At 66.6% G+C, this 55,054-nt stretch carries 58 protein-coding genes and 2 pseudogenes (2 of these 60 running past the window's edge); 38 read left to right on the forward strand and 22 right to left on the reverse strand.

What is annotated here, in order from left to right:
- Both C491_RS11325 and C491_RS11330 read right to left on the reverse strand, forming a co-directional pair.
- Positions 1-398, reverse strand: a pseudogene (locus C491_RS11325) (valine--tRNA ligase); it reaches 2,217 nt to the left of the window's first position.
- 241 nt (positions 399-639) lie between these two features.
- Positions 640-1,278 (reverse strand): hypothetical protein, encoded by a 639-nt coding sequence (locus C491_RS11330; protein WP_005556292.1) that lies wholly within the window; start codon positions 1,276-1,278, stop codon positions 640-642.
- Between the two features lie 203 nt (positions 1,279-1,481).
- Here C491_RS11330 and C491_RS11335 point away from each other — a divergent pair, with 203 nt between their 5' ends.
- The 3 genes from C491_RS11335 (at position 1,482) to C491_RS11345 (ending at position 6,441) form a co-directional block, all read left to right on the forward strand.
- Positions 1,482-4,094, forward strand: a complete 2,613-nt coding sequence (locus tag C491_RS11335) for an efflux RND transporter permease subunit (protein ID WP_005556294.1) — start codon at positions 1,482-1,484, stop codon at positions 4,092-4,094.
- A gap of 230 nt (positions 4,095-4,324) precedes the next feature.
- Positions 4,325-4,960: a vitamin K epoxide reductase family protein gene (locus C491_RS11340; RefSeq protein WP_005556296.1), complete on the forward strand. Its 636-nt coding sequence runs from the start codon at positions 4,325-4,327 to the stop codon at positions 4,958-4,960.
- 116 nt (positions 4,961-5,076) lie between these two features.
- Entirely contained in the window at positions 5,077-6,441 is a 1,365-nt protein-coding gene (locus tag C491_RS11345) for an acyl-CoA synthetase (protein ID WP_005556298.1), read from the forward strand.
- Positions 6,442-6,541: 100 nt separating this feature from the next.
- On the opposite strand, the gene C491_RS11350 is transcribed toward C491_RS11345, so the two are convergent.
- Positions 6,542-6,787 (reverse strand): acetyl-CoA carboxylase, encoded by a 246-nt coding sequence (locus tag C491_RS11350; RefSeq protein ID WP_005556300.1) that lies wholly within the window; start codon positions 6,785-6,787, stop codon positions 6,542-6,544.
- A 185-nt stretch (positions 6,788-6,972) separates the two neighbouring features.
- Here C491_RS11350 and C491_RS11355 point away from each other — a divergent pair, with 185 nt between their 5' ends.
- From C491_RS11355 to C491_RS11365, 3 genes are read left to right on the forward strand one after another with little or no spacing between them, the layout of a single operon-like run.
- On the forward strand, positions 6,973-7,875 hold the full coding sequence (locus C491_RS11355) for a 5-oxoprolinase subunit B family protein (RefSeq protein WP_005556302.1): 903 nt from the start codon (positions 6,973-6,975) through the stop codon (positions 7,873-7,875).
- Positions 7,875-8,840, forward strand: coding sequence for a 5-oxoprolinase subunit C family protein (locus C491_RS11360; protein WP_005556304.1), 966 nt, complete (start codon positions 7,875-7,877; stop codon positions 8,838-8,840). Before C491_RS11355 ends, C491_RS11360 begins: the two co-directional genes overlap by 1 nt.
- On the forward strand, positions 8,840-10,210 hold the full coding sequence (locus C491_RS11365) for an acetyl-CoA carboxylase biotin carboxylase subunit (RefSeq protein ID WP_005556306.1): 1,371 nt from the start codon (positions 8,840-8,842) through the stop codon (positions 10,208-10,210). The genes C491_RS11360 and C491_RS11365 overlap by 1 nt, the downstream gene beginning before the upstream one ends.
- 24 nt (positions 10,211-10,234) lie before the next feature.
- Here the strand turns inward: C491_RS11365 and C491_RS11370 are convergent, their stop codons facing one another.
- The 6 genes from C491_RS11370 to C491_RS11395 form a co-directional block, all read right to left on the reverse strand.
- Positions 10,235-10,996 carry a LamB/YcsF family protein gene (locus C491_RS11370; protein ID WP_005556308.1) on the reverse strand — a complete coding sequence of 254 codons (762 nt, stop codon included), beginning with the start codon at positions 10,994-10,996 and terminating at the stop codon, positions 10,235-10,237.
- 118 nt (positions 10,997-11,114) lie between these two features.
- Positions 11,115-12,017: an HFX_2341 family transcriptional regulator gene (locus tag C491_RS11375; protein WP_005556310.1), complete on the reverse strand. Its 903-nt coding sequence runs from the start codon at positions 12,015-12,017 to the stop codon at positions 11,115-11,117.
- Positions 12,018-12,070: 53 nt separating this feature from the next.
- On the reverse strand, positions 12,071-13,708 hold the full coding sequence (locus C491_RS11380; protein ID WP_005556312.1) for a bacterio-opsin activator domain-containing protein: 1,638 nt from the start codon (positions 13,706-13,708) through the stop codon (positions 12,071-12,073).
- A gap of 94 nt (positions 13,709-13,802) precedes the next feature.
- On the reverse strand, positions 13,803-14,405 hold the full coding sequence (locus tag C491_RS11385; RefSeq protein ID WP_005556314.1) for a hypothetical protein: 603 nt from the start codon (positions 14,403-14,405) through the stop codon (positions 13,803-13,805).
- 59 nt (positions 14,406-14,464) lie between these two features.
- Positions 14,465-15,934, reverse strand: coding sequence for a sodium:solute symporter family protein (locus tag C491_RS11390; protein WP_005556316.1), 1,470 nt, complete (start codon positions 15,932-15,934; stop codon positions 14,465-14,467).
- A complete protein-coding gene (locus C491_RS11395) occupies positions 15,931-16,200 on the reverse strand; it encodes a DUF3311 domain-containing protein (RefSeq protein ID WP_005556318.1) in 270 nt (89 codons plus the stop codon). The genes C491_RS11390 and C491_RS11395 overlap by 4 nt, the downstream gene beginning before the upstream one ends.
- Positions 16,201-16,372: 172 nt before the next feature.
- Here C491_RS11395 and C491_RS11400 point away from each other — a divergent pair, with 172 nt between their 5' ends.
- From C491_RS11400 to C491_RS22935, 3 genes are all read left to right on the forward strand, one after another.
- Entirely contained in the window at positions 16,373-17,161 is a 789-nt protein-coding gene (locus C491_RS11400) for an ArsR/SmtB family transcription factor (RefSeq protein WP_005556320.1), read from the forward strand.
- Between the two features lie 129 nt (positions 17,162-17,290).
- On the forward strand, positions 17,291-18,652 hold the full coding sequence (dnaG, locus tag C491_RS11405) for a DNA primase DnaG (protein ID WP_005556321.1): 1,362 nt from the start codon (positions 17,291-17,293) through the stop codon (positions 18,650-18,652).
- A gap of 88 nt (positions 18,653-18,740) precedes the next feature.
- Positions 18,741-18,899: a hypothetical protein gene (locus C491_RS22935; RefSeq protein ID WP_160167150.1), complete on the forward strand. Its 159-nt coding sequence runs from the start codon at positions 18,741-18,743 to the stop codon at positions 18,897-18,899.
- On the opposite strand, the gene C491_RS11410 is transcribed toward C491_RS22935, so the two are convergent.
- On the reverse strand, positions 18,896-20,221 hold the full coding sequence (locus C491_RS11410; protein WP_005556323.1) for a DUF92 domain-containing protein: 1,326 nt from the start codon (positions 20,219-20,221) through the stop codon (positions 18,896-18,898). The two genes, C491_RS22935 and C491_RS11410, sit on opposite strands and share 4 nt — an antisense overlap.
- A gap of 148 nt (positions 20,222-20,369) precedes the next feature.
- Here C491_RS11410 and C491_RS11415 point away from each other — a divergent pair, with 148 nt between their 5' ends.
- On the forward strand, positions 20,370-20,975 hold the full coding sequence (locus C491_RS11415) for an undecaprenyl diphosphate synthase family protein (protein ID WP_005556325.1): 606 nt from the start codon (positions 20,370-20,372) through the stop codon (positions 20,973-20,975).
- 22 nt (positions 20,976-20,997) lie between these two features.
- Here C491_RS11415 and C491_RS11420 read toward each other — a convergent pair whose 3' ends face one another.
- The 4 genes from C491_RS11420 to uppS form a co-directional block, all read right to left on the reverse strand.
- The gene (locus tag C491_RS11420; RefSeq protein WP_005556326.1) at positions 20,998-21,822 is read right to left on the reverse strand and encodes an ABC transporter permease; all 825 of its coding nucleotides are present in this window, start codon (positions 21,820-21,822) and stop codon (positions 20,998-21,000) included.
- On the reverse strand, positions 21,819-22,490 hold the full coding sequence (locus tag C491_RS11425) for an ABC transporter ATP-binding protein (protein WP_005556327.1): 672 nt from the start codon (positions 22,488-22,490) through the stop codon (positions 21,819-21,821). The genes C491_RS11420 and C491_RS11425 overlap by 4 nt, the downstream gene beginning before the upstream one ends.
- 72 nt (positions 22,491-22,562) lie before the next feature.
- A complete protein-coding gene (locus C491_RS11430) occupies positions 22,563-22,787 on the reverse strand; it encodes a hypothetical protein (RefSeq protein ID WP_005556329.1) in 225 nt (74 codons plus the stop codon).
- Positions 22,788-22,836: 49 nt separating this feature from the next.
- Positions 22,837-23,769 (reverse strand): polyprenyl diphosphate synthase, encoded by a 933-nt coding sequence (uppS, locus tag C491_RS11435; protein ID WP_005556331.1) that lies wholly within the window; start codon positions 23,767-23,769, stop codon positions 22,837-22,839.
- Positions 23,770-23,889: 120 nt separating this feature from the next.
- Here uppS and C491_RS11440 point away from each other — a divergent pair, with 120 nt between their 5' ends.
- From C491_RS11440 to C491_RS11470, 7 genes and pseudogenes are all read left to right on the forward strand, one after another.
- Positions 23,890-24,294: a DUF5778 family protein gene (locus C491_RS11440; RefSeq protein ID WP_005556333.1), complete on the forward strand. Its 405-nt coding sequence runs from the start codon at positions 23,890-23,892 to the stop codon at positions 24,292-24,294.
- Positions 24,295-24,392: 98 nt separating this feature from the next.
- Positions 24,393-24,848: pseudogene (locus tag C491_RS11445) on the forward strand (aldehyde dehydrogenase family protein); the annotation flags it as partial.
- Positions 24,849-24,977: 129 nt separating this feature from the next.
- On the forward strand, positions 24,978-25,634 hold the full coding sequence (locus C491_RS11450; RefSeq protein ID WP_049891791.1) for a precorrin-2 dehydrogenase/sirohydrochlorin ferrochelatase family protein: 657 nt from the start codon (positions 24,978-24,980) through the stop codon (positions 25,632-25,634).
- Positions 25,631-26,944, forward strand: coding sequence for a glutamyl-tRNA reductase (gene hemA, locus C491_RS11455; RefSeq protein WP_005556338.1), 1,314 nt, complete (start codon positions 25,631-25,633; stop codon positions 26,942-26,944). The genes C491_RS11450 and hemA overlap by 4 nt, the downstream gene beginning before the upstream one ends.
- Before the next feature lie 51 nt (positions 26,945-26,995).
- Positions 26,996-27,277, forward strand: coding sequence for a 4a-hydroxytetrahydrobiopterin dehydratase (locus tag C491_RS11460; RefSeq protein WP_005556340.1), 282 nt, complete (start codon positions 26,996-26,998; stop codon positions 27,275-27,277).
- On the forward strand, positions 27,277-27,669 hold the full coding sequence (gene lwrS / locus C491_RS11465) for an LWR-salt protein (protein WP_005556342.1): 393 nt from the start codon (positions 27,277-27,279) through the stop codon (positions 27,667-27,669). The genes C491_RS11460 and lwrS overlap by 1 nt, the downstream gene beginning before the upstream one ends.
- A gap of 56 nt (positions 27,670-27,725) precedes the next feature.
- A complete protein-coding gene (locus tag C491_RS11470; RefSeq protein ID WP_005556344.1) occupies positions 27,726-28,397 on the forward strand; it encodes an HAD family hydrolase in 672 nt (223 codons plus the stop codon).
- On the opposite strand, the gene C491_RS11475 is transcribed toward C491_RS11470, so the two are convergent.
- Both C491_RS11475 and C491_RS11480 read right to left on the reverse strand, forming a co-directional pair.
- Entirely contained in the window at positions 28,357-29,001 is a 645-nt protein-coding gene (locus tag C491_RS11475; protein ID WP_005556346.1) for a helix-turn-helix domain-containing protein, read from the reverse strand. The two genes, C491_RS11470 and C491_RS11475, sit on opposite strands and share 41 nt — an antisense overlap.
- A gap of 63 nt (positions 29,002-29,064) precedes the next feature.
- Positions 29,065-30,921 (reverse strand): molybdopterin biosynthesis protein, encoded by a 1,857-nt coding sequence (locus C491_RS11480; RefSeq protein ID WP_005556348.1) that lies wholly within the window; start codon positions 30,919-30,921, stop codon positions 29,065-29,067.
- An 85-nt stretch (positions 30,922-31,006) separates the two neighbouring features.
- Between C491_RS11480 and C491_RS11485 the strand changes: the two genes are divergently transcribed.
- The 5 genes from C491_RS11485 (at position 31,007) to C491_RS11505 (ending at position 33,848) form a co-directional block, all read left to right on the forward strand.
- Positions 31,007-32,143 (forward strand): EstA family serine hydrolase, encoded by a 1,137-nt coding sequence (locus C491_RS11485; RefSeq protein WP_005556349.1) that lies wholly within the window; start codon positions 31,007-31,009, stop codon positions 32,141-32,143.
- A 92-nt stretch (positions 32,144-32,235) separates the two neighbouring features.
- Positions 32,236-32,580 carry a toxin-antitoxin system TumE family protein gene (locus tag C491_RS11490; RefSeq protein ID WP_005556351.1) on the forward strand — a complete coding sequence of 115 codons (345 nt, stop codon included), beginning with the start codon at positions 32,236-32,238 and terminating at the stop codon, positions 32,578-32,580.
- Positions 32,577-32,969 (forward strand): HVO_A0114 family putative DNA-binding protein, encoded by a 393-nt coding sequence (locus tag C491_RS11495; protein ID WP_005556353.1) that lies wholly within the window; start codon positions 32,577-32,579, stop codon positions 32,967-32,969. Before C491_RS11490 ends, C491_RS11495 begins: the two co-directional genes overlap by 4 nt.
- Positions 32,970-33,157: 188 nt before the next feature.
- Positions 33,158-33,379, forward strand: coding sequence for a hypothetical protein (locus tag C491_RS11500; protein ID WP_005556356.1), 222 nt, complete (start codon positions 33,158-33,160; stop codon positions 33,377-33,379).
- A 49-nt stretch (positions 33,380-33,428) separates the two neighbouring features.
- On the forward strand, positions 33,429-33,848 hold the full coding sequence (locus C491_RS11505; RefSeq protein ID WP_005556357.1) for an SHOCT domain-containing protein: 420 nt from the start codon (positions 33,429-33,431) through the stop codon (positions 33,846-33,848).
- Positions 33,849-33,929: 81 nt separating this feature from the next.
- Here the strand turns inward: C491_RS11505 and C491_RS11510 are convergent, their stop codons facing one another.
- Positions 33,930-35,198, reverse strand: coding sequence for a molybdopterin molybdotransferase MoeA (locus C491_RS11510; protein WP_005556359.1), 1,269 nt, complete (start codon positions 35,196-35,198; stop codon positions 33,930-33,932).
- A gap of 119 nt (positions 35,199-35,317) precedes the next feature.
- On the opposite strand from C491_RS11510, the gene C491_RS11515 reads away from it, so the two are divergent.
- The 5 genes from C491_RS11515 to C491_RS11535 all read left to right on the forward strand — a co-directional run bounded on the left by C491_RS11515 (position 35,318) and on the right by C491_RS11535 (position 39,329).
- On the forward strand, positions 35,318-35,686 hold the full coding sequence (locus C491_RS11515) for an Hsp20/alpha crystallin family protein (RefSeq protein WP_005556361.1): 369 nt from the start codon (positions 35,318-35,320) through the stop codon (positions 35,684-35,686).
- A 66-nt stretch (positions 35,687-35,752) separates the two neighbouring features.
- Positions 35,753-37,360 (forward strand): ABC1 kinase family protein, encoded by a 1,608-nt coding sequence (locus tag C491_RS11520; RefSeq protein ID WP_005556363.1) that lies wholly within the window; start codon positions 35,753-35,755, stop codon positions 37,358-37,360.
- A 148-nt stretch (positions 37,361-37,508) separates the two neighbouring features.
- On the forward strand, positions 37,509-38,564 hold the full coding sequence (locus tag C491_RS11525; protein WP_005556365.1) for an enolase-like domain-containing protein: 1,056 nt from the start codon (positions 37,509-37,511) through the stop codon (positions 38,562-38,564).
- A 135-nt stretch (positions 38,565-38,699) separates the two neighbouring features.
- Positions 38,700-39,119 (forward strand): hypothetical protein, encoded by a 420-nt coding sequence (locus C491_RS11530; protein WP_005556367.1) that lies wholly within the window; start codon positions 38,700-38,702, stop codon positions 39,117-39,119.
- A gap of 6 nt (positions 39,120-39,125) precedes the next feature.
- Positions 39,126-39,329: a helix-turn-helix transcriptional regulator gene (locus C491_RS11535; protein ID WP_005556369.1), complete on the forward strand. Its 204-nt coding sequence runs from the start codon at positions 39,126-39,128 to the stop codon at positions 39,327-39,329.
- 423 nt (positions 39,330-39,752) lie between these two features.
- On the opposite strand, the gene C491_RS11540 is transcribed toward C491_RS11535, so the two are convergent.
- Positions 39,753-41,618: a multicopper oxidase family protein gene (locus C491_RS11540; protein WP_005556371.1), complete on the reverse strand. Its 1,866-nt coding sequence runs from the start codon at positions 41,616-41,618 to the stop codon at positions 39,753-39,755.
- Positions 41,619-41,999: 381 nt separating this feature from the next.
- Between C491_RS11540 and C491_RS11545 the strand changes: the two genes are divergently transcribed.
- Positions 42,000-43,103 (forward strand): aminotransferase class I/II-fold pyridoxal phosphate-dependent enzyme, encoded by a 1,104-nt coding sequence (locus tag C491_RS11545; protein ID WP_005556373.1) that lies wholly within the window; start codon positions 42,000-42,002, stop codon positions 43,101-43,103.
- Between the two features lie 30 nt (positions 43,104-43,133).
- Here C491_RS11545 and C491_RS11550 read toward each other — a convergent pair whose 3' ends face one another.
- Complete coding sequence (locus C491_RS11550) at positions 43,134-43,679, reverse strand: hypothetical protein (RefSeq protein ID WP_193787535.1); 546 nt, start codon at positions 43,677-43,679, stop codon at positions 43,134-43,136.
- A 147-nt stretch (positions 43,680-43,826) separates the two neighbouring features.
- Here C491_RS11550 and C491_RS11555 point away from each other — a divergent pair, with 147 nt between their 5' ends.
- The 3 genes from C491_RS11555 to C491_RS11565 all read left to right on the forward strand — a co-directional run bounded on the left by C491_RS11555 (position 43,827) and on the right by C491_RS11565 (position 45,500).
- Positions 43,827-44,201, forward strand: a complete 375-nt coding sequence (locus C491_RS11555) for a translation initiation factor IF-5A (protein WP_005556377.1) — start codon at positions 43,827-43,829, stop codon at positions 44,199-44,201.
- Complete coding sequence (gene speB / locus C491_RS11560; RefSeq protein ID WP_005556379.1) at positions 44,201-45,052, forward strand: agmatinase; 852 nt, start codon at positions 44,201-44,203, stop codon at positions 45,050-45,052. Before C491_RS11555 ends, speB begins: the two co-directional genes overlap by 1 nt.
- 94 nt (positions 45,053-45,146) lie before the next feature.
- Entirely contained in the window at positions 45,147-45,500 is a 354-nt protein-coding gene (locus C491_RS11565; RefSeq protein ID WP_049891795.1) for a DUF7344 domain-containing protein, read from the forward strand.
- 71 nt (positions 45,501-45,571) lie between these two features.
- On the opposite strand, the gene C491_RS11570 is transcribed toward C491_RS11565, so the two are convergent.
- The gene (locus C491_RS11570) at positions 45,572-46,489 is read right to left on the reverse strand and encodes an acetamidase/formamidase family protein (protein ID WP_005556384.1); all 918 of its coding nucleotides are present in this window, start codon (positions 46,487-46,489) and stop codon (positions 45,572-45,574) included.
- Between the two features lie 102 nt (positions 46,490-46,591).
- On the opposite strand from C491_RS11570, the gene C491_RS11575 reads away from it, so the two are divergent.
- From C491_RS11575 to C491_RS11605, 7 genes are all read left to right on the forward strand, one after another.
- Positions 46,592-46,786 carry a cold-shock protein gene (locus C491_RS11575; RefSeq protein ID WP_005556387.1) on the forward strand — a complete coding sequence of 65 codons (195 nt, stop codon included), beginning with the start codon at positions 46,592-46,594 and terminating at the stop codon, positions 46,784-46,786.
- Positions 46,787-46,880: 94 nt separating this feature from the next.
- A complete protein-coding gene (locus C491_RS11580) occupies positions 46,881-47,525 on the forward strand; it encodes a class I SAM-dependent methyltransferase (protein ID WP_005556388.1) in 645 nt (214 codons plus the stop codon).
- A 267-nt stretch (positions 47,526-47,792) separates the two neighbouring features.
- Positions 47,793-50,270, forward strand: a complete 2,478-nt coding sequence (locus C491_RS11585; protein ID WP_005556390.1) for a cbb3-type cytochrome c oxidase subunit I — start codon at positions 47,793-47,795, stop codon at positions 50,268-50,270.
- A gap of 125 nt (positions 50,271-50,395) precedes the next feature.
- Positions 50,396-50,890: a universal stress protein gene (locus tag C491_RS11590; protein ID WP_005556391.1), complete on the forward strand. Its 495-nt coding sequence runs from the start codon at positions 50,396-50,398 to the stop codon at positions 50,888-50,890.
- Positions 50,891-50,935: 45 nt separating this feature from the next.
- Complete coding sequence (locus C491_RS11595; protein WP_005556394.1) at positions 50,936-51,709, forward strand: Nif3-like dinuclear metal center hexameric protein; 774 nt, start codon at positions 50,936-50,938, stop codon at positions 51,707-51,709.
- A gap of 383 nt (positions 51,710-52,092) precedes the next feature.
- Positions 52,093-52,878, forward strand: a complete 786-nt coding sequence (locus C491_RS11600; protein ID WP_005556396.1) for a hypothetical protein — start codon at positions 52,093-52,095, stop codon at positions 52,876-52,878.
- A 133-nt stretch (positions 52,879-53,011) separates the two neighbouring features.
- Positions 53,012-54,055: a deoxyhypusine synthase gene (locus C491_RS11605; protein ID WP_005556398.1), complete on the forward strand. Its 1,044-nt coding sequence runs from the start codon at positions 53,012-53,014 to the stop codon at positions 54,053-54,055.
- A gap of 30 nt (positions 54,056-54,085) precedes the next feature.
- Here C491_RS11605 and C491_RS11610 read toward each other — a convergent pair whose 3' ends face one another.
- Together C491_RS11610 and C491_RS11615 are read right to left on the reverse strand one after the other, a co-directional pair.
- The gene (locus C491_RS11610; RefSeq protein WP_005556400.1) at positions 54,086-54,472 is read right to left on the reverse strand and encodes a pyridoxamine 5'-phosphate oxidase family protein; all 387 of its coding nucleotides are present in this window, start codon (positions 54,470-54,472) and stop codon (positions 54,086-54,088) included.
- Positions 54,473-54,525: 53 nt separating this feature from the next.
- Positions 54,526-55,054, reverse strand: the 3' portion of a protein-coding gene (locus tag C491_RS11615) for a glycosyltransferase (protein WP_005556402.1). It continues 137 nt past the right edge of the window; only the last 529 of its 666 coding nucleotides appear in the window; its start codon lies off the right edge, out of view; it ends in the stop codon at positions 54,526-54,528.

A 55,054-nucleotide genomic window follows, 5' to 3' on the forward strand; every position in this document is an offset into this window, starting at 1 on the left:
TCCTCGCAGACCTCGCGACAGAGCTTCTGGAACTCGCGGCGTTCGTAATCCTGGTGGCGGATGTCCAGTTCTTTCTCGGTCAGCCGTTCGCTGGCGATCCCGTTGTCGTCGTAGCCGAACGGGAAGAGGACGTCGCCGTCGTGCATCCGCTGGAACCGGGCCGCGAAGTCCTGGATCGTGTGGCCGTAGAGGTGGCCCATGTGGAGGCTTCCGGAGACCGTCGGCGGCGGCGTGTCGATCGCGTAAGTGGTGTTGGGATCCTGTCCAGGGTCGCCGTCGTAGGCGTAGACCTCGGCGTCGACCCAGCGATTCTGCCAGCGGTTTTCGACGGCTTCGGGGTCGTAGCCGCCTTCGAGGCTCGGCTCCTCTCGCTCGCGGGTTTCGGGGTCCGTACTCATGCTCTCACCGCCCGAGGGGGGCGTCGTCGGTGCGTCGTCGTGGGGAGGATTCGATCGTACATACCGGTCGTTGTCGGTGAATGCTGGTCGGCTACAATACATCCGTCGATACGGGGTTGGCGTGTGGGGCTACGGAGCCCCTACGAAAACGACGTCGCGGAACGCGCCGGGTCCGACAGCGCGGATCATAGCACTACTTCCGCGCGGGCGCTGTTAGGTGTTTCGCGTCGCTCGAGTGGAGTTAGCCGGAAAGCCGAATCACGGCTCGAGACGGCGTCGGTCGGTGAAGCTCGCCCTCGAGGTAGGTCGCCAGCCGCTCGAGGAACTGGTCGTCGACGTCCGCCTCGCCGCCGACGGCGAGGTCGATTCGGTCGTGCTGTCCGGGATCGTGTTCACCCTGCATCACGAGCGAGAACAGCTCCCGCGGGGTGACGGGGTCGCCGGCGTCGAGGCGTTCGGCGACGCCCTCGAGGGTCGATTCGACGCTGGTTTCGACCTCGAACGTGACGTCGACGGAGACGTTCGCGCCGCGTCTCGAGGCGGCACAGGCCTCTTCGGAGTGGCGGACGGCCGGCACCAGCACGTCCGCGAAGTCGAGTCCTTGCTCGTCAGTCCCGACGTAGGCGAACGCGAGCATGGCCTTGAGCCCGTCCAGCGCGTCCGCGTCGCTCGTCAGTTCCTCGAAGACCTGCTGGCGATCCTTCGCCGAGAGCGTGTGCAACAGCAGGTCGAAATCGAGGATCGCGTCGACGACGCGTCGGCGGACGCGCGCCTCGGCGTTTCGCCGGGACTGCTCGTGGCCCATTTCCCGTTCACCGAGCAGAAACGCCCGATCGGCCGGCGTCAACATCCCTCGGTCGCGGTCGATATCGGTGTTCATAATCGGGTTCCGATTATACGACATTGGCTTCTATGCGAACCGATATGAACGCTTGGGTTCGAGGGATGTACATGATCGCCAGCGAACGGTCGGGCGTCGACGTTTCGGACTCCTCTCTCGAGGATCGAGCGTCGCCCGGCCCCCGACGAGCCGCTCGAAAGCCGGCTTCCGACGCATCAGTACACCGCAGGGGACGATAACGAATGGGCGGGTCGATTGCCGACCGCTACGCCGACCTGATCGTCTCCCACAGCAAGCTGGTCGTCCTGCTCGTGCTCGTGCTCACCGCCGTCGTCGCCGCCGGCGCCGCGATCGGCGAGAGCGAGGACGGCGAGATCGGCCAGTTCGAGACCGACTCCGAGGAGACCGAGGCCCTCGAGGAGATCGACGAGACCTACGGAACGGATGACCGGGTCGTGGCCCAACTCGTCGTCCGGGACGAAGGCGGCGACGTGCTCACGCGCGAGTCGTTGCTCGAGGGACTGTACCTGCAACAGGAGGTCCGCGAGAACGAGTCCCTGAACGAGACGCTCGCCGACGAGGGGTTCGTCGCCCTCGAGAACGTCGTCGCGACCGGTGCCGTCTTCGAGGACCGCGCGGCCGAAGCCGAGGGCCCCCCTGACACCAGCGAGCCCACGCTCGAGGAGCAGATCGAGGTGCTCGAGGACCGCTCGGACGAAGAGGTCGAGGAGCTACTGGCCGACGTCCTCGACCCTGACGCGGACAACCAGGGTGAGGACCCATACGAGTTCCTGCCGAGCGACTACGAGCCGGGGTCGACGACGGCCGAGTCACGGATCGCCTTCCTCTTCCAGGTCGACGACAGCGGCGAGGACGACGATCCGGAGGCCGCCTACGCGGCCCAGGTCGAGATCGACGGCCTCGTCGAGGACCGCTTCGACGACGCCTTCCTCTTCGGCCAGGGCGTCACCGACGAGGCCTCGAGCAACGCCGTCGGCGACAGCTTCGCGATCATCACCCCCGTCGCGCTCGTGCTCGTGTTGTTCGCGCTCGGGGTCGCCTACCGCGACGTCGTCGACGTGATGGTCAGTCTGTTCGGAATCGGCGTCGTGATGGCCTGGCTCGCCGGCATCCTCGGCTGGCTCGAGATTCCCACGAGCCAGCTGCTGATCGCGGTTCCGTTCCTGCTGATCGGGCTCAGCATCGACTACTCGTTACACGTTATCATGCGATCACGGGAGGCGAGGGCTGGCGTTCTCGAGCGCGACACGCGCGGAGGCGCCGATCCGGAAACGGTCGAAGAACCGGCCGCTGACGGAGGAAACGACGAGCGAACAGTCCGAAACGGAATGCGCCTCGGCCTGGCCGGCGTCGTCCTCGCGCTCGCGGCCGCGACGTTCTCGACTGGGGTCGGCTTCCTCTCGAACGTCGTCAGCCCCCTGCCCGCGATCCAGGACTTCGCGATCCTCTCGGCGGGCGGGATCCTCGCGACGTTCGTCGCCTTCGCCGTCCTCGTCCCCGCGCTGAAGGTCGAGGTGGACGACCTGCTCGAGGGACGGTTCGGAATCGATCGGCAGAAGGACCCCTTCGGACGGAGCGCAGGTCCGGTTAACCGCGCGCTCTCGGGGGTCGTCTCGCTGGTCCAGCGCGCGCCGCTGGCCGTCGTCGCCGTCGCGCTGCTGCTCGCGATCGGCGGGGCCTACGGCGCCACGGGGATCGACACCGAGTTCAACGAGGCCGACTTCCTGCCCGAGGACGCCCCTGACTGGGCGAAGTCGCTCCCGGGGCCGCTGGCGCCCGACACGTACACGATCAGCGACGACGCCGCCTACCTCGGCGACAACTTCCAGGAGCAAGGGGAGGGGAGTCAGGCCCAGATACTGATACGCGGGGACGTTACCGATCCCGCGACGCTGGCCGCGATTGAGAACGGAACGGCTGGAATCGACGGCGACTCGAGCGGCACGATCGCGACCGGGCCGGGCGGCGAACCCTCTATTGAAAGTCCGGTTTCGGTGATCCAGGAGGTCGCCGACGAGAACGAGTCCGTCGCCGCGGCTCTGGAGGAGCGCGACACGGACGGCGATGGACTGCCCGACGAGGACCTCGAGGGGCTGTACGACGAACTGTACGAGGCCGACGAGGACGCGGCCGCTACCGTGTTGTACCGCACCGACGACGGCGAGTACGAGACCGCGCGGATGCTCGTCGACGTCCGCGGCGACGCCTCCGCGCAGGCCGTCGCCGACGACACGCGCGCTCTCGCGAGCGTCATCGAGGCCGACGCCCCGGTGTCGGCGATCGCCACCGGCGGCCCCGTGACGAACGCCGTCGTCCAGGACGCGCTGCTCGAGACGCTCGTCCAGGCCTTCGCGGTCACGCTCGTCGTGATTCTGGTCTTCCTGACGGTGCTGTACTGGGTGCGCCACCGCGCGCTCACACTGGGGGCGATCACGCTCGCCCCGGTGGTCGCTGCGCTGGCGTGGCTGCTCGGGACGATGGCCCTGCTCGACGTCCCTTTCAACAGCGAGACGGCCGTCATCACGAGCCTCGCGATCGGGCTCGGCGTCGACTACAGCATCCACGTCGGCGAGCGATTTCAGGACGAGTCGAACCGTCGCGACTCCCTGCAGGATGCCCTCGCCGCGACGGTCACCGGTACCGGCGGGGCGCTCTTGGGCAGCGCGCTGACCACGGCGGCCGGCTTCGGCGTGCTCGCGCTCGCGCTGGCGCCGCCGCTCCAGCGGTTCGGGCTCGTGACGGGGCTGAGCATCATCTTCGCCTTTATCGCCTGCCTCACCGTGTTGCCGTGTCTGCTCGTGGTTCGGGAACGCGTCCTCGAGCGAGTCGCCTGAGACACGGCCGCGGACACCGCTTTCGATAGCTGCTCTCGGTCATCGTCGGCTGCGCCAGCAGTTCGAATGGTCTTGTTTGTAGAGCACAAATAACACCACTGACTGAAGTAGGTACAGGACGCACTGGTACGGTAAATGGTACTGTAGTCCAGAATCCGTCCAGGTTCAGATTCGTAGAATTGGGAAATTTGAGCAATACTTATTACACTGGACGACAGAGGTAGTATTGTATGTCAATCGAAAACCCCCGGCGGCTGTCGTTCGACTACGAGTGGGAGTACTCCCCGCAGGTGACGTCTTTATTTAGTGTCTTCACGCTCGTTGCCGTACTCGGATGGCTGGTGACGGTCATGCTGACGGCGATCCACCTGTTCGCACTTCCAGCAATACCTCCTGACGCACCGGTCCAGGGAAGCATCGAAGTGATCACGAGTCCGTGGGCGTACGTCTTCGGCGTTCCGCTCGCGACGCTCGGCGGGTTCTACTACCTGACGACGATCGGACTCGCGCTCTGGTGGTTCGACACCCGCCATCCGCTGGTGATCAAGATCCTGACGCCGATCACCGCGAGCGGCGTGGTCTTCTCGTCGTACTTCGTCTACCTGCAGCTGGGCGTGATCGGCGAGATCTGCCCGTTCTGCATGGTGTCCGCCGGCGCGACCGTCGCCCTGTTCGGCCTCGAGCTGGCGATCCTGCGAACGAGTTCGACGCCCTCGATCTCGAGTATGACCGGCGATTTCGGAAACCTGCTCGGACGAACGAACGTCGCGTTGATCGTGGTGACGGTCCTCGTCGGACTCGCCACGCTCGCCGGACTGTTCGCAGTTCCGCTCCTGCCGCTCCCGGACGCGGTTCCGTTCGTCTAACTCCCCGACCGATTCGTTCGTCGTCGTCTTCGAAGGATGCACTCGATCGAGTCGAGGTCGAACCACCCGCCTGTGCCGTCCGATGAGTTATGATCGTTCACGTGGGTGTTTCGTGCATGGAGACGGCACCGAACCTGGCCGACTACGAGGGGCTCTCGAAGGTTTTCGAGTGGGACAGCATCTACGCCGACGCCGACTGGGACGCACCCGACGAGATCAACGTCGCCCACGAGGTCTGTGACCGCTACCGGACCGACCGGGGCACCGTCGCGCTGTACTTCGTCGGGGACGACGGCGAGCGCGAGCGGATCACGTTCTGGGAGCTCGCACAGTGGTCGAACGGCTTCGCGAACGTCCTCGAGACCCTCGGGGTCGAGCGCGGCGACCGCGTCTTCGGCTACACGCCCCGAATCCCCGAGCAGTACGTCGCGATGCTTGGCTCCCTGAAGGCCGGCTGCGTCTACGGCGGGATCGAGCCGCAGCTCGGCACCGACGAGGTCGCCTACCGGCTCGCGGACGCCGAAGCGAGCGTCGTCGTCACGACGCCCGAGAACCGCGATACCCTCGAGACGGCCCTCGAGGACGTCCCCTCGGTCGAGCACGTGATCGTCGTCAGCGACGACGGCGTCGGCGTTCGCCGGGGCGACGTGAGCTACTACGAGGCGATGGACCGGGCCGACAACGAGTACGAGACCGTCCGGACCGAGGGCTCGGACCCCGCGTTGCTGTACTACACCAGCGGTGCCACGGGGTCGGCGAAGGGAATCGTCCACGGCCACCGCTGGATCGTCGGCGTCGCCGCGGCCCAGCTGTACGCTGCGGACCTCCAGCAACACGAGACCGACCTCTACTGGGGGGCCGGCGACCGGGGATGGCTCACCGCGCCCGTCAACGCGCTGGGCGTCTGGTTCTGGGGCCACAGCATCCTCGCCTACGGCGGCGGGTTCGATCCCGACACCTGGACCGCCCTGCTCGAGGAGTTCCCCGTCACCGTGCTCTCGGGGGTTCCCGCCCACTACCGTCGGCTGCGCGAGGAGGCCGACGACCTCGAGCCCGACGACCTGGATCTCCACCGCGCGATGAGCACCGGCGACCCCCTCGAGGCCGAACTGATCGAGTGGGGCGAGCAGGCGCTGGGAACGCCGATCGCCGACAGCTACGGCCAGGCCGAGACGGGCAACATGCTGATCAACACCTACCCCTCTATCGAGACCAGACCGGGCAGCATGGGGAAACCGCTGCCCGGCGTCGAAGCCAGCGTGGTCGATCCCGACACCGGCGACGAACTCGAGGTCGGTGAAACCGGCGAGATAGCCGTCAAAGGGGAGTTCCCATCCTTTTTCCTGGGGTACTGGGAGGACCCCGAGCGCACCGACGAGGCGTTCGTCGGCGACTGGTACCTGACTGGCGACCTCGGACGGATCGACGAGGACGGCTACTTCTGGTTCGAGGGCCGGGCCGACGACGCCGGCGAACGGTAACGCATGTCGGCTGATTCGTAGGGGCCTACTCTCGGGAACGCGATCGCCAGCGTCGGCTCGCAAATCAGGTGGTTCCTCGCCGAACGTGCTACTGCGAGCGTCAGTTGGTTTCGAGAATCAGCAGATCGTCACCGGCGTCGACCTCCTGTTCGTTTTCTGCGACGCACTTCGTGACCGTTCCGTCAGCCGGTGCCGTGATATCCTGAAAGTTCTTCATAACGCCGACCAGCCCGACGACATCTCCCTCGGTAACTTCGTCGCCTTCGTCAACGAAGGTCTCCTCGTCCGGATCCGGACGCGTATAAAAAACGCCGGGCATCGGTGACTGGATGTGTTCTGTCGTCATCTACGAAATCTTACGATGCAGTATAGGCTCCGTGCATATAGACTTTGACAAAGCCAACCCAGCGACAGTCGCCCGCAAATCTGGCTGTAGCGGGCCGTTGGCGAAATTAGTACCTCCAGTGATAGTTCTACAGCCGCACTATAGTCGGTATCTATACAGTGGTAACCGTTCTCTCACCGGGTGGGATGAGTGACCGAACGATAGCGAAACAGGAGCTGCCGTCTCCGCGGTACGAGTACGGCGGAGACGACTGGGTGTTCGTCGAACTCGACGAGGCGATGAGTTTCGACGCGAACTTCAAGGTGCAGGCGATCACACAGGAGATCCGACGGAACAGTCTCGAGGGGGTCGTCGAGGTCGCGCCCTCGAACGCTTCCTACCTGATTCAGTTCGATCCGGCGGTCCTCCACCCGGACGAGTTGATCGACGAACTGAAATCGCTCGAGGACGAGATCGACGTCGCTGAGTACCAGTGGGAGGCTCGCGTATTCGATATTCCGGTCTTCTACGACGATCCGTGGACTCACGAGACGGTGATGGACTTTCGAGAGCGCCACCAGGATCCGGACTCGACGGACCTCGAGTACTCCGCCGAGATCAACGGCTTCGACTCCGTCGAGGCGTTCGTCGACCATCACTCCGGCGCGCCACACCTGGTGACGATGATCGGCTTCGTCCCCGGGCTCCCGTTCTGTTTTCAGATGGTCCCTCGCGACGAACAGATCGAAGTTCCGAAGTACGAACAGCCGCGGACGGCGACGCCGAGCCGAGCGATCGGGTTCGGTGGCGCGTTCACCGCGATCTATCCCGTCCCCGGGGCCGGCGGCTATCAGCTCTACGGTCGAACGCCCGTCGAGGTGTTGGACGTCGATCAGGAGCTCTCGGGCTTCGAGGAGTCGATGGTGCTCCCGAACCCGGGCGATATTCTCAGCTTCCGACAGATCGACCGTGAGGAGTACGACGCGATCCGCGAGGCGATCGAGAACGGAACGTACGAGTACAACTACGAGCGAGTCGAGTTTGAACCGCAGGCGTTCTTCGAGGATCCACGCGACTACAACCAGCGGCTGCTAGAGGTGCTCGAGTGATGCGTATTCTCGACGGTGGACTCGTGACGACCGTCCAGGACACCGGCCGGTACGGCCACTATCATATCGGCATGCCACCCTCGGGTGCGATGGATCAGTTCGCCCACACGGTTGCCAACTGGCTTGTCGGAAACGACGATTCCGAGGCGACGCTCGAGATGACGTACGTGGGCGCGGACGTCGAGTTCGAAGACGACGCCGTCTTCGCCGTCACCGGTGCGGACATGGACCCCTCGCTCGAGGACGAACCGGTCCCGACTTGGACGGCCGTCCGGGCCGAGGCCGGCGACACGCTCAGTTTCGAGTTCGCGAAGGAAGGTACGCGCTCGTATATCGCAGTCGCCGGCGGGATCGATGTCGAACCGGTGATGGAGAGTCGGTCGACGTACACCTTGATCGGAATCGGCGGCCACGAGGGGCGATCGCTCGAAAACGGCGACGAACTGCCCATCGGCGAGCCGGCGGCGGATGCCGACGCGACGGTCGGCACCTCGATCGACGAGGAGAACCGACCGGACTACTCGACGACTGAGATCAACGTCGTGATGGGACTCTGTGATTACCGGCTCACCGACGAGGGACGACGGCGGTTTCTCGACGCCGACTGGACGATTTCCGACGAGGCTGATCGGGTTGGTTACCGGTTCGAGGGGCCTGATATCACCGATATGTTCGAAGAGCGCGAGCAGCCGTTCGGTGCCGGACCGGACGTCACCAACGTCGTTGACCTCGGCTATCCGGTTGGTTCCATCCAGATGGCCGGACAGCCGATTATTCTGATGCGAGACGCCGTGACGGGCGGCGGATACGTGACCATCGGGACCGTCGTGAGCCCCGAGCGCGACGCGCTCGCTCAGTGCCGAACCCACGATACCGTCGATTTCAACGCCGTCGGCGCCGAGGAAGCTCTCGAGATCGGTCGCGAGCGAGACGATCTTCTCGAGGAAATTCGGAGGTCGTTATAGTGGGAGCTCCCCGAAAGACGATCGACAAAGTACTCGTTGCGAACCGAGGCGAGATCGCGGTTCGCGTGATGCAAGCGGCGACCGAACTCGGAATCGAGACGGTCGCCGTCTATAGTGACGCCGACGAGACGGCAAAACACGTCTGCCGCGCCGACGAGGCCGCTCACGTGGGCTCGTCCGTTGCCAACAAGAGCTACCTCGATCAGGACTCGCTCATGGAAGCGGCGGCCGAGACCGGCGCCGACGCGATCCACCCGGGCTACGGTTTTCTTGCGGAGAGCGAGTCGTTCGCTCGCCGCGTCGAGGACTCCGAGTTCATCTGGGTCGGACCGCCGGCGGACGCGATGACCGACTTCGGCGAGAAGACCAAGGCTCGAGCCATCATGGACGAGGCCGGCGTCCCGATCGTTCCCGGAACCGACGAACCGGTCGACGACCCGGAGCGGATCGAAGCGTTCGCCGACGACTACGGCTACCCGGTCGCGATCAAGGCCGACGGCGGTGGCGGCGGACGCGGGCTAAAGGTCGTTCGCGGACCCGAGGACGTCGACGAACAGTTCCGGAAGGCCAAACGCGAGGGGGAGGCGTACTTCGACAACGACGCCGTCTACGTCGAACGCTTCCTCGAGAACCCGCGTCACATCGAGGTGCAGGTGATCGGTGACACTCACGGGAACGTGCGACACCTCTACGAGCGCGACTGTTCGGTCCAGCGCCGCCAGCAGAAGCTCATCGAGGAGACGCCCTCTCCCACCATCGACGAGGAAACTCGAGCGGAACTCTGCGAGGCCGCCCGAGCGGGCGTCGCCGAGGCCGGGTACAGCAGTGCCGGTACCGTGGAGTTCCTCTACGAGGACGGCGAGTTCTACTTCCTCGAGGTGAACGCTCGGATCCAGGTCGAACACACGATCACCGAGGCCGTAACGGGGATCGACGTCGTGAAAGAGCAGTTCCGAGTCGCCGCCGGTGAGACGCTGTCGTTCGAGCAGTCGGAGGTCGAACCACGGGGCGTCGCGATGGAGTTCCGAATCAACGCGGAAGATCCTTTCGACGAGTTCAACCCGACGCCCGGTACCCTCGAGACGTATCGTCCGCCAACGGGAATGGGAATCCGCGTCGACGACGGCGTCAACGAAGGCGACAGGATAACCCCCTTCTACGACTCGCTCGTCGGCAAATTCGTCGTCACTGCCCGGGACCGGACGGAGGTCCTCGAACGCAGCAAGCGCGCGCTCGAGGAGGCCGAGATCGAAGGGATCTCGACGACGATTCCGTTCCACCTCGCGGTGCTCGAGGACGAGGTGTTCGTCGGGAGCGACCACACGACGAAGTACCTCGATCGGCAGTTCGACGGGCTGGACGACTCCTGATCGAACGGGGGGTGAACGATCTGTTCACACCAGCTCGTCGAGGCGAGCCAACTCGATCCCCTCCGCCTCGAGTCGATCGTGGATCGTCTCGAGCAACTCGACCGAATTCGGACCGTCACCGTGGATACAGATCGACGACGCGGGAACGTCGATCGTCGTTCCGTCGACGGCTTCGACCTCTCCACGTGTCGCGATGGAAACGACCCGATCCGCGACCAGGTCCGGATCTTTCGGCTTGACTTCCTTCTCGACGATGAGCGTTCGATCGGGGTTGTAGTCGAGGTCGACGTAGCCCTCGAAAACGGCGTCCAGCTCGTCGAACTCCTGGGCGACTTCGTAGATGTTCATGTCGGTTGCCAGGTAGACGAGGCCGGGGTCGACCTCCAGAATACCCTCCATGACGGCACGACAGTGGACGTCGCTCTCGGAGAGCATCGAGTACATCGCGCCGTGCGGTTTGACGTGCTGGACCGACACGTCGTGGCGGCTCGCAAACGCCATCAGTGCGCCCAGCTGGTAGACGACGTAGTCACGAACCTCGTCGGGAGTCGCGTCGATCGTCCGGCGTCCGAACCCCATCCTGTCCGGGAGACCGGGGTGGATACCGATCCCCACGTCGTGTTCTGCGGCCAGTTTGACGGTTTCGCGAAGGACGTGCGGATCGCCCGCGTGGTATCCGCCGGCGATGTTCGCGGAGGTGATGTACGGCATTACCTCCTCATCGCGACCAATCGTCCAGTTCCCGAAGCTCTCCCCCATGTCGCAGTTGATGTCGATTGCAGTCATCGTTGACGTTGGTGTGTCGTACGTTCGGTACCCTCACACTTGAGGGTCGCGAGAGCGACTACCGAACGGACTCCGATCGGCGCTGCCACGACCGTCGAAGCGCGCCGGCCCTACGGTGTTATCGCTCCGAGGCGTCGTTCGAGTGCGCTCGCACCCACAGCTCGCCGATTCGCGAGAGACGCGTCCGATACGATTTCCCGTGTTCCTCGCGCTCGATGTACCCCTTCCCGCCGGGACCGAGCCGATCGACGTTGTAGATCACCTTCGAGCGGAAGCTGTCGGTGTACTCCTCGTTGAGTTCGCGGGCGAGCGCCTCCGCCAGCTCGGAGACCGAGGCGAACTCGCCGTCCTCGCCGAGCTTGTACAGGATGAGCTCCTCGAACGGCTTGACGTTCGAGAAGGAGGCGACCGGCAGCTCGACGACGTGGTGGCCGTCGATCTCCTTGGCGCCGATCGTCGTCCCGCGTTCGTCGAACTCCGCGAGCAGCGAGCGGGCGCTCTCGAGTCGCCTCTCGATCCGTTCGTCCTCGAGGTCGCCCTCGCGCTCGAGGTCCCGGAGCAGGTCGATCCCCTCGCGCAGCTCCTCGGCGAGCTCGGTCTCCAGGTACTTCTCCGGGGCGGTGTAGTAGGTGTGGATCGACTCGCGATCCTCCTGGCGTTCGACCATCAGCGAGTTCGCCGCGGTCGCGAACGCGAAGCTGACGGTGCGGGGCATCGCGGCGACGTTGACCCAGACCTCGTGGCCTCGGTCGAGTTCGGCGCTGATGAGGTTGTACGCCTGCTCGAACGCCTCGTCGTAGTCGTAGACGTCCTCGAGGACGAACCGTTCGGTCTCGGCGCCCAGCAGGTTCCGGAAGTCGGTCTCGAGCTTCCCGGAGAGGTGTCTGGAGTACTCGACGTTTGCCTCGCTGCCGACGGCGCCCTCGAGCAAGACGACGCGGTCGACGTCGATCTGATCGCGAACCAGCGGCGCGATCAGCCGGTCGTAGTCGAAGCCGACCGGGACGATGTGCGTTTGCATGGCCGATACTTCGTCGGCGTCGTAATGAAACCAGTGAGAACTGTCGCGATCGATCAGCTCGAGTCGTCCGTCGACGGGCGGGCGGATTCGACGTCGGTTCGCGTCGTGTCGGGTTCGTCGACGACCGCCGCGACGATCTTCTGCTGGGCCGAGCGGAGGTGTTCGTGGAAGGTCGCGGGCGTGATACCGAGCGTCTCGGAGATGTCCTCGCCGGAGCTGTGTCGGGGCCACTCGAAGAAGCCGGCGTAGTAGGCCGTCTCGAGCACGGTGCGCTGGCGGTCGGTCAGGACGCCGTAGAGGTGGTCCTGGATCTGGGCGATCGACTCGTTCGTGGGCGTGACCTGCCGCCGGGCGACGTTCGTCGCGTCCGGGTACACGTCCTGGATCGCCTCGGTCGCGGCCCGGACGTCCGCGCTCTCGGGCAGGTGGATCGTCATGCGGTAGTCGCCGCCGTCGATGGCCGCCGATTCGACGTAGCCGCCGTGGGAGGCGATGACCGAGAACAGCGGCGGCGACGTGATCGTGAGCTCGAAGGTAATTTCGCCGGCCGACTCGTCGAGGATCGCCACGTCGTCCCAGTGGGGAACTCGCTCGACCAGCGCCTCGACCTCCGGGAACGCCTCGACGCTCGTCACGCCGTACTCGAGAAACTGCTCGTCGTCGACCCGAACGACCCGTTCGAACGAGACGTGTCGGTCGGTCATCTTCGGGCCGTCGAACATGTCGACCGCGTTCTTGATCTCGTACTCGAGTTCGATCAGCTGATCGCCCATCAGGGCGCGCTTGCGCTCGATGGCGGCGATCGCGTGGCCGAGGATCTCGCCGAGCTGGCCGATCCCCTCGCCGACCTCCTCGGTGAAGGCGTGTCGGTGTGCGCTCGTCACGCCGAGGACGCCGTAGAGGCCGCCGCCGTGGACGATCGGAATCGCGGCGGCTGATCGGTAGCCGAGCTCGCGGGCGTCCTCGCGCCAGGGCTCGAAATCCGGGTCGGTGAGGACGTCGTTCGACACCTGTAGCCGCTGCGTTCGGATCGCCCGCCCGGCCGGTCCCCGACCCGACGGCTCGTCGGGATCGGTCGAGAGGGGAATGCGTTCGACGTAGCCCTCGATGCCGGCCTCGATCCGCTGGGTTATCTCCCCCGTCGCCGAGTCGACGCCGGCCACGAACGCGAACTCGTACCCCGGTGTGTCCGCCAGCGTCTCGCAGGTCGTCCGCTCGAGCTCCGCCCGGCTCGCGTCGGTGACGATCACGTCGTTGATCGCCCGCATGACCTCGTAGACGCCGTTCATCGCCTCCATTCGTTCGCGCTGGCGCTCGAAGCGCCGCTCGCGTTCCCTCCGTCTGCTCACGTCCCGGAGACAGCCCGTCAGACCCGAACCGGTGGGCTCGAGACGCACCTCGAGCCAGGTCTCGGCGGGCTCGTGGTAGGTGTCGGCCGTGACCGACTCCCCGTTCTCGAGCGCCCGTTCGTGTGCGTCGTCGAACCGCGAACGAAGCCGTTCCGCGATCGGCGTCCCCGTTCGGTCGGTGTCGAGAAACTCGCCGACCCGATCGTTGGCGAAGACGCACTCGAGGTCGGCGTCGAGTACGTACACGCCGACCGGGAGCCGATCGAGAAGCACCCTGGCGGTTTCGACGTCGCCGCTTCCGGGCAACGCCGCGGTTTCGCTGGGATAGGGGTCCTCCTCCATAACTACAGAGCGTCGCTCAGCGGTATAAGGATACTACATTATAAATGAGGGATGGTTGGCGAATACTACTCCGCTCGATCGGTGTGCTTTCCCACTACTCGGAACTCTTATCGGGGTCGACCGAACGGATCAGCGACGCGATCGTCTCGCGGTCGCGCTCGGGATCGACCTCGAGTGCGTCGAGGCTGTCGGGTGCCTCGAGCGGGAGCGTCCCCCCGGCCATCCCGTAGGCGTCGTCGGTCGGCCAGATGGCGACGTTCGCCTCCGCCGCGAGCGACTCCCGGTCGGTCTCGAGGGCGGGCGATAGCGGATAGCTGGCGTCGAGGACGTACCACCGCCCTTCCGTCCCGTCGGGTCGTTCGAACGAGAGCGTCTCGCGGGTGTCCTCGACGGTCAGGCCGTCGTCCTCGACGAGGTCGACGAACTGCGACCTTGCCTTCGGGGCGGCCTTCGAGAGCACCGACGTGGGCGAGACGCCGACGGACGACAGCGACGGCGAGAACCGCATATCGACGGTAAACAGCGAGCGAACGGGGATGTCGCTCGAGCCGAGTGCCGCGAGTGCCGAAGCCGTTTCGGCGGGCTCGTACACCGTCGTCTCGGCGGTGATCGACACGAGCAGGACCTTCGACTCCCCGGTACGGGTGCCGGCACGGTGCCACGTTCCGGCGACTGACTCCGGCAGCGCAGACGTCATCGACGACCAGTACGCGGTCGGCCCCTTTCGGTGTGTTGCTCTCGTGTGCCGCCGGTGGGTCAGTCCGCCTCGAGCCCGTCGAAGTAGATCGCCCGGCGCTCGTCGGGCGCCGGCGTCGTCAGCAGCGAGACGGCGACGGTGACGACGAGCCCGAGCCCCATCCCGACGAGGCCGGCGGTCCAGCCCGCGTACGTGCTCGGGACGATCGAGGTGAAGAGACTCGAGAGGTAGAACACCTGGCTGGCGAGGATTCCCGCCGTAATCCCGGCCCGAGTCGTCTTCCGCCAGTAGAGGGCGACCATCACGGGGAGGGCGAGCTGGGCGAAGCCGCTGAACGCCGCGTCGCCGAGTTCGAACAGCGTCGCGGGGTTCCAGAGGCTCGCGAGGAAGGAGGCAGTGGCGAAGCCGACGACGCCGATCCGGGCCAGCAGATCCTCGCGGCGCGCCGAGAGGTCCGTGTCGACGAACGGACGGTACAGATCCCGCGTGAAGTACGACGAGCCCGACAGCAGCATCGAGTCCGAGGAGGACATCATCGCGGCCATCGCGCCGGCGATGACCAGTGCGGCGAACCAGACGGGCGTGTACTCGGCGAGGATCACGGGGAGGACGTTCTCGCCCTCCGGAATCGCGACGTCGAGCCCGCGGGCCCAGGCGCCGAGCAGGAACGAGGGGACGAACAACAACACGCACAGCAGCGGCCAGAGCGCGAACGAGCGCTTGAGCACTTTCTTCGAGCCCGCGGCGAAGAAGCGCTGGTTCACCTGCGGGAACATCGCGACGCCGAAGCCGATCGTGATCGCCGTCGAGAGCATCCACTGCACCGTGTAGAAGTCGCTGCCCAGCGCGAGATGGTGGGCCGCTTCAGCCTCGAGCGCGCTCGAGGCCGCGCTCGGGCCGCCGACGACGGCGAGCACCCAGACGAGCGCGATCCAGGTGGTGACGAGCATGAACGCGCCCTGGAGGGTGTCCGTCCAGGCGATCCCCCGGAAGCCGGCGACGACGACGTAGAGGATCATGAAGGCGGTGATCAGTCCGGCGCCGACGGCGTACGGGACCGTCCCCTCGGTCAGTGCCTGTAAGGCGGTGCCGGCGCCGACCTGCTGGAGCATCACGTACGGAAACAGCCAGAGCAGGCTGACGCCCGCGACGAGTCCCCTGAGTCGGCGGGAGGCGAACCGATCGCCGAGCATCTCGCCGAGGGTGACGTACTCGTACTGTCGGCCGAGCAGCCACTGTTTGTAGCCGATCACGTACCAGAGGATCGCGAAGATGATTCCGTCCATCAGCCCCATGACCAGCACCCACTCGGGGCCCTGCTCGTAGGCGACGTTCGGTCCCGCGAAGAACGTAAACGCCGACAGCAGCGTCGCGAACGTCGTAAACAGCAGGACGATCGTTCCGACGGTGCGGCTCGCGAGGTAGAAATCCTCGGCCGTCCGATCGGTCAGACGGTAGGCGACCAGCCCGATCGCGAGCGCCAGCAGGAGGTAGCCGACGATGATCCCGAGCTGGATCGCGACCGTCACCGCCGCTCACCCCCGGCGTCGACCCTCGAGCCCGAACCTGGAGAACCGCCGCTCGAGTCGCTATCGGATTCGATCCCGAGCCCCCAGAATCGGCGGGCGAACAGCCAGAAGACGAGCGAGGCCAGCCCCATCCACCCGACGTGCCACCAGAGCCAGAGCGGAACCCCCGCGACGAGCGTCGCGTCGCCCCAGAGAAACCACGGGATCGTGAGCGCGCTCAGTCCGATCGCAACGGCGATCCATCCCCACAGCGCCGGGCGTGACATACGTCGCCGTTCGTCTCTACGTGTGTAACTGTTTCTGTTCGATACCGACTATTGAATAACTTTTTCCATCGGTCGATCAGTTCCCGTCACGTCCGTCGACTGTCGTTGGGTGAAACCGGCGTTTCAACGAGGAAAAGGGGTATATGTGTCGGGAATCGAATGGGTACAACACATGGCTCGGCTGTTTCCCTTCCGGTCGGAGCCGGAGTCCGAGGAGGGACAGCCCCGAATCGTCGACCTCGAAGGGGAGGACGCCGACGCGGTGTTCGGCGCCCTCTCGTCGACGACCGCCCGCCGGATCTACGCGCGGGTCGACGACGAACCGAGCACGCCAAGCGACATCGCGGAAGCGATCGATTCCTCGATTCAGAACGTCCGCTACCACCTCGAGAACCTCGAGGAAGCCGGGTTAGTGACGGTCGTCGACACCTGGTACTCCTCGCGGGGCAACGAGATGAGCGTGTACGCGACGACCGACGGTCCGCTGATCGTCACCAGCGACGAGTCGAAAGCCTCGCAGCTTCGGGCAGCGCTCTCGCGGTTCGTCGGCGGCCTTGCCGGGCTGGCGGGTGCGAGTCTGCTCGTTCAGTACGGCGTCACCCGCTGGTTCGGCGGGGGAGCCGAAACGGCCCCGGGAGCGGCCGACGGCGGGGACGCAGCCGACACCGCGGAGGACGAGGCCGCGAGCGACGACGCGGAGACCGAGGACGAGGAGGTGGGCATCGCCAGCGAGGACGCCGACGAGCCGGATCGAACGGACGACGCCGCGACGGACGACTCCGGAGCGAGCGAACCGAACGGTGATGGCGCCGAGGGGATCGACGCGATCCTCGAGGGTGGCGGCGAGACCGCGGAGGCGGTGTTCGTGACCGTCCCGCCGGGACTGCTGTTCTTTTTTGGCGGACTGGCGGTGTTGCTCGCGGTTACGTGCTACTGGTACTGGAGCCGACCCGCCTACTGACATCGACTGCCACACCGCTCGGACGCCTCTAGGTCAACAGCTATTTGCGTCTCACCGCCCTCACTCTAGGTAACTTCCCGGACGCGCGGTCTCGTCTCGGCGTCCCCGGCCCGTCGGGGGCAGATCTCCATGGAAGACACCTCGAAATACCACATCCACGCGAACGTGACGGCTGACGGGGTGGTCGAGCGAAGCGACGTCGTCGGTGCGATCTTTGGCCAGACGGAGGGCCTGCTGGGCGACGAACTCGACCTCCGCGACCTTCGTCAGTCACAGAAAGTCGGCCGTATCGACGTCGAAATAACCAGCACCAAGGGTCAGTCACACGGAACCCTCACCATCGCGACCAGCCTCGATAAGGTCGAGACGGCCACGCTTGCGGCCTCGCTCGAGACGATCACCCGAGTCGGTCCCTGCCGGGCCTCCCTCGAGGTGCGCGAGATCGAGGACGTCCGTACGGCCAAACGAAAGGAGGTCGTCGATCGGGCGAAGGAGCTACTCCGAACCGGGTTCGACGACTCGATGATGAGCTCCGAGGAGATCCTCGCGGAGGTTCGCCAGCACGTCCGCGTCGAGGATATCACCGAGTACGAAGGGTTGCCCGCCGGTCCGCGAGTCACCGACAGCGACGCGATCATCGTCGTCGAGGGGCGCTCGGACGTGCTGACGCTGCTGAAGTACGGCGTCAAGAACGCCATCGCCGTCGAGGGGACGAACGTCCCCGACGCGGTCGCCGAGTTGACCCGCCACCGCACGGTCACCGTCTTCCTCGACGGCGACCGGGGCGGCGACCTGATCTTCGAGGAGCTCTCCCAGGTCGGCGACATTGACTACGTCGCCTTCGCCCCCGCGGGCGAGTCCGTCGAGGAACTCGACCACCACCAGCTGTTTGCCGCGCTGCGAAACAAGGTCCGCTACGACAGCGTCTCCGGACTCAGCGAACCCCGGGAGGCCGTCGCCGCAACGGATGGGAGCGCAACGCCGGCACCGCCGGCGTCGTCGCCCCGCACGATCGACGAGGAGTCCTCGAGCGACCCCCAGACCGGGTCGAACCGCCAGGCTGACGCGAACCGGTCGTCCGGGGCGGACTCGAGCGCTGCCGGAGAAACCGAGTCGACGACGGAGACGGATTCCTCGGAAGCCGAACCAGCGACAGCCGAATCGTCCGTCGACGAGGGACCACAGACCGTCTACGGCCACGGGACCGTCGTGATCGCCGGCGACACCGATCAGGTCCGGTTCCTCGACGCCGACGGTGACGTCCTCGAGGAGGCGCCCGCGGGCGACGTCTACGACGCGCTCGAGGCGGCCGAGACGGTGCCGACGACGATCGTCCTCGACGAGATTCTCGACCAGCGGCTGCTGGATCTCGCTGCCGACCGGGGCGTCGACAGAATCGTCGCCCGCTCGCTGGGCCAGTTCACCAAGCGGCCGACCGCAGTGCAGGTCCACGCGGTCGACGATATCGCGGACACACCGCCGACAGAGTGAGCCGCGTTCTCACAGCGTTTGTGAGCCGCTCGCAGCGACCTCGTCGTCCGAGGAGTTGATAGCCGAGCGGAACCGAGCCCGGACGACCATGTCCCCATCCGCGTTCGCCGCGATCGCCCTGCTCGGCGTCTGGGTGCTGATGATGTTCGCCGTCACCGCCGCCACCGGCGAGGATCAGCTCCGCGCCACGGCGTGGTTCGACGACTCGACCGCCGACCGTCGCGAGGGCTCGAGGCGGAAGGATTAGCCGAGAATCGCGAACGACAGTCCGAGCAGCGCACAGATGATCGCGCCCGACAGCGTCGCCAGAAAGTTGACGCCCTGGTTGCCCAGCAGCGGCCCCTCGAGGGTCGCCCCGAGGAGGCTGTCGACGGTCATCCCGACGAAGCCGGCCGTGACGATGATCGCCGCGCCCACGACGCCGACCTCGGCGAACAGCGCGTAGGAGATGACCGCGACGATCGCCGCGCCGACGACGCCGGCGATCTCCCCCTGCCAGGTGACGCCGCCGTCGGTACCGGGCTCGACGGGCTCGAGCGTGGTGATCAGCCGCGGCTGTTCGAAGACGCTGCCGATCTCGCTCGAGAGGGTGTCGCTCATCGCAGTTGCGACCGAGCCGGCGAACGCGAACAGGAACAGCTCGGCGTCGATCGGGAGGAAGGCGGCCTCGCTGGCTGCGTACCCGAGGACGGCGACGAGCCCGACGGCCGCGTTGCCGAGGACGTTGCCGGTGCCGCGGGCGCCGTTGTTGTCCTCGGCGACCCCCAGATCCTCCTTGCGGTCGTAACGGAACTTCGTCGAGAGCCCACCGATCGCGAAGAAGGAGATGAGGACGACGAACCAGCCGTAGCCGCCGAGGACGATCGTCAACAGCCCGAGCAGAACGCCGGTGAGCATGCCGGCGATCGACGCCGTCTCGAGGGCGTAGGAGGCGTAGCCGAGCGCGGCGGTGATCGCCAGCGCGATCGCGATCTCGGCGGCACCGAGGGCCGGATCGAGCTCCGCGAGCAGCCAGAGCAACAGTCCGACCGACAGCATGACGACGGGATCGTCGTAGAGCAACAGAACGTCACGGAGGAGCGCGGCGAGCAAGGCGCCGCTGGCAGCGAGAAACAGGATCGTCGGCAGCGCGGACGGGATCGAGCCGCCGGTAACGGCGACCGTCGCCGCCTGGCCGACGACGGCCGCGACGGTCGCGATGAGACAGAACCCCGCGGCGTGGACGACGTCACTGTCGCTTCGCGTTCGGACGAGACGCTCGCCGAAGTTCCCGTAGCCGATCAGAAACACCGTCCCGACGAATATCGCGCTCGTCATCGAGGACTGGACGGCGAGCAAGCCGAGCGCGACGCCGGCGAGGACGAACGCGATGAGTCCGTAGAGGCGCCCGTCCTCGTAGTCGTCGGGATAGGCGAGTAGGTCGAAGATCGGTCCGTCCGTAACGGCGACCGCTCCGAGCAGGACGACCGCGGCCAGCGCCGCCGCGATCTCGGGACCGAAGAGCGGAACGGCGAGCGAGAGCGTACACAGCAGCGCGAAGACGCCGGCTCGCCGGACGGGTTCTGTCACGGTAATCGGTCCTTTCTGTGGGGATTACTTGAACCTTCGTGAACCGGCTCGAGCCCGATTTGTGGCGGGTAGCGGGGCTGAAGCGGGCGTCTGACGGAGCCGAATCGAACCCGTAACCGGTATGCCACCGGCCCGGAAACGGGAGGGCGTGGGTCTGTACGAGCGCTACCTCTCCGTTCGCATCGGTCGTCACGACGCCGACAGCCCCGACCACGTCGCGCTCGTGATCACCGAACGCGACCTGCTCGAGCGCGGGGCCTACGAGACGCTCTCGGCGTTTTTCGACTGGGCGTTCGAGTACGCTACCCGCGTGACGGTTTACGTCAGCGTCCTCGACGCCGCCGCCATCCCCGCCCTGCGGCGAGAGCTCGAGGCCGTCAACGCCCCTCGAGAGGTCGCCGTTCGCACGCCTGACGATCCCAGCCGGGCCGACGCCGCGATCCAGATCGGGATCGGTCTCGGCGGGAAACACGAGTTTACGAGCGCCGTGCGAACGCTGGCCGAGAGCGTCGACGCCGGCGAGCTCGAGCCCGCCGAGATCGACGACGAGCGCGTTGAGGACCACCTCGTCTTCCCCGCCGAACCCGACCTGGTGATCAAGACGGGCGCCGAACGGCTCTCGGATTTCATGATCTGGCAGTCCGTCTACTCCGAGCTCTACTTCACCGACGTCAACTGGCGGGACTTCCGCAAGCGGGACTTCCTGCGGGCGGTCCGGGAGTACTGTAACCGCTCGAGGCGGTTCGGGCGGTAGCTCGGACGGACTTCCGTCCGTCTCACTCGTCGATCGCGTCGACGACCGCCTCGTCGAGCTGCTTCGCGTCGGTGAACACCCGACGGCTGAGCAGGACGGTGTTAGCGACGACGGTGAGCCCGCCGGCGGCGAACAGCATCAGCATGATTGCGAACTGGTACTGCGCGGCGTAGATCGGGTTCTCGCCGGCGATGATCATCCCCGCCATCAGCCCCGGAATCTTGACGACGCCGAGGCTCTTGATCCCGTCGATCGTCGGGATCAGCGCCGCGTAGACGCTGGTCGAGACGTACTCGGTGACGGCCTCGTCAGGGGAGGCACCGACGCTCAACAGCGCCTCGATCTCCGCCCGGTTTGAGGCGATCTCTCCGGTGAACCGGTCGAGCGCGAGCGAGTTCGTCTGCATCGCGTTGGCGATGACCATGCTTCCGATGACCAGCAGATCCCGCATCGTCATCTCGATGGCGCCGGCGGCGGCCATCGCCACGATCGTCAGCCCCGCGCCGAACCCGATCGAGGCCAGCGACGTCCCGAACACGCCCGGCAGCGCGGTTCCGCGCTTGTAGGAGATGTAGGCGGCGACGACGATCATAAAGGCGAGAACGACGGCCGCCCAGGCGAGATGCGCCGCCAGCAGGAGACTGATCACCGCGCCGGCGGCCACCACCTGAACCAGCCCGCGGACGGCCATTGCGACGATCTCTCGTTCGAACCCGAGCTGCCGGGCGTAGATGATCCCCAGGACGACCGCCGTCAGCGCCGCCGCGATCGCGATCTGGACGAACCCCGTGACGATAACGGGATCGGCCGCGTGTTCGAGGACCCGCTCGAGACCCGGATCGGTCACGCGAGGACCTCCTCGGGACGTCCCTCGGCGATCACCCGCCCGTCCTCGAACTCGGCGACGCGGTCGCCGAGGCGCTCGGCCTGGGCGGTATCGTGAGTGACCAAGACGCAGGTCAGCCCCTCCGTTCGGATCAGGTCGCCGAGGAGCTCCTCGACTCGCGCTTCCGTCTCCGAATCGAGGTGGGAGGTCGGCTCGTCGAGCAGGAGGACCTCGGGATCCACGTAGAGGGTCCGGGCGACCGCGACGCGCTGTTGCTGGCCGCCGGAGAGGTCCTCGACGTCCCGTTCTGCGGCGTTCGGTAGCTGCACCCGGTCGAGCAGCGCCGCGACGCGCTCTTCGTCGACCGGTTGGCCCCGAATCAGATCGCTCGCAGCGACGTTCTCCCGAACGGTCCCCGGCCGGAGCGCGGACTCCTGAGGAACGAGGCCGACCCGACGCCGCAGCTCCTGGGGATCGATCTCGTGGTAGTCGACGCCGTCGAGGTACACCGTTCCGTCGGTCGGTTCGTCCAGGCGGTTGAGCAGCCGCAAAAACGAGGACTTTCCAGCCCCCGAGGAGCCGACGACCGCGAGGACCGTCGACGCCGCGACGCGAAGCGAGACGTCCTCGAGGATCGGTTCACCGCCGACGACCCTCGTGAGCGACTCGGTCTCGAGCTTCGAATCCATCGTACGAGGATCGCTCGGGGCGGGCAAAAGTCGCTGCGGTCGGACCGGGCGACCGGCCCGTTCGGGACGGGGCTACGGCTCGAGGTCGGGGTCCGGAAACTCGACGTAGGCGAACAGCGTCACGAGGATTCCGACGGTCAACAGGACGAAGCCGCCGCCGATCGCGAGAAACTCCGCGGGCTGGGTGTGGTCGGCGGCCGTCTGGGGGTGGCGAAGCACGCCGGCGCTCCCGAGGAGCAGGAACGACGCGAGCCCGATCCCCGTCGCGGCGAGTCCGACCGCGAGCTGGCGGTCCATACCCGGCGTTGGGGCCCCGTCCGATTGTAGGTTTCGAGACACGGCGGACTCAGTCCGCGGCGGGACCGCTCGAGTCGACTCCCTCGAGTTCGTCCTCGTCGGGCTGTTCGGCGGTCGGCAGCGAGTCGCGGAACCGGTCGACGATCGAGCGGGCCTCCGCGAGTTCGGGATCGCTCATCGCCCCGAGCAGGGCCAGCGCCCGGCGGGCGCGGGTTCGGCGCCAGGACTCCTGGCGGTGTTCGTACGTCCGGATCCCGCGCAGGAAGTCGGGCTTCGAGAACTCGGGCCAGTAGGGAGTACAGAAGAACACGGCGGCCTCGTTGCCGTTGGCGTGCCAGGGCAGGAAGTTCGAGGTCCGCTCGTCGCCTCCGGTTCGGATGATGAGGTCGACGTCCCGAACCGGCTCGTCGTACAGCCGGCGTTCGATCGCCTCGACGTCGATCTCCTCGGGGTCGACCTCGCCTTCCTCGACGTCTCTCGCGACCCCACGGGCTGCCTCGAGGAGCTCCGAGCGGCCGCCGTAGGCCAGCGCGATGTTGAGCACGAACCGATCGTAGTCGGCGGTTCGCTCCTCGGCGTAGTCGACGGTTTCCTGGACCCGATCGGGCAGTCGGTCGACCGCGCCGAGCGCGCGGATCTTGACGCCGTTGTCGTGGACGCGCTCGGCGTCGGCGAACTCCCGAAGCTTCTCACAGAGCAGGTCGTACAGCGCCTCGCGCTCCTCGGCCGGCCGATCGAAGTTCTCCGTCGAGAACGCGTAGAGGGTGAGTTCCTCGACGCCGACCTCCTGGCACCACTCGAGGACGTGCTCGGTCGTCTCGGCGCCCGCGCGGTGGCCGTCGGTCGCGTCCGCTCCCTGCCGGCGTGCGTACCGACGGTTCCCATCCTGAATCACGGCGACGTGGGTCGGCACACCGTCGATCTCCCTCGAGAGGAGTTGCTCGTACGCCGCGTCCACGCGCTCACGGAGCCACCGATTCATCACTCGACGTGACGAGGACCAGAAGTATGTGTCTTGTGTGTTACTCAGCGGTATCGATACGCACTGACACACAGAACGCAATCGTGACCGCTATCTGGTCGGAGGTTCTCGTCTCGGCCGATGAGCGACACACTCGACGACGATCTCTACCGGCGAACGAAGGCGTTGCTCGAGCCCGGCGAGGTCGAGCTCAACGGCGCGATCGTCCACACCGACTACGACGGCAGCGAGGACGTCCGGATGATGCAGGCGACGATCGACGTCGGCGATATTATCGCCGAGCACTCGGGGTACGACCCGAAAGACTGCTACGTCTACTCGGGTAACGACGACCCCGACTTCTCCTCGAACCAACACCAGGGACTTACGCTCGAGGACGAGGAGTTCGTCTGGGAGTGCCAGCAGCTGCTCCGGGAGGGTAGTTTCGACATCGTCATCTACTACGAGGCCAGCGCCGACCACGAGGCGATCCTCGAGGATATCCGGGAGCTGGGCCACGACGTCACCGGCGTCGAGGGCGAGTAGCGGGCGAACGACGTCGAGGCCGGTGAGAAGCCGGCCCCGCCGCGGTCGCCGCAACCGACAGCCGGGTTCGCCGTCCGTGACCGTTTTTTCTCGACGCGACCGAGCGCGCCGAGTCGCTGCCGGCCGGCAGCGCCCACGACGACGACACCGTCGTCAGCCCGATCGTCGGCGACTCCCTGGTCGTCGCGCCGACGGTTCTCTCCGGAGTGACGAACGACATGGCCGCCGCGTGCAACGAGCACTTCGGCCCCATCGCGCCCGTGATCCCGTTCTCGGATATCGACGAGGCCGTCGACCTCCACAACGCCGTCGAGTACGGCCTCTCGGGGTCGGTCCACGCGGGCGACGTCGGCGCGGGACGGCGGATCGCCGACCGCCTCGAGACGGGGATGGTCCACGTCAACGATCAGCCGATCAACGACGAGGCCCACGTCCCGTTCGGCGGCACCGGCGCCTCCGGAACCGGCAGCTACAACGCCGAGGCGTTTCTGGAGGAAGTTACCGAGCGAAAGTGGCTCTCCCTGCAACACGACGCCCGGGAGTACCCGTTCTAGACCCGCCGATTCGCTTATCCGGGACGCGACCCGACGGTCCCGTATGCGTCGACCGTCGTTCCCGCGGTGACCGCGGCGGACGACAGCCGGATCGCCGTCGATTCGGCGATGCGATCGTTCGATACCACCATGATTCCGCTACTTCACGACTTCACGGGGGCGACGGTGCTCGTCTTCGGCGGCGGCCCGGTCGGTGCGCGAAAGGCCCGGCGGTTCGCCCGCGAGGCCGAGGTGATCGTCGTCAGTCCGGCGTTCGCCGACGAGCGCTTCGGCGATGCCGAGCTGGTCCGAGCCGCGCCCGGGCCCGGCGACGTCGGCGACTGGCTCGAGCGCTGCGAGCCCGCCCTGGTCGTTGCCGCAACCGACGACGAGGCGATCAACGAGGCGGCCGCGCGGGCCGCACGGGAGCGCGGCGTGCTCGTCAACCGAGCCGATCGCTCCGGCGAGCGAGATCCCGGGAGCGTCGTCGTCCCCGCGACCGTCCGCGAGGACCCCGTCGTCGTCTCGATCGCGACGGGCGGAACCGCCCCGGCACTGAGCAAACACCTTCGCCGGGAGCTCGAGGACCAGCTATCGGGCGCCAGCGAGATGGCCCGGGTCTGTGCAGCGCTGCGGACGGAGCTCAGATCGCGGGACGTCGATCCGGTCCGTCGGCGCGAACTCGTCGGCGATGTCGTCAAATCACCGGATGTTTGGACAGATTTACGTACCGGAGCCTCCAAGCCATCCCAAGTGATCGAGGACGTGCTGAGTGAGGAACGGGCGACGGAGGGTGATCTGCCATGAGTGGGGTTATCACGGCCGCACGCGTCACACACGACAGCGGGAGCGTCGACGATCTCGCGGCCGCGAGCCCCGACAGCCAGCGAGCAGCCGTCAAAGCACTCTGTAGCGTTCCCGAAATCGAGGAGGCGTACGTCGTCTCGACGTGTAATCGGGTCGAGGCCTACGTCGTCTCGAGCGACGCGACGCTCGGCCGGGCCACGCTCGAGGAGTTCTTCGCGACGACCGACGACGACGCGCTGGTCGTCACCGGCCACGACGAGAGCCTGCGCCACCTGCTCCGGGTCGCCACGGGACTCGAGTCCGTCGTGCTCGGCGAGGACCAGATCATCGGTCAGGTCCGGACCGCCTACGAGGACGCCCGCAGCGGCGGCGGCATCGGGCCGATGCTCGAGGCCGCCGTCACGAAGTCGATTCACGTCGGCGAGCGCGCCCGAACGGAGACCGCGATCAACGAGGGCGTCGTCTCGCTGGGATCGGCCGCAACCCGGCTCGTCGCCGACGACGTCACCCTCGAGGGGGCGACAGGCCTGATCGTCGGGGCCGGCGAGATGGGCCAGCTGGCGGCCCGGAGCCTCGTCAACGCCGACGTTTCGGAGCTGCTCGTCGCGAACCGTACCGTTGACCGTGCCGTCCACCTCGCGGACGAGCTCGCCGTCGACGCCGACGCCGTCCCGCTCGGGGCGCTTGCTACCGTCGCCGACGACGCCGACGTCGTGATCGCGGCGACGGGCAGCGACGAGCCCGTAGTCGAGCCACACCACCTCGCGGATGAGAGCGAACAGGTCGTCGTCGATCTGGGCCAGCCACGCGACGTCGCGCCCGCAGTCGGCGGCCTCGAGTCGGTGACGGTGTACGATCTCGACGACCTCGAGTCGATCACCGACGAGACCCGCGAACAGCGCGCTGACGCCGCGAGCGAGGTCGAGGCGATGATCGACCGCGAGTTCGAGCTGCTGTGCGATCAGTACAAGCGGGCCCGCGCCGACGAGGTTATCGCCGCAATGTACGAGTCGGCCGACCGGATCAAGGAGCGCGAACTCGAGCGGGCGATCGCCGAACTCGAGAAGGGGAACGGCTCCCAGCGCGAGGTGCTCGAGGCGATGGCCGACTCGATGGTCAACCAGCTGCTGGCTCCGCCGACGAAGAGTCTGCGGGAGGCCGCCGCGGAGGACGACTGGAGCACGATCAACACCGCCCTGCAGCTGTTCGACCCCGACTTCGGCGGCGAACCGCCGCGGTCGCCCTCGATCGCCGCGATGGCCGAACTCGATCCCGCCGACGTTCAGGTCGGCGTCACCGACGACGACTGACCACGATCCAGACGGCACAACCGTTATTTTCGTCCCTTCCGTTCGTCCGCTATGGCAGACCTGCTTTCGGACGACGAGATCGACGCACAGTTGCCCGACGGCTGGGAGCGCGAGGACGACGAGATCGTCCGCACCTACGAGTTCGACGACTACCTGCAGGGCGTGAGCTTCGCCGGAGACGTCGGCGAGGTCGCCGAGGAGCAGTTCCACCACCCCGAGATCCGCATCCGCTACGAGGAGGTCGAGGTGCGGCTGACCTCCCACGAGGAGGGCGGGATCACCGACGCCGACATCGAGATGGCGGAGCTGGCCGACGAGGAGTACGGCGGCTGATGGACGCCGCCTACGTCTTCCGCGTTCAGCTTCGGCTCGAGCCGGCTACGGGAGGCGTTCGGGTCGACGGCGACTCCGGCGAGACGACGGTGACGGTCTCGCGGGACGCGCCGGAGCCGGGCACCGAGGGATGGCTATTCTTCCGGAATACGCTCTGGCGGGGCGAGGTCGGCGACGAGGAACACGCCAGGCGCCTGGCCGCCGACTGGCTCGGCGAGCCCCTCGGCGCGATCGAGACCGTCTCCTTTCGGGAGCTGCGAACCGACGAGGCCTACCTCGAGGCGCTGAAGGCCGAGATCGCCGACGACCTCGAGGCGTTCAACGCCGACGACGTCTCCGAGGTGCTCTCGAAGTATCTGGGCTCGAGCATCCACGTCGTCGACCGGGCGTAGCGCGGTCCGCTCGAGCGACACACATTTACTCGCGAATCGCGTAGGTAGTCGTCCGAATGGTCTCCGAATACGACTACTGGCTGCTCGACCTCGACGGCACCCTCATCGACGTCGAGTGGTCCTACACCCGGGAGGTGTTCGACCGGGTCGGCGACCGCCTCGGTCGCGAGTTCACCGACCAGGAGGCGGACATCATCTGGAGCGGACTCACCGGCTCCCGCGACCGCCAGCTCGAGGCGTGGGGGATCGACCCCCACGAGTTCTGGGAGGCGTTCCACGCCGAGGAGGATCCGATGGTGCGGGCCGAACAGACGTACCTCCACGACGACGCCGCCTTCGTCGCCGACCTCGACGTCCCCGTCGGACTCGTCACCCACTGCCAGGAGTTCCTCTGTGAACCCGTACTGGACAACGTCGGGATCCGCGACTGGTTCGACGCCCGCCTCTGCTGTACCGAGGAGACGGGCTGGAAGCCCGATCCCGAACCCGTCGAGTCCGTCCTGCGGGAGCTCGGCGTCGCACACAACGGCCACCGAGGCGTGCTGGCCGGCGACGGCGCGAACGACGTCGGCGCAGCCTGGAACGCCGGGCTCGACGCCATCCACGTCGAACGGGTCGGCCACGAGCGCCGCGGCCAGTGCGTCCTCGGGGATTACCGCGTCGAGTCGTTCGACGAACTCCCCGGCATCAGGTCTCCGACTCGCCGACCGGCTGGATCTCCTCGTTGACGAGCGTCTCGTAGGCGCGACGCAGCCGTTCGGACAGCGCCTGATGAGAGATCCCCAGCTCGTCGGCCAGCTCCTCCATCGAAATCTCCCGCGGGATCTCGAAGTAGCCCTGCTCGAGGGCGGCCTCGAGCGCCTCCTCCTGTTCGCCGGTGAGCCTCGTCGTCGAGGGCGCCCCCGGCGTAACGTCCGTTACGCGCCGGAGGTCGACGCCGATGCCGCGGTCGACGAGTCGATCGTGGGCCCGACAGAGCGCCTCGCGGTCCCGATACCGAACGCGAGCCTGCCACCAGCCATCGGTTCCCCAGCCCTCGAGCAGCGAGCCGCCGTCTGCGAGCAGCCGATCGCAGACCGTTCGTCCCTCGACGAACGTCACGTCGTACAGCAGCCGCTCGCTCGTCTCGACGAGCAGGTCGTAGGTTCCGACCGACGGGTCGTCGGCGAGGGCGGCGTCGACCGCCGTCCGTTCGGCGTCGGCGATCCAGAGACAGGGCTGTGAGCGCGAGACGGCTGCCTCGAGTTCGACTCGTAGTTCTGGAAGTCGATCGAACGTGGCCTCGAGCGTCGTGTCCGCGGCCGGGATCCGAAACTCGGCGATGGTCGACATCGGGCTCCGTACACCGCGGGAGCGTAAAAATCGCTGTTCAGCCGGCGGTGACTCTCATCCTCGCTAACGCCCGTTCGCCACGTCGTCGAGGGCGGCCTCGAGTTCCTCGACGCCGGGCTTCTCGAGTCGGTCGGGGTTCGCGAGCACTCGAACCGGCTGGGTGCCCAGCGAGACGAACCCCAGGTTGAGACGGTCGGCGGTCTCTCGAAGCCCGAGGCCGGCGTCGGCCTCGTCCGCGATCACCTTTCGCGCGGGGCTCTCGTGGGCGCGCAACCCGAGGTCGAAGCCGACGATCGAGTCGACGATCGCGTGGCGCTCGACCTCGCGCTCCTCGGCGAGGTCGGCGACCGCGGCGCCCACACTCGAGCGCAGCCCGGAGTCGGTCGTCCGGTTGACGAAGCGGTGGTCCTCGTCGACCAGATCGGCCAGCCCGTCGATCCGATCGGGGTTGCCGGGTTTCACGAGCAGTCCCCACTCGCGTTCCCAGCTACCCAGCTCCTCGGCGTCGACGTCTCTCTCGGTCGGTCCCGCGACGACTGCGACGTCCGGAACGCCCTCTCGGAGCCGGCGGAGACCGGGCCGGGACCCTACGGAGAGATATCGCGGGTTGTCCAGCCCGTCGAGCAGCCGCGACAGCGTCGGGTCGTCCTCGCCGACGCCGAGCAGCGTCGGCGGCCGAACGTCCGGCGAGAACAGCGAGACCGTGACGGATTCACCGGTCTCGAGGTAGTCGGTTCCGGGATCGACCTCGACGACGCCGTCGGCCTCCGCGAGACTGGTCGTCGCGCCGCTGCCCTTGTCGACGGGGTAGACCAGCGTCTCGCCGTCGCCGTCGCGGACGACGCCGACCGGCATCAGCCGCAGCCGCCCCTCGTCGTAGCGCTCCTGTCTGGCCATCCGGCCCTCGAGGGTCGCCGTCTCGGTCTCGGGGAGGCCGGCCGCCTCGCGGATCGCGGGCGCGACGAACGTCCGGAAGACCATCATCGCGGAGACGGGGTAGCCCGGTAGCCCGACGTATGCCGAGTCTTCCAGTCGGCCTACGAGCATCGGCTTCCCGGGTTTGACGCCGACGCCGTGGAGCAGCAGTTCGCCCTGCTCTTCGATTACACGGTAGATGACGTCGACCGCGCTCGCGCTGGTCGAACCCGACGAGAGCACGAGGTCACACTCCGCTGCGGCCTCGCGGAGCACACGTTCCATCTCGTCTTGTTCGTCGCCCGCGTGGGGGTAGAGCACCGCCTCGCCGCCGGCGTCCTCGACGCCGGCGGCGATCGTGTAGCTGTTGACGTCGTAGATCTCGCCGCGGTCGCTGTCGACCGCCTCGCCCGGGCGGACGAGTTCGTCGCCCGTCGAGACGATCCCCACCTTCGGCTTCGAGCGCACCGGAACGTCGTCGGCTCCGAGCGCCGACAGCAGCCCGATATCTCGCGGCGTGATCCGGGTTCCGGGACCGAGCGCGCGCTCGCCCGCGGCGACGTCGGCACCGGCGAACATGACGTTGTCGCCGGGCGCGACCGAGGTGCGGATCTGGACGGAGTCTCCTGCGGCGGTGGTTCTCTCCACGGGCACCATCGCGTCCGCGCCCGTCGGCATCACCGCGCCGGTCGAGATCTCGACGGCCTCGCCCTCGCCGACGGCGACGTCGGGCTCCTCGCCAGCGTGAACCTCGCCCGCGAGCTCGAGCTCCGCGGGGTCGGCCTCGTCGGCGCCGAACGTGTCCCGCGCGCGAAGCGCGTAGCCGTCGAGGCTCGCCCGGTCGAAGCCGGGGACGTCGAGTTCGGCGTCCAGTCGCGCCACGAGCACCCGTCCGCGAGCGTCGGCCAGCGAGACGTGGTCGATACCGCCCTCGAGCGAGAGCGAGCGGATCGCCTCGCGGGCCTCCTCGGGGGAGGCGAGATCGCGAAATTCCTTGCGGTCCATACCCGGAGTTATCGGGCCGGGGCTAAAAACGTCGGTCGATCGCCGCGGGGGAACGGTTACAAGACCGACGCCAGTTAGACGGAGTATGTCACGGCTCGAGCCAGCCGATCGGGATCGGATCGCGGCGCTGTTCGACCGCCACCTCGAGGTCGGTCTCCACCACGGCGCCCAGCTGGCCGTTTACGTCGATGGCGAACAGGTTCTCGACCTCGCGGGCGGGACGACGGGTCCCGACGGTCGGGAGACGACTCCCGAGACGCGCCACGTGCTGTTCTCCTGTACGAAACCGTACGCCGCGGCCGCGCTGCACGCGCTCGTCGACGACAGCGCGCTCGCCTACGACGACCGGGTCGTCGACCACTGGCCCGAGTTCGCCGACCCTGGAAGCGAGAAGGCCGAGATCACCGTCCGGCAGGTGCTCAGCCACACGGCCGGACTCCCGGAGAGCGCGCTCGACGACCGTCCCGACCTGTGGCCCGAGTGGGGGCGCGTCGTGGAGGGACTCGAGGACGCCGACCTCGTCTCGACGCCCGGCGAGGAGCCGGCCTACCACGCGCTCACGTTCGGCTGGCTCGTCGGGGAACTCGTTCGTCGCGTCTCGGGCGCACGGATCGAGACGGTCGCCGCCGATCGCGTGTTCGATCCGCTCGGGATGGACGACACGGGGATCGGCCTGCGCGACCACGAACCCGACGACGTCGCCACGCTCGCCGCCTTCGACGCCTTCGATCGCTGCCGGGACCCGGCGGAGGGGTTGGGCGACACCGCGTCGGTCGCCGCGCCGTTCAACACCGAGGCGATCCACCGGGCCGTGATCCCCGCGGGGAACGGGATCGGCACCGCCCGCGACATGGCCCGTTTTTACGCCTGCCTCGCGCACGGAGGCGAACTCGAGGGCACCCGCATCCTCTCGGAGTCGACAGTCGACGCGATGACCAGGCTCGAGGCCGAGACCGACGACGACGGCACCCTCTCGAGGCCCCGACGGTACGGGCTCGGCGTCTACAAGGGCGGCACGCCCGCGAGTCCGTTCGGCTCGCTGGCGCCCGAGCGCGCCTTCGGCCACGCGGGCCTGGGCAGCAGCGTCGGCTGGGCCGATCCCGAAACGGAAGTTGCGTTCTCCTACGTCACTAACGGCGTCCGGGACGGTTCCTACGAGCACGTGGCCCGAGTGAACGCTCTCGCGGACGCGGTTCGGCTCGCGCTCTCCGGGGCGACGTAGCGTCTGACGTATCAAGAGTAGCTACTTCTGGTCCGAAACGTGATATTGGTACGAACGCTTATTCCGTTGGCTACCTAACCAACGGGTAGAGGATGGGCCCTGACGAAGACGACCTCGATGGGTACGAACGGGCCAACGTATACGAAGATGGGACGGTGGTTCGGATCTCCATCCGCAGGACGAACGACCCCTCGTATCCGTCGGGATGGCGCTACACGTTCCACTACGGAGCGATCTCGGCGAGCGAAGCAACCCTCGAGGACGGAACCATCCGGAGATACGACAACGCACACGAGGAGACGAAGGGCCACGAACTGCATGTGGCTCCAGACCCTGATCCAGCGGGTATCGACTTTCCGGGAATCGAGGCGCTGTACGAGCGGTTCTGGCGGGAGATACCGAAGCCGGAATTCGACCAGCAAGGTGAAATTCGATGACAAAAAACGTGCTGTTAGTAACGATCGGCAGTGGTGACGAACTGTACGACGACGGCCTGAATGCGATTCAGGCACTCAAAGACGGGGAATCAATCGACGCGCCGGCGATCATTACGTTTCCGAACGAGAAGATGCTGAGTGACGTGTTCAACGACCGTACGTACACGCTGCTCCGAACAATCCGAGAGGAGCAACCGACGAGTATCCGCGAAACTGCGGCTCTCGTCGACCGAGACAAAAAGAACGTCCACGAAGAACTCACGACGCTGGAAGCGCTCGGTGCCATCTCCTTCGAGGACGATGGCTACGCAAAGAAACCGACCTTCCCCTACAGCGACCTCATTATCAAACCCTTCCGAAGCGACGAAAACGCGTCCGTAGTCGCTTGAGTCACACGACTCGAGTGGACCCCGGGTTTTGGTACTCGTGTGCCCGATTCTGAGCGGCGTTCGTTCGTGGGGGCTGGTAGCTGCATCGACTGTACCGGCCCCGAAGCGAGAGTCGTGTCGTCCTACGTCACCAACGACATCCGGGGCGACGTAGAACCTATCTTGTTTCTCGAGGCCGAACGGCCGGCATGGTACGACTCCGACGCCTGGCCGTCGTCGCGGCGCTGGCCTGGACCGCGACGGCGCTGGCCCAGTTCGTCGCCTGGACGACGACCGAGGAGAACGAACGGATCGAGTGGACCGAACGCCGGAACCTATTCCTGCTGTGCTCGAGCCTCTCGACGAACGCGCTGGTGTTTACGACGATCTACCGGTACGCGAGGAGGTGCCGGCGCGGTCGCGGCGAGTAGCGGCGGTCGGGGCGCAGTCGCTTTGTGGATGCCGCTCGATACGCACAGTATGACGTTCGATGCCCGCGAGTTCGTCGCCGAGGACTGCTGGCTCCTGATCGGCGTCGTCACGTTCGCACTGCTCAGTCTCGTCGGGCTCGCCGGTCTCGAGGCACTGGCTGGCGTCATCGCGATCGTGGGCTGGTTCCTGCTCGTGCCGCTGTTCCTGTTCTGGGGCGAGGAGATCGCCGACATCGCCCTCGGCGACGACTCGAAGCCGGACCACACCGTCGACGACCCGTTCGAGGAGCTCAAACGCCGGTACGCCGTCGGCGAGATCGACGACGAGGAGTTCGAGCGACGGATCGATCGCCTCGTCGGGATCGACGGTGCGTTCGAGGACGTGTTTTCCGAGGCCGAGACGGCCTCGAAGCCGTCGGAAACGGAGACGTCCGCTCCGCGGGAGCGAGAACTCGACGAGAACCGGTGAGTCGGGACGTCTATCGGTTGTCGCGGACAGCGTGACCGTCGAGAGGGACGGCTGGTCACCTCGCGCTGGGGGGCGGTTTCGTCAGGGGTGCGATTCCCAATCCTGGACGGCGACCGTCTCCCCGGCGGGGATCCCCTCGAGCCCGTCGTCGACGACGACCCAGCCGTCGGCCAGGGCGACGCTCGAGAGCACGCCCGACCCGCTGGCTCGCGTCGGCGTCGCCGCGAACGCGGGGCCGTCATCGTCCTCGCGCTCCTCAAGTTGGACCCGTGCGAACGTTCGGGTGCCGGGTTCGCTGGGGATCTTGCGCTCGAGGACGGCCGGCGTGGTCGGATGGGGATCGGGAGCCGTCCCCTCGAGCCGGCGCAGCGTCGGCCGGAGGAACTGGACGGCGTTGACGATGCAGGCGACGGGGTACCCCGGGAGCGCGAGAACGGGGGTGTCCTCGACGATCCCGAGACAGACCGGATGGCCGGGTTTGAGCCCGACCCCGTGGACGAGCACCTCGCCGAGGTCGTCGATCACCTCGGGCAGCAGATCCCGCTCACCCACGGAGGAGCCGCCGGTGGTGACGACGACGTCCTTCGTCAGATCGCGCTGAATGGCCACGCGAAGGGACTCGGCGTCGTCGGTGACCACGTCCCGATAGGTCGCGTCGGCTCCCCAGCGCTCGACCATCCGCGAGACGGTGAGCCCGTTGGTCTCGATGACCTCGCCGGGCCCCGGTTCGCCGTCAACGAGCTCCTCGCCGGTCGGGATCACGCCGACGGTCGGCCGCTGTGCGACCTCGAGGCGGCCGTAGCCGACCGACCGCAACAGCCCGAGATCGGAGGGACGCAGCCGGTGGCCGGCCCCGTACAGCCCCTCGCCTTCCGTGACGTCCTCGCCGATCGGGGCGACGTTCTCCCCCTCGGCGACGGCGTCGCCGACCTCGAGCTCGCCGACGTCCGCGAGCTCCTCGACGTGTTCGATCATCACGACGGCGTCGGCCCCGTCGGGCAGCGCGCTTCCCGTGTGGACCCGGACGGCCGTCTCGGGATCGACCGGTCCGTCGCGGTCGCCGATCCGCAACACCTCGGGGGATCGATCGGACGCGCCGAAGGTGTCCCCCGCCCGGACGGCGTAGCCGTCCATCGCCGCCCGTTGGTAGTGTGGTACGTTTCTCGCGGCCGTGATCGGTGCCGCCAGTACCCGCCCGTCCGCTCGCTCGAGCGGTACTGTCTCGGTGCCCGTCGGCGGGTCGTCGACGTCGCTCTCGACGGCCGCCTCGGTGAGAATTCGGCGCGCCTCGTCGACGGGCGTTCGCTCCTTGAACCCCGCCTCCTTGCGCTCGCTGTCGGCTCCTTCCATACGCTGACTCGGGTCGGCGGGACCCAAAAGGGTACGGGACGCCACCTCGGGCTCCCGGCGCTCGCCCGGAATCGACCGCTACCGCGGGGTTTTTCGTACCCGCGTTCGAACCCACGGCCATGTCAACGCTGCGCGACGCGTTGCGGGACCTCTCGGACGACGTTTTCTTCGATCTGCTCGAGAGTGACGACGCGTACCTCCTCGTATTGGACGTTCCCGGCGCCACGCCGGAGTCGGTCTCCGTCTCGGTCGCCGAGGAGACGATCGCCATCGAGGCGCGCCGCGAGAAGCTCGACGACGGGGAGTACCGGTACCTCGAGGAGAACCGGCCGCTCCTGCTCGACGTCGAGCTGCCGCTCCCCGACGACGCCGCGAGCGAGACGGCGACGGCCGTCGAACGCGGTGTCCTCGAGCTGACCGTTCCGAAGCGCCCGGCGGACGGCAGCGAGACACCACTGGATTCTGTCGAGCGCGAGAACGCGGGGTGACCGAGGCTGGCAACACTCCGCGCGTACCGCCGGTTCGTCGTCGTTGCCTGGCAGTTCCTCCCGCTGTTGATCGCGTACGCCCGTGACCGCCGCCGGTTCCTGCTGTTCGGCCGACGGCGACGGGTCGACCCGGAGACGCGACGACGCCGCGCACAGACCCTGCTCGAGTCGCTTCTGACACTCGGCCCGACGTTCATCAAGCTCGGCCAGCTGCTCTCGACGCGTCCCGACGTCCTTCCCCCGGAGTACATCGAGGAGCTGGCGGCCCTGCAGGACGACGTGCCACCCGCCGACTGGTCCGAAGCGAAGACCGTCCTCGAGGACGAGCTCGGAACGCTCGAGGAGCGCTTCGCGGAGTTCGACACCGAGGCGATCAGCGGGGCGAGCCTTGGTCAGGTCTACCGCGCACGGGTCGACGGCGACCCCGTCGCGGTGAAGATCCGACGTCCGGAGATCGAGTCACTGGTCGAGGCCGACCTGCGGGTCATCCGCTGGTCACTGCCGCTTCTGCTGTACTTCGTCGACGAGTCCCGATCGTTCTCGCTCGAGAACCTCGCCGACGAGTTCGCGAAGACGATCCGCGAGGAGATGGACTACGAGCGGGAGGCGGCGATGCTGACCGAGATCCGCTCGAACTTCGCAAGCGACGATCGAATTCGTATTCCCGAGGTCCTCGAGAGCCACTCCGGGTCGCGCGTGCTCACGATGGAGTACGTGCCGGGGACGAAGATCAACGACGTCGAGGCGCTGGATCGAAAGGGGATCGACCGAAGCCAGGTCGCGGAGACCCTCCAGCGGGCGTACCTCCAGATGATCATCGACGACGGCGTCTTTCACGCCGACCCCCATCCCGGTAACCTCGCGGTGACCGACGAGGGGGCGATCATCTTCTACGACTTCGGGATGTCCGGCCGGGTCGACGAGTTCGTCCAGGGGAAGATCGTCGACTTCTACATCGCGGTCGCCAACCAGGATATCGACGCCATCCTGGACGCGCTGATCGAGGTCGGCACCCTGAGTCCGGATGCGGATCGGGCGGTGATGGCCGAGGTGATGGAGCTCGCGATCCAGGACGCCCGCGGCCAGGAGATCGAGCAGTACCGCGTCCAGCAGATCGTCGGCCAGATCGAGGACTCGATCTACGAGTTCCCGTTCCGGCTGCCGAAGAACCTCGCGCTCGTCCTGCGGGTCGCGACCGTCGTCGAGGGCGTCTGTGTCACGCTCGACGAGAACTTCGACTTCATTGACACCGCGACCGACTACCTGACCGAACAGGGCTACCGCGAGGAGTCCATCCGTCAGTACGCCGAACAGACGGGTCGCCAGCTCCGCGAGTCCGGCGAGTCGCTGACCCGACTCGCGCCCAAAACCGAGCGCACGCTGGATCGGCTCGACCGGGACAACCTCTACGTCCGCATCGGTATCGAAGACGAAGAGGGGGTCCTCGACAAACTCGCAAAGCGGCTGGTCTACGGCCTGCTGCTGACGATGTCGCTGTTCTCGATGGGCGTACTGTACGCCTTGGAAGCGCCGGAGGCGTCGGTCGTCGCCGCCGTCCTTTCGGCCGTACTTATCGTCCAGCTTTACCGATCGTTCCGCGACAGGAGCAGCTCCTTGCAAGCGAAACCGCAGTTCACCCGCCAGAACCTCCGCCAGCGCCGTCGCGAGGAGTGAACGGTTTGGGATAACGATTTTCCGGAGCGACCGCGGGGCGGCTCGCGGTCTCCGGAACTTGCGTACAGGCAGGTGCCCGTACGAATCGAGAAGGGGACGAGGCCGCCGCCACTACAACCTTCTTTCCGCTGGCCGTTGAGACCTATCCATGAGTTACGATCGGATCGCTGACCTGTCGCTGACGATCGACGACGTCTCGAGGGAGCGCCTCGAGCGCGAGACCTCGAGCGGGTTCACCCGTGTCACCACCGAGTTCTCGCTCGAGGGTCCCGACGGCGTCGTCGGGAAGGGCGAGGACGTCACCTACGAGACCGAGGACCACGACGCGCTCGCCGAGAGCGGGTTGCCCGATCTCACGGGCGAGTACACGATCGACTCCTTCTCGAGCCGACTCGACGACCTCGATCTGTTCCCAGCGGGCGCGCCCGACCGCGAGGTATTCCGGAACTACCGCCGGTGGGGCCTCGAGGCCGCCGCGCTCGACCTCGCGCTTCGCCAGGCCGGGACGGATCTGGCGTCGCGACTCGAGACCGAGTACGAACCCGTCCGCTTCGTCGCCAGCACGCGACTCGGCGACGACCCTTCCACTGATCGGGTCGAGGAACTGCGCGAGGCGGTTCCGGGTCTCGAGTTGAAGCTCGATCCGACGCCCGAGTGGGACGCCGCGCTGGTCGAGGAGCTGGCGGCGATCGACGCCGTCCGCATCCTCGACCTGAAGGGCCAGTACAGCGGCACCGAGGTCGACGTCGAGGTCAGCCCCGAACTGTACGAACGGCTGATCGAGGGCTTTCCGGTGGCCGTGCTCGAGGACCCCGCGCTCGAGGCGAGCACCGAGGAGCTGTTCGAGGACGAGAACGTTCGCTCGCGGACCTCCTGGGACGCACCGATTCACGGCCTCGCGGACGTCGAGGAGCTGCCGTGGGAACCCGAGTGGCTCAACATCAAACCCTCGCGCTTCGGCTCGCTCGAGTCGCTGCTCGAGACGATCGACTACTGTCAGGAACGCGGAATGACGCTGTACGGCGGCGGCCAGTTCGAACTCGGTGTCGGCCGGGGCCAGCTGCAGGCGCTGGCGTCGGTGTTCTATCCCGACACGCCCAACGACGTCGCGCCGGGTGCGTACAACGATCCCGAGGTGACTGGCGAGTTGCCGGCGAGTCCGCTCGAGCCGCCCGCCGATTCCGAGGGCTTTCGCTGGTCCTGAGGCGACGAGGAAGGGCTGGGTTCGCCTGTTCTCCACCGGATTCCGTCCGGATCTGCTGAAATAGCCGATCTCCGAACAGCCGCTAGTTTTATTACCAGCTGTAAAGTATGCTTTACTGTAAAAGGTGCTTTACACATGAACATCACCCGCAACTCGGTCAGTATCGGCAAGCGGACGTACGAACGGACTGTCTGGATACTGGTGGGTCTCGGCTGTCTCGGCCTCTGGTCGGGTATCTACCTCGATGCACAACTCGCCGGAACGATCACCTACCTCGTGGCAGTCTGGGTCGCGATGGGGATCGCGTTCGGCTTACCGCGCGTTACCGAGACGAAACTGTCCGACGAACGCGACGAAGCACATCACAACCGCGCCAGCGGTCTCATGTTCTCGATCGCGGCGATCGCAACGATCAGCGTCGTTCCAGCGCTCTACGTTCTCGACGCCGGCGGATACTTTACCATCACGTCGACGATGTGGGGCGGAATATACGTTCTGTCGGCTCTCGCGCTCCTCTACGGGCTCTGCTACGGAATCGTACTCTGGCGCAACTAACAATCGATGGATAATCAGGTCACAGAACGTCGGAACGAACGAGATCTGAGTCAAGGCGAACTCGCCGAAGCCGTCGACGTAACCCGTCAGACGATCAATTCGATCGAGCGCGAACGGTACGATCCATCGCTGGAGCTGGCGTTCAAGCTGGCGGCGTACTTCGACTGTCGCGTCGACGATCTGTTCGATCCGGATCTCGACGGCGAGTGACCCGATACGCCCCTCGTGAACCCCGGAGTCGCAGAGAGCGCTCCGGGGCCTCCGGCCCCGGGTCGACACCGGGTCGATTCGCTTCGTCCCGGTCGGCGGTACGAGCGAGGCTTGCCTCGGAATCCCTCGTTCTGGTGATCGAGGTGATCGAGCTGGGGCCCGAGCAGTTCGCACACGAGCACGACGAAGGGATTGTTCGCTCCAGATCCCACGAGCGCCGTCTCTTCGGGTGAGGTACTCGCTGCCGGTGGTCTATCGAGGATGGAAGGCATGACTTCGCGTTCGAGTGTGTACTCTTCGGGCGGACCCGCCTGTAGCTGCCCGATTCGTCGACGAAGACCGTCCAGTCGGACACGCCACCGGTTGCTTCGACCGTCACGTCGACGGTCCGTGGGCTGTCCGCACCGTCCGAACGCCCACCGGTTACCCGCCGTGACTCTCGTGGGTGTGGTCGTCGCCGTCCTCGGTCGCCGATTCTGTCTCGCCGTCTGCCGACGTGTCGCCGCCGTCCCCCTCGTCACCGGCTGATCGGGGACCGACCTTAAGCGGACGCATCATGTCGTGATCTTCGTGCTCGAGCATGTGACAGTGCCACATGTACTCTCCCGTCTGATCGGTGAACAGCCCCTCGTACTCCCCGAAGTGGGCGATGATGTGAACGACTTCCGCAGGGTCGACGGTCACGACGTCGTTCCAGCCCAGTTCGTACGGCTCAGGGCTTTCGAGTGCGCCGAGATCGATCGTGTCCTCGTCCGGATCGTAGTCACCAACCGGCTGTCGCCCGAGCACTTGGAAGTGGACGAGGTGGAGGTGGACCGGGTGGGACATGCTGGTGTGGTTCGCCAGACTCCAGATTTCAGTGTCGCCGAGCGTCGGCGTCTCAGTAGCCGGGCCCATCATCGGGATGCCGGATGGTTCGTCCGCCGTGCCAAGCAAATGAAGCGCCCGGTCGTCCTCGTCGGTGTCGTGTGCGAGCGTCAGGTACCGCTCGGTATCGACCGACTCGACGGGAAGTTCGGGAACCTGGGTCAGTTCACTCGGGAGGAAGCCGACGTCCGCGTCGTCCTCCTCGGTGTCCGTACTGCCCTCGCCGTCCGTGTCGTTCGATTCGGAATCGGCAACCTCTACGAGCATCACTTCGTGGAGCGGGACGACGTCGTCGCTTTCGTCACCGTCGTCATCGTCACCGCCGTCACCACGGTACATCGCAGGCGCGTCGTTGTGCAACAGCACCGTCTCGCCGGCGTAGTCGGAGAAATCGACGACGACGTCGGCCCGTTGGCTCGAACCGAGTTCGAGCCGGTCCTCGAGCTCGACCGGTTCCGGGAGTAGTCCTCCGTCGTTTCCGATCAGGACGAATGGAGGGCCGTCGGCTCCCGTTTCGTCCGCCGATTCGTCGTACTCGACGAGCTCGAGACGGTAGAACCGACTGTTCGACGCATTGAGGATCCGGAGTCGGTAGGGACGGGGTTCCACCGACAGCCGGGACCAGGCTTTTCCGTTGACGACCGGCGTATCGCCGTAGAACTCCGGTACGACAGTTGGGTCGGGGTGGGAGTCGTCGCTGCCGCCTTGCTCGTCCGCCACGGCCGCCGGGTAAAACAGCGAGCCGTCTTCTTCGAAGCTCCGATCCTGGATGGCGAGTGGAATCTCGTACTCGCTGTCCGGGAGGTCGAGCCCCCGTTCGTGGTCGTTTCGAAGGAGGTAGAACCCCGCCAAACCGGCGTAGGCGTTGAGACGCGTGATCCCCTTCGCGTGGTCGTGGTACCACATCGTCGATGGGGGCTGCTCGTTGGCGTAGTAGTAATCCTTCTGCTCGAAGGCGGGCCCCGTCTCCTCGAAATCACGGGTAAACCAGGCCTGTGCGTTCCCGTCGCTCTCGGCCTCGACGTTGCCCCCGTGGAGGTGCGTTACGGTGTGGACGCCCGGCGTATCGTACGGAACCACGTCGGCGTGCAGAGTCGTATCGACAGGCAGGAGGTGTTCGTCCGGCAGGTCGTTTTTCCACCGAACGTAGATCGGTTCACCCTGTTCGGCCTCGATCGTCGGTCCGGGATACTGGCCGTCGTACCCCCAGACAGTCGTCGGCGGCAGGTCACTGTGGAGTCGCTGCTCTACCTCCCGCATCTCTACCTCGTAGTAGGGCTGTCCCTCCTTCGTCCCCGACGGCTCGAGAACCTCCGGTCGGGGAACCTCGTCCACCCACTTCTCGAGTTCGGGTGAGGAGTGGTCGGTGATCGTTGCTTCCGCCTCCGTTACGTCCTCCGACGACGGCTCTGGATCGTCCATCGTACACCCCGCAAACGCTGAAACCCCCGCGACACCAGTTGCAAGGATCAGTTTGCGCCGCGATAGCTCCCGTTCGGGACGCCCGGTGGAAAGGGGCATAGCATACGGTGGTAAGAAAGCCCCCAATATACAGGGATTGACCGTTCCTACGGCGCTGGAATCGAAGCCGAACACGTTACCGGATGATAATTCGACGTTCGTCCGAACCGAGGCTTCGACGAGCGACACGTGCCGAGCAACTGTACGGGTGGGAGAGAGACGAATCGGTGCTTCAGCCCCGTCGATCGACACCCGCTTGGGCCTCGTCCGCGCCCGATTCTCGAGGCCGACGGTCCGGCCGAACCACCAACCCGTATTACCCGCTCCCGCCAACCACCGTGCATGCAGATCGACACGTTCGGCCTCGAGCGCTGGTTCGCGGAGTACGAACACGACGCCGAGATCATGCTCGCCGAGAGCGGCGTCCGCAGCCTCTCGACGGATCGCTTCGACACCGATCTCGGTGACCTTGGGTACGTGATCCCGACGAACGGCGATCCCGACCTCCGGGCTCGGATCGGGGATCGCTACGACCGCGAGGCCGACGAGGTCCTCTGCACGTGTGGCACGCAGGAGGCGAACTTCCTGGCGTTTCTCTCGGTACTGCAGGAGCCGACGCTCGGCGCCGACGGCGCCTCGCCGTCCGGCTCCGCGTCGCGGAGCCCGCACGCCATCGTCGTCACCCCGACCTACCAGGCGCTCCACGCCGTCCCCGACGCCGTCGGCGAGGTGACTCGAGTCCCCCTCGAGCCCCCGACCTGGGAGCTCGACGTCGACGCGGTCGCCGACGCGATCCGCCCCGAAACGAAACTGATCGTTCTGAACAATCCGAACAACCCGACCGGAAGATACCACCCGCTCGAGACGGTCGAGGCGCTGTACGACCTCGCGGCCGACAACGACGCCTACCTGCTCTGTGACGAAGTCTACAGGCTGCTCGCCGAGGATCCGCTGCCGCCCGTCGCGAGCCTCGGCCCGCGTGGCCTCTCGACCGCCAGCCTGTCGAAATCGTACGGGCTCGCCGGCCTGCGCTTCGGCTGGCTGATCGGAAACGAGGACCTGCTCGAGACGGCCTGGAACTGGAAGGACTACACCACCATTTCCCCCTCCACGTTCGGCCAGCACGTCGCGAAACAGGCTCTCGAGCAGGAGGACGAGATCCTCGCCGAAAACCGTGACCTCGTGGCCGATCACCGCAATCGAGTACAGGAATTTCTCGAGAAACACGGCCTCGAGTGGTACGACCCCGTCGGCGTCAACGGCTTCGTGACCGTTCCCGACGGCTACGAGACGGGCAAGGAGTTCTGTCGAGCGGTCCTCGAGGAGGGCGTCGTGCTCGCTCCTGGAGAGTTCTTCGGCCACTCGGATCGGTTTCGGATCGGGTTCGGGTTGCCGACCGAGGAGCTCAAGGAAGGGTTGCGTCGGATCGAACGAGTGCTCGAGTAGCGACGGGTGGGTACGTCGATAGCCGTCCGACTACGACCGACACGGCTGCCACAGCGCCGCGACGGACTCGGCGTCGCCGTCGGCACGCTCGACGTCTCGCCGGAGGTCGAACGCCCGGTAGCGGTCGTCCTCGAGCAATTTCTCGGCCAACTCCACTGGCACCGTCACTCGCCGACACTCGCCGTCGACCAGCAGCCCGTCGGGGCCGAACGTGAACTCGATATCGTACTGTGCGACGTGCTCGTCGTGCTCCTCGATCACTGGATGTATCGCCTCGAGTGCGCTCGCGACGTACTCGAAGGCCAGCTCCATCCCCGGCGCGTCGGTCGTCCCGAGCTCGATTCGGATTTGCGGCACGTACGCTGGTTCGCCCGACTCTTCCCCGAGGACCTCGAGCCGACGAACCCTCGGCGCGCGCTCGAGGTGCGAGCCCGTTTCCGGTCCCATCGAGTCAGCGAGTCGGTCGTCGATCGCCGCCTCGAGCGGGGAGCGACGCCGTGATCGACCGATTCGGACGATCAACACGGCGACAGCGAGGGCGACAACGAGCAGCGACGCCGCGAGCACGGTTCGCATCGTCGGCCCGTTCGCCTCCATCCCCCGAGGCGTTTTCGCTCCGAATCGGATCGGACGAGCCCGCCCGAACGGGCCGTGGTATCGGGTTCCACCCCTTCGAGCGGGCATTCCAAACGGTTTATGGCCGTCGGTTGATTATCCGGCGACATGGCGAAACAGCAGCAAGAAGTTCGTGACCTCCAGGAAGGAAGCTACGTCGTCATCGACGATGCGGCCTGCAAGATCAACTCGTACTCGACGGCCAAGCCCGGTAAACACGGCAGCGCCAAGGCCCGAATCGAGGCCGAGGGCGTCTTCGACGGGAAGAAGCGCTCGCTGTCCCAGCCCGTCGACGCGAAGATCTGGGTCCCGATCGTCGAGCGAAAGCAGGGTCAGGTCGTCTCCGTCGACGGCTCGGACATGCAGGTAATGGACCTCGAGACCTACGAGACGATGACGATGCGCGTTCCGGGCGACCAGGACGTCTCGCCCGACGAGAACATCGAGTTCCTCGAGATGGAAGATCAGCGAAAGATCATATAATGTTCCCCGGGGCGGCCGACGAGCGCGAGCGAGCCGACGCGACGGGAGGGCCCGATCGCTCGGACGCGAACTTCGTGGTCGTCGGTGCGCCCCTGGACGCCTCGACGACCTTTCAGCCGGGGACCCGCTTCGGTCCCCGCCGCATCCGCCACTTTTCGGAGACGTTTGACGACTACGACCACCGGACGAACCAGTATTTTTCGGAGCTGGGCGTCCTCGACCACGGTGACGTCCGCCCGTGGGACGACGTCGGCGAGTACCTCGAGTGGCTCGAGGGAACGGTCCGGGACGTCGTCTGGGACGACGCCGTTCCGCTCGTGCTGGGCGGTGAACACACCGTCACGCTCGCGGGTGCCCGCGCCGTCGAGCCCGAGGCGCTGGTCGTCCTCGACGCCCACCTCGACCTTCGCGAGGAGTACGATGGCAACCGGCTCTCTCACGCCTGCGTCACCCGACGCATTCTCGAGGACGTCGATGGCGTCGAGGAGGCGGTGATCCTCGGGGCCAGAACCGGCAGCGAGGCGGAGTGGGACCGAGCGAGTGAGACCGACGTCACCGTGATCCCGCCCGAGGACGTCGCCGACTGGGAGCCCGACCCGGCGCTGCTCGAGCGCGAGCTGTACTGTAGCGTCGATATCGACGCTGCAGATCCGGGCTACGCGCCGGGAACGGGAACCAAGGAGCCGTTCGGCCTCGAGCCCCGCGAGATGCGCGACGTCGTCCGCACCCTCGCACCCGCGGCGACGGGGTTCGACGTCGTGGAAGTCAACGACCGCGACGACGGACAGGCCGCGGCGCTGGCCGGGAAGCTCGTTCGCGAGTTCGTCTACGCCGGTTCGGGGTCCTCGTAGCCAATCGACTCCACCCCCGTCGGTCACCGACCTGCGGGCACCATCCATACTGGTAAGGGAGGAGGGTTGAACCGTTCGTCGCCTACTGTCGAGTATGCCAGAGTCGGGAGCGAACGACGCGGACCTATCGGCTGTTTGGCACCTCCTCTCGGACCCACGACGTCGATGCGTCCTCGAGCAGGTGTACTCGACCGAGCGAACGACGCTCACGGCGCTCGCTCGCAGGATCGAATCGAGAACCGAGGTCGGTCGGTCCGACGGCGAGACGGGGACGGCGGCGAGTCGCCGCCGGATCGAGATTGCGCTCGCACACGACCACCTCCCGCGGCTCGCAGACCACGGCGTGATCGCGTACGATCCGTCGACCCTCGAGGTCGTTCTGACGGCCGACTTCGAGACCCGACGGCTACTCGAGGCGGTTCTCGAATCGGACGTGGCGGTTCGGTGAGCGATAGTAACAACTGAAACTGTTTGCACACCGATCGCACAGCCGTCGTGCGGTCGGGTGCGCACTGACTTTCAGTAGCTACTATAGAACGGCGACTCGAGGTACGCCTTCGGCACCGCGTTGCGTGCGGTCACCAGCGGATCGACGACCTGGCTGATCTCGAGGCCGCCGACCAGACTCGAGAGCATGTAGGCGTCGGTCGCGTCCCAGCCGTGTTCGGCCGCGAGCAGTTCGACTGCATCGCGGTTTGCTAGCTTACAGGCCTCCTGCAGCGTCTCGGCGCTGGCGATCGTCTTCCAGGCCTCGGCGGTCTCGACCAGCGGCCGCTCGAGACCCGGTTCCGGATCGGAGATCACCTCGAGGGTGACGTCGATCTCGGTGGCGATCTCCGCGCCGGTACCACACATCTCGCCGTCGGCCATCGCCGCCTTGCAGTCGCCCATCGCGAGCATCGCGCCCTCCTGGAACACCGGGAAGTAGGCAACGGAGCCCGCGGTCATGTCGGTCGTGTCGAGGTTCCCGCCGTGGTCGTGGGGAACGAGCGTCGTGTACGACTCCGAGTCGGTCGCGACCCCGATCGTTCCGATCACGGGCGCGACGTCGACCTCGAGGTCGCCGAACGCGAGGGTGTCGCCCTCGACCGACAGCAATCGAGTTCTCGGCGACTCGATCCCCTCCTCGCCGTCGAGCAGGCCGAACCCGCCGATGGTGATCACGCGGCCCTGCTCCTCGGTGAGACGGATCTCCTCGATCTCGACCCGGAGGACGTCGCCGGGCTCGGCTCCCTCGACCGCGATCGGTCCCGTCGCGGCGTTGACCTGCGAGGGGATCGACTCGATGACGTCCGCTTCGGTCCGGATCGTGCCGTCCAGGCTGTCCCTCGTCTCGATCGTCAGCTCGGCACCGGGTTCGACGGTCGTTACCGCCTCGAGGTCGGGGCTGAACTCGTACACTACGCCGTCGTCGTACGTCACCTGTTCACGTTGCATACACTACCTGTTCGAACGGGGAGGTCGTAAAACGGTCCCTCGGGTCGACCGGCGGGGGAACACCCCTCGGATATATATGGTCGGGGGCCGGAGTCAGAGCTAATGCCAACCGGAACGGTCGACTTCTTCAACGACACTGGCGGCTACGGCTTCATCGAGACCGACGAGATCGACGACGACGTCTTCTTCCACATGGAGGACGTCGGCGGCCCCGACCTCGAGGAGGGACAGGAGGTCGAGTTCGAGATCGAACAGGCGGACAAGGGTCCGCGCGCGAAGAACCTCACGCGCCTCTGATCGGATTCGATCGAGAGTTTCGATCCGCGACGGCGAGACGAACGAACAGCGGACGGCGAGCGACGCGGTTTCGGCGGTTCACGGGCTTTCTTTGATGAATTCCGACGACATTCACGACCGATGGGCGGAGCGAACGGGCGCGTACTCGCCGGCGTACTACGCCCACTACGGTCCCAACGAGACGAGCGAACTGCTCGAGGCGATCATCAACCGCGTCGTCGGTCCCGACGCCGCCGTCCTCGAACTGGGCTGTAGCTCGGGGCGCCACCTCGCTCACCTTCACGACCACGGGTACGACGACCTCCACGGCGTCGACATCAACGAGTCGGCGTTCGAGGTGATGGAACGGGTCTACCCCGACCTCGCCGCGGCGGGGGCGTTCACCCACGGCTCGCTCGAGGAGTTCGTCTGCGACCACGGACGGGATCGGTTCGACGTCGTCTACGCGGTCCAGACCCTCCAGCACCTCCCGCCCGAAGCCGAGTGGGTGTTCGACGAGCTGGTTCGGCTGACCGACTCGCTGCTCGTCACGGCCGAGACCGATGCCGACGAATCGACGGCCGACGCCGTCGACGACCCCGACTCGAGCGTAACCGACGTCCGCGACGTCGACGGCGTCCCCCTGTACGTCCGCGACTGGTCGCAGGTATTCGCCGACCGCGGCTGGGTCGAACTCGAGGACGAGGCGACCGTCCTCGACTATCACACGTTCAGGGCGTTTTGCCCGCCGACGAAGTAGCCCGCCGAGCGGGAGCGAGGGAACGAGCCACCCGTATAAAAGCGGCCTTGCGAGCGCACTGGATAGCTTCATACCCGCGACGGTCGAGAGCGTTCCCTTGCCTATGGTTCTCGCGTCCCGAGTTCGAGCGGAGGGGGATCGCCGCAGTTCGACCACGACGGTACACTCGCCCGGAGGCGGTCGACAGATCGGCTCGAGCCGTCCGAGCGGGCGACGGCGCGACCGGGAACGAGAATCGACGAGCGGCCGTTTCGGAGGTGGGCTCGAGTGAGCGACCTTCCGCCACAGACGAGCGTCAGGCGGTGGCTCGTCACGACCAACCACAAGGACGTCGGGATCCTCTACCTGGTGACGGCGCTGTTCTTTCTGGTAGTGGGCGGCGTCCTGGCGCTGCTGTTCCGAGCGCACCTCTGGGAGAGCGGCGGCACCGGGCTGCTGACGGAGAACCAGTTCAACCAGGCGGTCTCGACGCACGGGCTGTTGATGGTGTTCTGGTTCCTCTCGCCAATCGCATCCGGCTTCGCGAACTACTTCGTCCCGCTACAGATCGGCGCGAAGGACCTCGCGTTTCCGCGCCTGAACGCGCTGAGCTACTGGTTTTACCTGTTCTCGGGAATCCTGTTCGGGATCTCGTTCTTCCAGGGAAGTTCCTTCTCGGGGGGATGGACGATGTACGCGCCGCTGAACGTCCCGATGTACACGCCCGCACTCGAGGCGACGACCGGCGGCAACGGCGCCGTGCTCGCGCTGATCCTGTTCGTGCTCTCGATCACGCTCGGTTCGGTGAACTTCATCACGACGATCCATCGTTCGCGGGCGGAGGGGCTCGGCCTGTGGAACATGCCGATGTTCACCTGGACGTGGCTGCTGACCGTCTGGATGATGCTCTTCGCGTTCGCGGCGCTGCTGGCCGCGTTGCTGTTGCAGACGTCCGATCGGATCCTGTTGACCCAGTACTTCGCGACCGATCAGGGGTCGGGGCTGCTGTGGGCGCACCTGTTCTGGTTCTTCGGGCACCCGGAGGTGTACATCGTCTTCTTCCCCGCGCTGGGGATCATGCTCGAGGTGTTCCAGACCTTCACCGGACGCCGGCTCGTCGGCCGCAAGTGGGTCATCATCGCGATGGTCCTCGTTGCCGTCCAGTCGTTTTTGGTCTGGATGCACCACATGTTCCTGACGACGATCAACCTGGAGATCAAGACGCTGATGATGGCGACGACGATCGGCATTTCGCTTCCCTTTGACCTGATCGTCTTCGCGCTGATCTACACGATGGTCAAGGGTCGCGTGCGGATGACGACGCCGTTTCTGTTCGCGCTGGGGGCGCTCGTCCTCTTTATCCTCGGGGGCATTACTGGGGTGTTCCTGGGCGCCGTCGTGCTCGACTACGAGTTCCGGGGCACCTACTGGGTCGTCGCGCACTTCCACTACGTGATGGCCTCCGGGGTCACCGCGCTGGTCGGCGGCCTCTACTACTGGTGGCCGAAGCTCACCGGGCGAATGTACTCCGAGACGCTGGGCAAGCTCAACTTCGCGGTCTACTTCGTCGGCTTCAACCTGCTTTACTTCCCGCAGTTTCTCGCCTGGGAGACGCCCCGTCGTGTCTTTCACTACGCCGAGGGTGCCCAGTTCTACCATCAGCTCTCGACGGTCGGCGCGTTCGTTTTCGGCGCGTCGTTCCTGATCCTTTTCGGGGCGCTCGCCCACAGCCTCGTCGCGGGTCCCCGTGCGCCCGAGAACCCCTGGGAGTTCTCCCGCACCGCCGAGTGGGCGATCCCCTCACCCCCGCCGCTCGAGAACTGGGACGGCCGCCCCAGCTACGCCACGGGCTCCCTCGAGTTCGTCGAGGACTCGGCTGCCCAGGCCGATGGCGGCGTGGCACACGAGAACCGAACCGCTTCCGGGGCCGGCGCGGGAGAGGGACACGCTGATCACGCCAGCATCTGGCCGCTCGGTGTCGGAATCGGAACGTTCGTCTTTTTCCTCGGACTGACGGGGATCACGCCGTACACGATCGGCTTCGCCGAGGGAACCGGCGTTCCGCCCGAGGCGCTCGTCGGGACGGCAGCCGAGCAGAGCATCCTGTACCCGATACTGACCGTGCTGGGCGTGGTGATCATGGGATACACGCTGTTCGAGTTCGGCCGCGAGCGCTTCGTCGTCCCCGAGATGGCCATCGCCGAGCGCTGGCCGTTCGAGGGCGTCGGTAACACGAAGTTCGGCGTCTGGGTGTTCCTGGCGTCCGACGTCGTCGTCTTCGGCGCGATCATCGGCGCCTACGTCTTCATGCGCCTCCACGCGGGCTGGGGCGAGTGGACGACCGTTCCGTTCGCCTCCTGGCCCGGCCTGCTGAACACGTACATCCTGTTGACCTCGAGTTTTACCGTCGTGCTCGCGCTCGTGATGGCCGAGCGAAAGAACAAGCGGGGCCTGCTCGCGACGCTGGGTGCGACCCTCGGTCTCGGGCTGGCGTTCATGGGCGTCAAAGGCTACGAGTACAGCGTGAAGTTCGCCGATGGCGAGTACTGGTGGTACGGGCTCGAGTACTCGATCTACTACGTGACCACGGGGATGCACGCCCTGCACGTCATCTTCGGGCTGTTGATCGCCGGCTTCATGATCTACCGCGTCTGGTCGATCGACGCCTACCTCGAGGACCATCGGCCGGTGGAGTTCTTCGGGCTCTACTGGCACTTCGTCGACATCGTCTGGGTCATCCTCTTCCCACTGTTCTACCTGCTCTAGACCCGTCCGTCCGGTCGCGCTCGCCCGATTCGGCGATTGAACCCGGGACGTTCGTTTCTTTCGTAACGAACACGTTCCTCGCATTGCCATAGTGATTTGCTAACTCGGAGCATACCTTCGAACGTATGTTCGAAACGATCCTCCTCCCGACGGACGGCAGCGACAGGGCGGAGACGGCGGCGCCGTACGCCGTCGAGCTGGCCGAGCGGTTCGACGCGACGCTGCACCCGATGTACGTCGTCGATACGGACGCGATGAGCCACGCGCTCGGTCCCGAACAGGTCGATCGGATCGGTGCCGGACAGTTCGCCGAGATGACCGAACTCCACGAGCGGGCCGCTGCCGCCGTCGACGGGGTCCGCGAGTACGTCGGCTCGGCCGACGTCACGGTCGACCCCGTGATCGAGGCAGGGATCCCCCGAACGGTGATTACCCGGTTCGCCGAGGAGAACGACGTCGACCTTATCGTGATGACGTCGCAAGGTCGCGGCGGCGTCCGGCGCGCCCTGTTCGGAAGCGTCACCGAGGACGTCGCCCGCGAGACGAACGTGCCTGTACTGGTGATCGACCCGGACGACGAGCGCCGGGACCGGGCGGAGCCGGAACGCGAACTCGCCTGAGCGGGATCGCAAGGTTACAAGCAGTCGGCGGCGTAACGGCCGGCCATGTCCCTCGAGCTCTCGACGTTCGCCGGCCGACTCGACGAACGACTGTGTACCGACGACTACGCCGACATCGACGCTAGCGCGAACGGCCTGCAGGTCGGCCCCAGCGAGGGGACCGTCGAGCACGTCGCGTTCGCCGTCGACGGCGCCGTCGAAACGTTCGAGCGTGCGGCCGCGGCCGACGCGGACGCGCTCGTCGTCCACCACGGACTCTCCTGGGGCGGGTTCGACCGGGTAACGGGGCGAACCTACGATCGGCTCGAGCCCCTGTTCGAGCACGACCTCGCACTGTACGTCTCCCACCTTCCGCTGGACGGCCACCAGGAGCTGGGCAACGCCGCGGGCGTCGCCGACGTCCTCGGACTCGAGGACCGGGAGCCGTTCGGCGAGCTCGGACCCGAGCACATCGGGCAGCGTGGCATCGCTCCGGACACCTACGCGCCCGACGAGCTCGCGGAGCGACTCGAGTCGGAACTCGAGACCGACGACCGATCCGTTCGGCTGCTCGAGTTCGGCCCAGATGAGATCGAGGACGTCGCGGTCATCACCGGCAGCGGCGTCGACTGGCTCGACGAGGCGGTCGAGGCCGGCGCGGACGCGCTCGTCACGGGCGAGGGGAAACAGCAGGTCTACCACGAGGCCAGGGAAGCGGGGATCCACGTCGCGCTCGCCGGCCACTACGCCACCGAGACGTTCGGCGTTCGGGCGCTGCAGGACCTCGTCGAGGAGTGGGGACTCGAGACGACGTTCCTCGAGTCGCCGACCGGGCTGTAGGCTGTCGTTGACGACGGATACGGGTGCGTACGCTACCGGCACGAGACGTAACGGCGCCGTACTGATGCTCGTCGACCGAACTGAGGCCGTCGATGCTCGACCGTTCGCGGCGCTCGACCGTCTCGTTCGTTTCGACCGCGCCCTTGGAGAGGGGTGAGAGACCAGCCCGTGACGGCGGTCGAATCGGTCGCTCGAGCCGCGCTGTTGGCTCCCGTGAACTGCCCTGCAGCCCGTCGATAACAATGGTCGTTGCGCAGGAAGGGGCTCTTACTCTCGGGATTGACCCGGGGAACTAACCAATGACACAAGAGCTCCCTTCCAGACGAGAGTGGTTGCGAAGGGTCACCGTTACCGCTGCGGTGATCGGTGGCGCATCGGGTAGCGTGGTCACCAGTAGTAGCGCGGAGACGGCGACCGACGGGGGCGTCGACCCCGCGTGTACAGAGTCGGGTCCCGCCGACGTTCGGCTCGTCCCCGCCTGTACGGACGACGATCTGGCCGTCTTCTGCGTGACCAACGACGGGACGCGTCCGGCCTCCCTCGAGTGGCGGCCCGTCGAGCCGCCCGAGGAGCGCATCGAGTTCGTCGACTGCCAGACCGTACGCGTCGTCGGCGAGTTCGTCGACGTGATCGTCGGCGCGACGTTCGTCGCCGCGGACGGCCAGATCGGCAACCTCTTCGAACCGTTCGGCGGCGTCGACGGCGTCCGAACGTTCGACGTCCGCGAACTCGAGGGTGTCCCCGACGACGCGATCATCGACGGCATCGAGGCGTTCCGCGACGATCCCGTGCTTCCGGGGGCGGGAGATCTCGCGGCCACGAACCCCGAGTTCGACGCCTGCCAGGAGGAGTTCTTCGGCGAGGTGCTCGTCGAGAGCGGCTCGGACGGCGAGGACGAAGATCCCGAGGACGGGGCGGACGCCGAAGCGGTCGAAGACGTTCCGGCGGACGAGCTCGAGACGCTGACGATCGATGCCGGGGAGACGACGTGTTTCGCCGTCGAGGCGCCGAACGGTCCCGTCGCCGTACAGCTTCTCCGGGACGGGGAGGTGCTCGCCGAGCGGACCAGCGCCGCCGACGTCGACTGTTCGCGTCCGATCTCGGCCGACGAGGTGGGAGCGGTCGTCGGGTCACCCGACGAGTTCGTCGACGACCGCGACCGTTCGTGAGCGGGTGCACGTCGCCGACGGTGACGATTCCAGCGAAGGCGGGTCGTCGGAGTCGGGCGGTTTCGATTCGGCCGGCCGAGTCGACCCCGCCGAGACCGCGGCGTTGAAAGCGCTGGCCCGCTGACTCGAGGACATGACAGACGAACACGACAGCGACGAGGATCACGACCACGAGCCCGAGCGCGAGACGTTCCAGCACGACCCCGTCGGCCACGCCGAGGCCCGCGCGGGAATGACCGTCGGCGAACTCGCAGACGAGTACGGCAACGCGGGCGTCGGCGCGGCGAGCCTCCACGAGGCCGTCGACGTCACCGAGGCGATGTTCGACGACGACGTAACCGTCTTCTTCGGCCTGGCGGGTGCGATGGTACCCACAGGGATGCGTCGGATCGTCGCCGACCTGATCCGGGACGGCTACATCGACGCGCTGATCACGACCGGGGCGAACCTCACCCACGACTCGATCGAGGCCATCGGCGGGAAACACCACCACGGCTGCGTGCAGGCCGAGGGCAAAACGGAGCGCGAGCACGACGAGACGCTGCGCGACGAGGGGGTGGACCGGATCTACAACGTTTATCTCCCTCAGGAGTTCTTTGCGACGTTCGAGTCGCACCTCCGCGAGGAGGTCTTTCCGGTGCTCGAGGAGGAGGCCGAGGAGTCGGGTCCTGTCTCGATCGAACGTCTGACCCGCGAACTGGGACGGGCCAACGCCGAGATCAACGAACGAGAGGACGTCGAGGAGGGGCCGGGCATCGCCGCCGCGGCCTTCGAGAACGACGTCCCGATCTACTGTCCCGCCGTCCAGGACTCCGTGCTCGGGCTGCAGGCCTGGATGTACTCCCAGACGTCGCCGTTCTCGCTGGACGCCCTCGCGGACATGACCGCGCTGACCGACCTCGCGTTCGAGGCCGAGGAGGCCGGCGCGTTCGTCGTCGGCGGCGGGGTGCCGAAGAACTTCACGCTCCAGACGATGCTCGTCGCGCCTGGCGCCTACGACTACGCCGTCCAGCTGACGATGGATCCCAAACAGACGGGCGGGCTCTCGGGGGCAACGCTCGAGGAGGCCCGCTCGTGGGGCAAACTCGAGAAGAATGCGGAGAACGTCTCGGTGTACGCCGACGCGACGATCACGCTGCCGCTGGTCGTGGCGGCGGCCCGGGAGCGCCTCGAGTAGCGAGCGAGTCGGCGGTTCGGCTGCGATCGGTCAGTACGTCCGGTAGCTCGCCGTGCCGACGTCGATCCGCACCAGTTCGTTCTCCTCGTAGGCGTCGCTGGGGGCGCCGTACTTCTCGTTGATCCGGCGTCTGGCTTCGTCGGTCTCCGCTTCGTCCTCGACGATCGTCGCGGTGCCGAGCAGCGTCACCATCCACTGCGTGTCGCCGCCGTCGTCGGCCTGGATCGACAGCGCGACCTTCGGGTTCTCGCGGACGTTCTCGAGCTTTCGGCCCGTCGTGACGATCTCGACGGTATCGTCCTCGTAGCGAAACCAGACGGGCGCGGCGTGGGGGCGGCCGTCGGCGCAGGTGGCGAAGTGGGCCATCACCGGTTCGTTCTCGAGCAGTCGTTCGGCTTCGGGTGGAACCGTCGTCACGGCTCGACGTTGAGCGCGGATCCGCAAAAGCGACCGCCGCGCGGCTGCCGGACTCAGACCGACGCCCGGAGCCGACCCGCGTCGAGAGAGACGTAGTGAAACAGCGTCCCAGTCAGCCCGCTGTCGGCGATCCGCCGACCGGAGCTGTCGACGAGCACCGAGTCGTGGTAGCCCGTCGGCAGTCGGCGACCGAGCGCGCGGCTGAAGGCCGTGTCCTCGTTCGGCACTTCCGGGAAGCCGCCCGTCTCGAGGAAGGCCTCGCGGTGGACGAAGAAGTTGAACCCGGGGAGAATTGGACGCTCGAGGCGGGGAAAGACGTGGTTGATCGTCCCCTCCATCAGCTTCGCCCGCAGGGGCCCGGTCATCCGGCAGGCCGAGCTGCCGGCCGCGAGGTTCTCGCGCTCGACGAAACCGAGGAGTTCGGTCAGGTAGTTCGGCCGAACGCGGGTGTCGGCGTCGATAAAGGCTAGCCACTCGCCTTCGGCCGCCTTGCCGCCGAGATTTCGGCCCGCGGCGATGCTCGAGCCTGCCCCCTCGAGCACGGTCGTGCCGTGCGCTCGGGCGATGTCGGCGGTAGCATCA

Source organism: Natronococcus amylolyticus DSM 10524 (assembly GCF_000337675.1).
In the GTDB taxonomy this organism is placed as follows: domain Archaea; phylum Halobacteriota; class Halobacteria; order Halobacteriales; family Natrialbaceae; genus Natronococcus; species Natronococcus amylolyticus.

Bases quoted from the DNA above. Each gene is read 5' to 3' on its own strand.
- C491_RS11330 (WP_005556292.1), bottom strand. From the start codon at position 1,278: ATGAACACCGATATCGACCGCGACCGAGGGATGTTGACGCCGGCCGAT.
- C491_RS11335 (WP_005556294.1), top strand. From the start codon at position 1,482: ATGGGCGGGTCGATTGCCGACCGCTACGCCGACCTGATCGTCTCCCAC.
- C491_RS11340 (WP_005556296.1), top strand. From the start codon at position 4,325: ATGTCAATCGAAAACCCCCGGCGGCTGTCGTTCGACTACGAGTGGGAG.
- C491_RS11345 (WP_005556298.1), top strand. From the start codon at position 5,077: ATGGAGACGGCACCGAACCTGGCCGACTACGAGGGGCTCTCGAAGGTT.
- C491_RS11350 (WP_005556300.1), bottom strand. From the start codon at position 6,787: ATGACGACAGAACACATCCAGTCACCGATGCCCGGCGTTTTTTATACG.
- C491_RS11355 (WP_005556302.1), top strand. From the start codon at position 6,973: ATGAGTGACCGAACGATAGCGAAACAGGAGCTGCCGTCTCCGCGGTAC.
- C491_RS11360 (WP_005556304.1), top strand. From the start codon at position 7,875: ATGCGTATTCTCGACGGTGGACTCGTGACGACCGTCCAGGACACCGGC.
- C491_RS11370 (WP_005556308.1), bottom strand. From the start codon at position 10,996: ATGACTGCAATCGACATCAACTGCGACATGGGGGAGAGCTTCGGGAAC.
- C491_RS11375 (WP_005556310.1), bottom strand. From the start codon at position 12,017: ATGCAAACGCACATCGTCCCGGTCGGCTTCGACTACGACCGGCTGATC.
- C491_RS11380 (WP_005556312.1), bottom strand. From the start codon at position 13,708: ATGGAGGAGGACCCCTATCCCAGCGAAACCGCGGCGTTGCCCGGAAGC.
- C491_RS11385 (WP_005556314.1), bottom strand. From the start codon at position 14,405: ATGACGTCTGCGCTGCCGGAGTCAGTCGCCGGAACGTGGCACCGTGCC.
- C491_RS11395 (WP_005556318.1), bottom strand. From the start codon at position 16,200: ATGTCACGCCCGGCGCTGTGGGGATGGATCGCCGTTGCGATCGGACTG.
- C491_RS11400 (WP_005556320.1), top strand. From the start codon at position 16,373: ATGGCTCGGCTGTTTCCCTTCCGGTCGGAGCCGGAGTCCGAGGAGGGA.
- dnaG (WP_005556321.1), top strand. From the start codon at position 17,291: ATGGAAGACACCTCGAAATACCACATCCACGCGAACGTGACGGCTGAC.
- C491_RS22935 (WP_160167150.1), top strand. From the start codon at position 18,741: ATGTCCCCATCCGCGTTCGCCGCGATCGCCCTGCTCGGCGTCTGGGTG.
- C491_RS11425 (WP_005556327.1), bottom strand. From the start codon at position 22,490: ATGGATTCGAAGCTCGAGACCGAGTCGCTCACGAGGGTCGTCGGCGGT.
- C491_RS11430 (WP_005556329.1), bottom strand. From the start codon at position 22,787: ATGGACCGCCAGCTCGCGGTCGGACTCGCCGCGACGGGGATCGGGCTC.
- uppS (WP_005556331.1), bottom strand. From the start codon at position 23,769: ATGAATCGGTGGCTCCGTGAGCGCGTGGACGCGGCGTACGAGCAACTC.
- C491_RS11440 (WP_005556333.1), top strand. From the start codon at position 23,890: ATGAGCGACACACTCGACGACGATCTCTACCGGCGAACGAAGGCGTTG.
- C491_RS11450 (WP_049891791.1), top strand. From the start codon at position 24,978: ATGATTCCGCTACTTCACGACTTCACGGGGGCGACGGTGCTCGTCTTC.
- hemA (WP_005556338.1), top strand. From the start codon at position 25,631: ATGAGTGGGGTTATCACGGCCGCACGCGTCACACACGACAGCGGGAGC.
- C491_RS11460 (WP_005556340.1), top strand. From the start codon at position 26,996: ATGGCAGACCTGCTTTCGGACGACGAGATCGACGCACAGTTGCCCGAC.
- lwrS (WP_005556342.1), top strand. From the start codon at position 27,277: ATGGACGCCGCCTACGTCTTCCGCGTTCAGCTTCGGCTCGAGCCGGCT.
- C491_RS11470 (WP_005556344.1), top strand. From the start codon at position 27,726: ATGGTCTCCGAATACGACTACTGGCTGCTCGACCTCGACGGCACCCTC.
- C491_RS11475 (WP_005556346.1), bottom strand. From the start codon at position 29,001: ATGTCGACCATCGCCGAGTTTCGGATCCCGGCCGCGGACACGACGCTC.
- C491_RS11480 (WP_005556348.1), bottom strand. From the start codon at position 30,921: ATGGACCGCAAGGAATTTCGCGATCTCGCCTCCCCCGAGGAGGCCCGC.
- C491_RS11485 (WP_005556349.1), top strand. From the start codon at position 31,007: ATGTCACGGCTCGAGCCAGCCGATCGGGATCGGATCGCGGCGCTGTTC.
- C491_RS11490 (WP_005556351.1), top strand. From the start codon at position 32,236: ATGGGCCCTGACGAAGACGACCTCGATGGGTACGAACGGGCCAACGTA.
- C491_RS11495 (WP_005556353.1), top strand. From the start codon at position 32,577: ATGACAAAAAACGTGCTGTTAGTAACGATCGGCAGTGGTGACGAACTG.
- C491_RS11500 (WP_005556356.1), top strand. From the start codon at position 33,158: ATGGTACGACTCCGACGCCTGGCCGTCGTCGCGGCGCTGGCCTGGACC.
- C491_RS11505 (WP_005556357.1), top strand. From the start codon at position 33,429: ATGACGTTCGATGCCCGCGAGTTCGTCGCCGAGGACTGCTGGCTCCTG.
- C491_RS11510 (WP_005556359.1), bottom strand. From the start codon at position 35,198: ATGGAAGGAGCCGACAGCGAGCGCAAGGAGGCGGGGTTCAAGGAGCGA.
- C491_RS11515 (WP_005556361.1), top strand. From the start codon at position 35,318: ATGTCAACGCTGCGCGACGCGTTGCGGGACCTCTCGGACGACGTTTTC.
- C491_RS11525 (WP_005556365.1), top strand. From the start codon at position 37,509: ATGAGTTACGATCGGATCGCTGACCTGTCGCTGACGATCGACGACGTC.
- C491_RS11530 (WP_005556367.1), top strand. From the start codon at position 38,700: ATGAACATCACCCGCAACTCGGTCAGTATCGGCAAGCGGACGTACGAA.
- C491_RS11535 (WP_005556369.1), top strand. From the start codon at position 39,126: ATGGATAATCAGGTCACAGAACGTCGGAACGAACGAGATCTGAGTCAA.
- C491_RS11540 (WP_005556371.1), bottom strand. From the start codon at position 41,618: ATGGACGATCCAGAGCCGTCGTCGGAGGACGTAACGGAGGCGGAAGCA.
- C491_RS11545 (WP_005556373.1), top strand. From the start codon at position 42,000: ATGCAGATCGACACGTTCGGCCTCGAGCGCTGGTTCGCGGAGTACGAA.
- C491_RS11550 (WP_193787535.1), bottom strand. From the start codon at position 43,679: ATGCGAACCGTGCTCGCGGCGTCGCTGCTCGTTGTCGCCCTCGCTGTC.
- C491_RS11555 (WP_005556377.1), top strand. From the start codon at position 43,827: ATGGCGAAACAGCAGCAAGAAGTTCGTGACCTCCAGGAAGGAAGCTAC.
- speB (WP_005556379.1), top strand. From the start codon at position 44,201: ATGTTCCCCGGGGCGGCCGACGAGCGCGAGCGAGCCGACGCGACGGGA.
- C491_RS11565 (WP_049891795.1), top strand. From the start codon at position 45,147: ATGCCAGAGTCGGGAGCGAACGACGCGGACCTATCGGCTGTTTGGCAC.
- C491_RS11570 (WP_005556384.1), bottom strand. From the start codon at position 46,489: ATGCAACGTGAACAGGTGACGTACGACGACGGCGTAGTGTACGAGTTC.
- C491_RS11575 (WP_005556387.1), top strand. From the start codon at position 46,592: ATGCCAACCGGAACGGTCGACTTCTTCAACGACACTGGCGGCTACGGC.
- C491_RS11580 (WP_005556388.1), top strand. From the start codon at position 46,881: ATGAATTCCGACGACATTCACGACCGATGGGCGGAGCGAACGGGCGCG.
- C491_RS11590 (WP_005556391.1), top strand. From the start codon at position 50,396: ATGTTCGAAACGATCCTCCTCCCGACGGACGGCAGCGACAGGGCGGAG.
- C491_RS11595 (WP_005556394.1), top strand. From the start codon at position 50,936: ATGTCCCTCGAGCTCTCGACGTTCGCCGGCCGACTCGACGAACGACTG.
- C491_RS11605 (WP_005556398.1), top strand. From the start codon at position 53,012: ATGACAGACGAACACGACAGCGACGAGGATCACGACCACGAGCCCGAG.